A 57671-nucleotide genomic window follows, 5' to 3' on the forward strand; every position below is an offset into this window, starting at 1 on the left:
GGCCACTTCCACTAAACAGGTACGACATTTACCACCACTATCTTTCAGCTTTGTGTAGTAACACATTGCCGGAGGCGCTACATCGCCGCCCACCTTTCGTGCAGCCTGCAGTATGGTTGTGCCGGGCTCCACTTCAACAGTGATGTTGTCGATGGTTACTGTAAAAAGTTTCTTTTCGTCTGCCATATAATTCAGTACGTTCTTTCTAATTGTTATGCAGTTGTTGCTGCAATCTCCAACGGTCTTGCATAATTCGCTAAACCATAATTTCTCTGCAATGCATCTGATGGGTTTGTCACATGCCATTCAAACTCATCACGGAAATGGCGGATTGCTGCCGCCACTGGCCATGCTGCTGCATCACCCAATGGACAAATCGTATTTCCCTCGATCTTGCGTTGAATATCCCACAACAGATCAATATCACTCATCGTTCCTTTACCTTGTTCGATCTTCAACAGTATCTTTTCCATCCAACCAGTTCCTTCCCGACAAGGTGAACATTGTCCGCAACTTTCATGACGATAGAAGCGGGCTAATGTGTAAGTATGTTTCACCACGCACTGATCTTCATCCATGGCAATAAAACCACCACTACCCATCATGGTGCCTGTTGCAAAACCACCGTCGCTCAAACTTTCATACGTCATCATTCTTGATTCACCTTTTGCTGTTTTCAACAAAAGATTTGCAGGAAGAATAGGAACAGATGAACCTCCGGGTATGCAAGCCTTGAGACGTTTGCCTTTGGGAATGCCACCGCAGTATTCATCACTATAAATAAATTCTTCAACCGAAATATTCATTTCAATTTCATACACGCCGGGCTTGTTTAAGTTGCCGCATGCAGAAATAAGTTTTGTTCCTGTTGATTTGCCAATACCAATTTTTGCATATTCATCGCCCCCGTCGTTCACAATCGGAACAACAGCTGCAATGGTTTCAACATTGTTCACTACAGTTGGGCAACCCCACAAACCTTTCACAGCAGGAAACGGAGGTTTGATACGTGGATTACCACGCTTACCTTCTAATGATTCAATTAAAGCAGTTTCTTCACCGCAGATATATGCACCGGCACCTGGCTGCACAAAAATGTCGCAGTCGAAACCACTACCTAAAATATTTTTTCCTAACCAACCTGCATTACGTGCTTCCTGTACCGCTACTTCTAAAATTTCTTTTACCCACCAGTATTCACCACGTATGTAGATATAAGAAGTATTACTACCTAATGCATAAGAAGCAGTGATCATTCCTTCGATCAGCAAATGCGGAATGAATTCCATGAGATAACGATCCTTGAATGTACCGGGTTCGCTTTCATCTGCATTCACAACAAGATAACGGGGAACACCTTCAGGCTTTGCTAAAAAACTCCATTTCATACCGGTTGGGAAACCGGCACCACCACGACCACGTAAGCCACTTTTCTTTACTTCTTCTGTTACAGCTTCGGGAGCCATTGTCTTTAATGCTTTCTCCACGCTGCGGTAACCACCTTCACGGCGATACACATCATAATGCCTGATGCCTTCGATATGTGCCTTGTCTAATAAAAGTTTTCTTCCCATTGCTATATTTTCAGCTATTAGCTTTTATTTTCTTCTTTCGGATAATCGTAGTTGAACATCCAATTAAAATCATATTTATCTTTCAACATACCAAAACGTGCACCCCAGAATGTATCCTGTAGTTCCATTACCACTGTACCACCTTCACTTAATGCACTAAATGTTTTGTTGATGCTGTCGAGATCAGTAAAGTGCAAAGACAAACTCAGGTTTGTTCCACCCGCCACCGGCTGGCCTGGCATACCATCTGATACCATGAACGTAAGATCACCTGCACGAAAAGTAGCGTGCATGATATGATTCTTTGCTTCCGCGGGCACTTCCATTGGTGATTCACCAAATGTTTGCTGAAATTCAACAGCACCGTTTAGCGCTTTGCTGTAAAAAGCAAGTGCTTCGCTGGCGTTGCCGTTAAAATTCAGATATGGAACAATTGCATTCATGTTGTTAGTTATAGATGAAAAAGTTTATTTCTTTTCCGGTGCATCTTTAAACCAATCAGGTTTAAAGCGCAATAAATTTCTTAATACCAATGAGCCAAGTGCCAAACCAATTCCGATAAACATCATTGGGCGCATTGTAGTTTTATCCTTACTCATCAGGAAGACGATAATGACGATCATCGCTGATGTTGAAAGTAAAAACCCAATAAACATGGCTGTTTTCTTCGTCATCTTAATTGGCTTTTGCTTTTCCTTCGGCAATCAATGCATCAATTTTTTCTTTGGTTAGGTGTTCACGGTAATCAGGACCTAACTGCATCATTGGCGCATAACCACAAGCACCCAAACATTCAACTGTCTTCAATGTAAATAAACCATCAGCAGTTGTTTGTCCGGGTTTAATGTTGAGCTTTTCATAAATGTATGCGACAATATCATCGCTGCCATTTAACATGCAAGGGCCTGTTTGACAAACTTCAAATATTGTTTTACCTACCGGTTGCAAATTGTACATGCTGTAAAAAGTAGCTACTTCATACACTTCAATGGGAGCGATCTTCAATAGCTCTGCTGTATAATCCATTGCTTCTGCACTTAACCATCCGCCATTTTCTTTCTGCACATAATGCAACAATGGAAGCAAAGCACTTTTCTGCTTTCCCTCGGGATAATGAGAGATCATCTCATCTACTTTTTTCAACTGTTCTTCTGAAAACTTCATTCTGCTATTTTCAAATGTTCAAATCAATTAATCTTCAAGCAAACCCTAAGCGTCTAACTCCCCTGCTATCAAATTCAAACTACTCATCACCACAATGGCATCGCTTAACATTCCACCTTTCACTAATTCTTCAAATGCCTGGTAATAAATAAAACATGGACGACGGAAATGCAAACGATAAGGTGTGCGGCCACCATCACTAATAAAATAATAACCTAATTCACCATTTGCTCCTTCCACACTGCAGTAAACTTCACCTATTGGCATTTCAATTTCACCCATAATAATTTTGAAGTGCCAGATGAGTGCTTCCATACTGGTGTACACATCTTTCTTTTCGGGCAAATAATATTCAGGCACGTTTGCATGATATACTTCCGAATCTGCACCTTTAAAATCCTGTATCTTTTGATAAGCCTGCTCAATAATGCTTAAGCTTTCCCACATTTCTACGTTACGAACGAGATAGCGGTCGTATGTATCACCGGTTGTTCCAACAGGGACAATGAAATTAAAATCTTCGTAAGATGAATAAGGTGTGTGCACACGCACATCATAATCAACGCCCGCAGCACGCAGGTTAGGACCTGTAAAGCCATAGTTCAACGCACGTTCAGCGGAGATAGGCCCACAACCAACTGTACGATCGATAAAAATCCTGTTTCGTGTAAACAGGTTTTCAAATTCTTTTAATGCTTTTGGATATTCCTTGAGGAATTTTTCCAGTTTCTGCCAGGCAACAGGTGTAAAATTTCTTTCAAAACCACCAATGCGGCCAATATTTGTTGTCAAGCGGCTGCCGCAGATCTCTTCATAAATTTCATAGATCAATTCACGGAACTCCATGAGATAAACGAAACCGGAGAATGCGCCTGTATCAACACCTAAAATTGAATTACAAATGAGGTGATCGCTGATACGTGCAAGCTCCATCAAGATCACACGCAGGTAATCAACTCGCTTTGGTGTTTGAATACCCAATAATTTTTCGCAGGTAAGATGCCAGCCAATATTATTGATAGGGCTGCTGCAATAATTCAAACGATCAGTAAGTGGTGTAATTTGATATAGCGGACGACGTTCAGCTAATTTTTCAAATGCACGGTGAATGTATCCTACTGTTGATTCAGAAGACATCACACGCTCACCATCCATTTCCATGATATTCTGAAACACACCATGTGTTGCAGGATGCGTTGGCCCAACATTAAGAGTGATGGTCTTCTTCTCAATGGAACCTTCCGGTAACAATATATTTTGAACGTCGCTCATGTTAAATTGAATTTGAAAATTTGAAAATTTGAAAATTTGAAGATTGAAAACCGAACAACTCGACATTTTCAAATTTCCAAATCATCTAATCTTCAAATTACCTAATTAATACTCCCTCCTCTTCCAAACATTTCGTCATCTTTATCAATACGTGTCTGGTCTTCCAATGGAAATTCTTTACGCATCGGGAAATAATCCATCTCATCAACATTCAAAATGCGTTTGAGATTAGGATGCCCAACGAAATTCACTCCAAAGAAATCGAATGTTTCTCGCTCCATCCAGTTTGCTGTTGCATATAACTGTGTTGCAGTAAACACATCGGGTGTATTGATATCGGTAAATACTTTAAAACGGATACGCACATTATCAACTAGGTTGTGCAAATGATACACAACTGCTAATTCACGGCCTTTATCGTTTGGATAATGTACAGCTTGCAGATCGGTGAGAAAACGAAACTTCAACGTTTCGTCATCAAATAAAAACTGGAGCACCTTTAAATTAAAATCCTTTGGCGCTTCAAATGTGAGCATACCATAAGGCTCAGAAAAGTTAGTTATCGCTTCTCCAAATTTTTCTACCAGCTTGTTTTGAATCTGTTCGTTGATCAAAGCCATCTCAATTCGAAAATTTGAGCATTTGAAAATTTGAAAAATTATTGTGATGGATCACCACATTTTCAAATCATCAAACTGATTAATTGTTTTATTGTATTCCGTAACTGTCCAGTAATTTTTGATAATGTTCGCTGTTGCGGCGGCGAAGACTTTCCTGCCCAACCAGGTCCTGTATCCGCATCAGTCCATCAAGAATTGCTTCTGGTCTTGGAGGGCAACCCGGTACATACACATCCACGGGCACCACCTGGTCAATTCCCTGCAACACACTATATGTATCGAAAATACCCCCGCTGCTTGCACAAGCACCTACAGCCATTACCCAACGGGGCTCAGCCATTTGCAGGTATACTTGTTTAACAACCGGCCCCATTTTTTTTGAAATTGTTCCCATTACCATCATCAGATCGCACTGGCGTGGAGTAAAGGCCATACGCTCAGAACCAAAACGACCAAGATCGTAATGGGCTGCAGCTGTTGCCATAAACTCAATACCACAACAAGAAGTTGCAAAAGGTAAAGGCCAGATAGAATTCTTACGGGCCAGTCCCACTACTTCGCTGAGCTTAGTAGCAAAAAAACCTTCACCCATATGACCTTCAGGCATATCAACTACGCTGATATGGCCTTTTTGATCGACAGGTTTAGGATTGATATTAAATTGTACCGGACGTGACATAGTTTAATAATTTGAGAATTTGAATAATTGAAAATCAAAGCCTGCCATTAGCACAAGTATCCATAATTAGGCCCGTTTTCAAATCTTCAAATTGGTTGGTTTTCAAATCTTAATCCTCCCAATTAAGCGCACCTTTCTTAATAATATAATAGAATCCACACAGGAAAAATCCGACAAACATTAATACAGCCATAAATCCTCCCCATCCCAGTTCCCTGAAATTAACAGCGTAAGGATAGAAAAAGATCACTTCCACATCAAATAACACAAACAGGATAGCTACCAGGAAGTATTTTACCGCCATTGGCTGACGTGCATTACCATGAATTTCGATACCGCTTTCAAAGTTTTCCAGCTTTTGGGCAGTTGGGCGCTTAGGGCCCAGTAAATGCGTAGCCAGCATCATAACGGCCACGAAACCTACTGCGAACAATATCTGGATACCGATGGGAAAATAATTACCTGAATCATTCACCGATTGAACAACGGGGGCTGCAGGACTGGACTGTAAAAAGAAAAACCATTTCATGTGAATGCAGGTTTTGAATGCCGCAAAAATAAGGCAGGGTGTTGGAAATTCCCTGTAATAAAAAAAAATCCCTCCGCTGTTGCGAAGGGATATAGAAATAAAAATGAAATCTAAGTATTTAACTGTACAAAACAGTCTTTCGTTCACTTTGCCGGGTAACAGAATTACTGTTTACACCACTTGTTGCTTTACTATTGCTACCTGTTGACTGTGATTTTCCACCAGTAAGCTGACGCTTGTATTCCGCAGCTTCTTTATCTGTAGGGTCAATTGCCAGTATCTTATCGCAAAACTCAATGGCTGTTTTATAATCCTTCTTTACAAAGATGTTATAGCCAATAAAATATTTGTAAGCCAATTTGATCTGCGGACGGAAAGAAGCCGAATCCTTACTTGCAGAAGCTACCTGTACAAATTTTTCAAAATGCGGGTTAGCCATGCTGTTGACCATACTCGTATCGATGCTCCAGTTTGAGCGGGCACGCCAGTAGTAGCCGTAAGCTTGATCAGGATACTGGGTGGTGTATATAGAAAATACACTATCCGCTTTACGATAATAATTAAAATCACCAGAAGCCGCACCAGCGTCAAAGAAAGTACGACCAAGGTTGTACATATCCACATTGCTAGGCGTTTTCTTGGCTTTGTACTGCTTTTCTAACCAGTATGCTGTAGCTACTTTGTCGTTCTGTTTTTTAGCAAGTATAACTGCCTGATCTAAATAAGATGCCTTGTTCTCTTGAGAAGTATCGGCGTTCATCGCCTTTTCATAATAAGTATAAGCCTGCGATTGACTACCTGGCGTGCCGGCAAAAATGTCGCCGAGCAACTGGTAATCTTTCGGAACAATGTCTTCTGGCTTCGATTTCGCTAAAAATATATCAATGTTCTTTTTTGCATTGGCATATTCAGCTACTGCTGTAATTGAATCGTTTCCTTTTGCAGCTTTTTCAGCCAATGATTTATAACTATATGCTTTTAAGCGATAGATACGTGGACGGATCACGTCAGCCCCTACTTTATTGATAAGTTCATCACTCTGAGTGATTGCTTCTTTGAACTGGCCTGATGCATATTTCAAATCGATACGGTAGTAATCGTTCTGTGCATCGTTATCAATCACTGCGATATATTTATTCAGGTAATCTTCCGCTTTAGCTACGTCTCTGAAATACCAATATGCATACAATGAATAGAAAGCAGGACCGTATGCAGGATCCATATTTGCTGCCTCTTCATAGGCAGGCAAAAAGAACTCTCTATTCTTCTGACTTTCGTAGATCTGTCCTTCCTTATATTTTGCAGCTGCATATTTAGGGTTGAGTGTAAGCGCATTTTTGAACGCCAGCACTGCATTACCACCGTCAACCAATTTCCTGTAAGAATCGCCGATTGTGACATAAACAGAAGGATCGTTGAATTTCTTTGTTGTTAAGATCTTCTGTAACTGTGCAATACCATAATTGGCATCACCTGCTTTGGCGTAAGCGTTTGCACGGCCTACTGCATGTAACACTTCATTATCTTTTGATTTACTGCTGTTAATAGCCATATCAAAATGGCTACGTGCATCGGTTGCTTTATTTTCCAGCAATTCTACATGTCCCATACCAGTTAACAGGATAGGTGAAGTAGCATTTGCCTGCAACCCTGCCTGGTAAGTTTGCTTTGCCTTAGCAACGTCTTCCAAACCAATATATGCCTGGCCTAACCAATAAGCTGCTTCCTCGTTCTTGGGATTTGCAGTCACGAGTTTCTCAAACACGTCTTTTGCACTTTTGAAGCGTTCATAATACATGAACTTTTTACCATCATCGATGGATTGTGCCAGTAACTGCTGCACTAAAAGAACTGCCACAAATACTAAACTGAGTGATCGTTTCATTTTTTCTTTCTTTGGTTTTAAGTAATCGGTTGCTCAGGGTCGGTAAAAATATTAAAATTATTGTTTTACAGGCTTCACTAATTTCAGTTGTGTTTCTCTCATCATAAAGATCCTTCTTGCAGGAACGAGATAACCCCTTCTAAAGATCAGTTGCCCCCTGTCGCTGTTCATAAAATTTACAAATGCATTTCCCAACCCCGAATGATTTTCTTTTAAGACGTAATAGATATCTCTGGTGTAGGGATAACGTTTTGTTAAAATGTCCTCCTGCCAAGGTTTGGTATACGTATCTGCTTCCTCGCAACTATCACAGGGAAGCCATGCGATGCGCACCTTTTTCAAGAGCTCCAGTTGCTTGCTGTCTTCCGGATTGCCAATCCAGCTAACACCCACAAATCCCACATAACCGGGGTTTGCCGCAATATATTCCACCACTTCGCTACTGCTTTTTGCTGCTGTGATAATGGATGTATTAAACAATTTTCCTTTTAACACACTATCGATGGCATAACGTACCGTACTGGTTGCTTTTAAGCCATCAAAAACAGGTTTATAAGGCAGCTTACTTGTCCCTAACAACATTCCTGCCACTTCTTCTTTTGTAAAAACAGAGTCGGGAGCATTTCTGTTCACGACTAAAGCCACAGCATCGTTGGCTAATAATTCACTTTGGGGATAAAGACCAAGGGAGTCAGCATAATATCTTGCTTCATCGGGAGTGATGTTTTTTGTAACGATCACCATGCGCACACTGTCATTCAGCAGATCCTTCCAACACTCAGCTTCAGGTTTGTAATGAGCAATTATTTTTGCCTTGGAATTCGATGATTGAAACACCTGTATCTGTTCTTCAATAATTGGTTTGAACGATTCATCCACACTAATATGGATAGTGCCGCTTGTACCTGTATCGGTAGGTTTAGGTTTTGAGCTTTTGCAGGAAAAAAATAACAGGCTTAAACAGCCACACAGCACCATGCTCCACTTCTTCATGATTTATGATGGGTTGTTATAAGTTTTAACTCCTCTGAATATGCGAAAGGCGCCATAAAAAAATGCAGCAACACCAAAAACGGTGATCACATCGGGCGGAGGAAATGAAAATTCCAGGCCTAAGTATTTCGACAGGGCAAGCACCGCTCCCAATACCAGGTACACAATACCCAATACAACGTCGAAGACTGCCTTCACGTTCACGGGTTTATTCTTCTTTCTGAAATCTTCCTGGATTGACATGTAAGTTTTTTTCGGGAGCGGGCAAGTTAACTAATTTTTACTCTTCAGGAGCGGTAAAGGTTACAGGTTGCGTAAAATAAGATGCCACGGGTTTTCCTCTTTGTTTACCTGGTTTCCATTTGGGCATACGACCGATTACACGCAACACTTCCTTATCAAATTCCTTTCCTCCGCTTAGTGTAATTATTGCATCTGTTACCTCTCCATCAGCATTTACCACAAATTTTACCCGTACTGTTTTACGATCGCCAGCTTCCAGGTCTTCAGGTACTCTTAACATACGTTGCAGGTAACGGGTCCATGCTTCCATACCACCCGGAAATTCAGGATTTTCATCGGGGTGCTCAAGGATGGCAGGTTCTTCAGGAGCCGGGGTTTGGGGCGGAGTTGGAGTGATGCTCGTTTCACCGGGTTTCCCTTGCACAAATGTTTCTCCGCCCTCACCAACAGCAGGCTTGTCATTATCACCCGGAACATAATAATCCGGATCAGTTCTGTCAATTGGTGGACGCTTAGTTATTTGGTCATCCGGTACAATCTCGATTGATCTGTCTACCTTGGTTGGCGGTTGTGCCGCTACCGTTCTTTCCTTGGGTGCCTGCTCTTTTGGTGGATCATTTTTCTTGACCTCAGTTAACTGATGATCAGGTGGCAGCACAACATTTATTGATCTATGTAATACTTTCTTTGGCTTACTCATTACATAAACTGAAGCGCTAACAACCATCAACAACATAATACCCATTGCTTTTTTAAGATGCGAAGGATAAGCTTTGCGGATGGAATAAGCTCCATAAGTTTTGTTGCGGTTTTCGAAAATGATATCAAGCAGATCGGCTGTAAGAATTTGTTCGCTTTTCATGTGACGACGTTTTGGTGATGTGAAATAATTTGCAGGAATATTTGCAACAATCAAATGATTGAACACAAACAAACCTTCATTACACATGCGCCGGCCGGCTGCTCATGAATGAGAACGGTATTTATTTTTTATTAACCCGTTTGGTATTGAGATGCGTTGTGGAAATAAATCCACAAATCAAGTTCGAACTAAGAAGTACGGGTTACGAAACATGAACTTAAACTTTAAACTTGCAACAGTCAACTTATCTTTGCGGCCATGCGCATTTTAATGGTTTGTTTGGGAAACATTTGCAGAAGTCCTTTGGCAGAAGGTGTGCTGCAACACAAAGCATGGAAAGCCGGTTTGCAATGGAGTGTTGAAAGTGCAGGCACCGGTGCATGGCATGCTGGTGAACCACCGCACCATTTAAGTATTAAAGTAGCCAAGCATAACGGTGTTGACATCAGCAAACAACGTGCACGCCAGTTTGTAAAGGAAGATTTCCTCAACTACGATTTTATTTACGTGATGGACAGCAGCAATTATATTGATGTAAAACAAATGAGCGGCAAGTTGTGGAAAGAAGATAAAGTTGATCTGCTATTGAATGAATTATATCCCGGCGAAAACAGGGCTGTTCCTGATCCCTGGTATGGAAAAGAAGATGGTTATTATACGGTTTATGAAATGATCGACAGAGCATGTGATAAGATTATCGAGAAGCATCATGTGAGAAATACAGATATGTCTGATGTATGATCCTGGATTTATGATTTTGAACTGCTGCATTAAACTATAAACTATAAACTGAGCAATGGCGAAGGTTAACGTATCATTACCGCAAGGCACAAGAGATTTTGGAGCAGATGTTGTTCGCAAGCGTACTTATATTTTCAATACAATAAAATCAGTTTTTGAATTATACGGTTTCGAACCATTGGAAACACCTGCCATGGAAAACCTTGATACGTTGATGGGCAAATATGGTGAAGAAGGCGACAAGCTGATCTTTAAAATTCTCAATAACGGTCTGGATAATCCTGCCAAACTTCAAACAACAAAAGACGAGTTTGAAAAAGTACTCAATGGAAAAAACACGAGTGCTATAACTGAGCGTGCATTAAAGTATGATCTTACAATTCCCTTTGCACGATATGTAGCCATGAACCATAATCAACTCACTATGCCGTTCAAACGCTACCAGGTGCAGCCTGTTTGGAGAGCTGATCGTCCGCAAAAAGGACGCTATCGTGAGTTTTATCAATGCGATGCGGATGTGGTGGGCAGCAAATCATTGTTGAATGAAGTTGAACTGACAAATATCTACGCAACTGTTTTCCAAAAGCTTGGTGTTGATGTGGAGATCAAGATCAACAACCGGAAAATACTTGCTGCCTTAGCCGAACTGTGCGGCGGCAGCGACAAAATGGTTGACATTACCGTTGCTATTGACAAACTGGATAAGATCGGTTTAGAAAAAGTAAAAGAAGAATTAACACAACGTGGATTAAATGCGGACCAAATCTCTATCATCGAAAAGTATTTGCTCATCAATGGTAGCAATGCGGAAAAATTACAACAGATCAAATCTTTACTTGCAACAGTTGATATAGGTAAACAAGGAATTGAAGAACTGGAAACAGTCAGTCAGCAATCTCAAATCTCCAATTTGCAATTTGATTTTACACTGGCCCGTGGTCTTAATTATTACACCGGCATCATCTTCGAAGTAAAAGCGAAGAATGTGCAGATGGGAAGCATTGGTGGTGGCGGTCGTTACGACGATTTAACCGGTTTATTCGGTGTGCCTAATATTCCCGGTGTTGGTATTTCATTTGGCGTTGACCGTATTTATGATGTGATGGAAGAATTGAAACTCTTCCCGGCAGGTGTTCATACAGGAACAAAAGTTTTATTCTTCAATCTTGGCGATGCAGAAAGTAAAAAAGCCTTTGATCTGATGCAGCAGTTGCGCAGCAAGGGAGTTGCATGCGAACTATTTCATGAAAACAGCAAATTCGATAAGCAATTTAAATACGCCGAGAAAAAGCATATTCCTTTTATTGTTATTCTCGGCAGCAAAGAACTGGAGAATGGAAGCTGCAATGTAAAAGAATTGGCAACCGGTGTGCAGGAATCGCTCAGCTTCGATGCTTTACTGCAAAAATTTTCGGCTTAATAATGGCTGAATCAGCTAAAGAGAAATCATCTTTTCTTTTTTTGGGTTGTATGGGTGCGAATCTTTATTTTTGCCACCCTTAAAATTTCAGTCGGTGAGGTGGATGAGTGGCTGAAATCAGTAGTTTGCTAAACTGCCGTACGGGTAACTCTGTACCGCGGGTTCGAATCCCGCCCTCACCGCATACTAATCTTAAGTGTAAATGAATAAGCCGTAAACAAAATGTTTACGGCTTATTTTATTTCATGATCTGAACCTTCCTTTTCAACCTATTTAGCCTCCACTACTTTTAACGCACATTCCGCCTTTATAAAGTTTGTGGTATCCTTTTTATCGTAAAACCGCACTTTTAGCAAATAAGTTTCGTTCGTCTGCATCGGATCACCCGTGTTGAGGGTTGCAGTAAGATAACTGGCTTCATTTGCCGGTTTACCCTCAGAAAGATCCTGGTAAGCGTCCGGTAAATAAAAAATACTGTCGTTTGCCGGGCCAACTAACAGAATTGAACAACCCGGATAAACCTTGCCGTTTACTTCTTTAAAATTCGTTACCCCATCGGCTACAATCTTTACTTTATTTCCCAATGCCACTTCATTGTTTTTTAAAGGCGAATCATCGGCCCCTGCTAGAAAAATATTTTCTGCATTCAGGCCATTGTAACCGGAACTAAGTCCGGTGTTGAGATCCTTTTTTACCCCGGCGCTAAATTCGCATGCCGCAAAGAAAAATGCCGTTATGAAAAATGAAAGAGCGAAAATGCTTTTGTTCATGCTATGATTTTTTGATTGATGATTATTTGCAATCCCGGCAAGGACCATTCCCGGTGAAATGCGCAAAGATGCCCGACTCAGAAAAGCGATTGTCGAGATTGGCTGATTTTCCGAAGATGATATAGCTCCCGGTGTAAGAAATAGAAGGACGACCTACATAACTGCCGGCGACATTGCTCACTGCTGATTTTTTGCCCGTAACGGTGTTATGCAGAATAATATTGGAACCCGGCGCCCCAAGATTGGTTGCTTTTGTGGGAAAAGCAACCCATGTGCCGTCATAACTAATGCTTACTCTCTCGCCTTGTTCAATAGGACTATCACCGTTTGATGGAGCTCCATCATTGGTAAAACTGGCAACATTTACCTTCCCGGTTTCAACATCCACTACAAAAACATCCTGGAAAGAATTATTATCGTTTGGAATCATGTTTGTGGCTGTAGTTGCAAAAGAAACAAAGCGGCCGTTGCCTGAAATAACTGAAGCAACTTGTCTTGATGCAGATTCGGAACCTGCGTTTCTTTCTTTACCATCATGTGTTAAACTGATCCGTTTCAAACCAGGCTGAGATCGCTGCCATAAAAAAATATCCCAAAGATTATTATTGTCATTCGCTACCAACGTACCTGATGCTGAGCAAAAACTAATGCGGCTGCCATCGAACGATATACTTCCTTTATATCCATTGCCTCCTGTTTTCATAACAGGATCAACACTGATCATTTCTGTTTTACCATTTGCTATATCACGCAAGAAAATATTCGATACAGAACGACCTTTTGGAACAGATGATAAATTTGTTGCAGGTGAAGTGAACACAACAAATTTTCCGTTACCTGATACTGCTGCATCAAAACAATCTACATCGGCAGCAACACCATTCGATGCTCTACTGATCAGTTCAATACTGTTACTACTCTTTCTCCAAAGAAAAATATCTTTTGCATTATTGTTATCTGCCTGAACAAGATTAGTAGCTCTCGATTCAAACACTACCGTTTCTCCATCAGCAGAAATAGAAGGCTCTGCACAATCACCATTCCCCTGTTCGCCATTCGCTGCAACAGAAATCATTTTTGTAATGCCTGTGTTTCTATCACGCCAAAACAGCTGCCTGAATTTTCCACTTGATCCTTCAAAGTCTTTTGTGTTTGATATGAAAACAACGTAACGGCCTTCTTCTCCATTGTAACCACCAACGGCTGGCGCAAATGATTCATAAAAAGTGCTCATTGTTTTATCGCCCGAACTTCGTGTGAGTAATTCATAAGTAAAGTCAACGGCAATATTTATTTTGTTTACATCTTCAGGGGCTTTGCCATTTCCATAATACAACGCCGATTTCATATTTGATGCGATCTTTTTTACTGTTACATCAAATGACTCCCCTTCTTTTACTGATTTTGTAAACTTAACTGCTGAGCTGTTGTATAAATTTCCGGGGCTCTTTACAGGAGTGATGGTAAGGTCGTTTGCGTTGTTCATGGCAAGCGTAACAGGCACACCAGCAGGCGCACTTAATTTTCCTGACACAAATAAGGTTTTGCCTGAAGTTGAAGTGGATGTCGTTCGTGTTTGTGCTTTTGTATTGTTGTTCGACGTAGTTGGATCTGAATTGTTTTTTGCAACAGGGTTTGATGAAGCAACAGAAGATGAATTGGTATTTGTTTTAACTGTCGGACTATTTGCTAGGCTGGTATTACCATTCCTTGGGCCCGGTGCTGTTTTTCCAATGAAGGATTTGTAATAATCGAAATTCAACAGCTTTTCAATTTCCGTAGCAAACGTGGCCGATCGTGGATCCTTTGGTTCCGAGTTAAGAATAACATTTATCATTTGCGGCACAGCGGCCGAACTCAATTTTTTGAAATAAGTTGGGTTGGGTTTAATCAGCAATTCTGCAAACGGTTCTACCTTGTCTGTAAAACTGTAATCGAAATTGTTTTGCGTGCTTTTGATCACGATCGCCCATTTAGCCAACTCTTCAGGAGGTGCTGAAAGTTGTTCGTCTATTCTTGCCAAAGCAGCTTCGTAGCCTTGCATTAGTTTTTTAAAAAATGCCTGATCCCGTTCAACTGCCGGATTATGTGTGCCTGACATATAGTTTGCAAGTTTTGCAGGTTCCGATTTCCATTCCTGCTCTTTTGCTTTTTTCATTTGCTCCCATCCAAGTAGCTTTTCTTTTAAACGAGGAGCTTCTGCGGCCATTTCCTTTTGAAGAAAACGCTTTCGCTTCAATAAAAATTCACGACGGGTAACGTAACTCCAGGGCAGTTGTGCATCGTAAGTGATCAACCACATTTTCGTGTGAAATACCTCAGTACTACTCTTTTTAAAGACTGTTTCATTAAACTGCCAGATTCCCGGACGAATTTCAACCGGGAAACCTTCACGCAGCACATGATAACCAACAGGATTATCGGCAACAGTGGTATCATAAATTTCAACAAAGGGAACATAGTTGAAAAGTACTTTTAAAGTAGAGTTGATATCGAACTTGTTTAATGTTAACCCATCGCCTTCACAGAAATAACGCTCTCCAAACAAAGTGTACCAGCAATACGAAAGTTTCTGGCTGTATTGAACGGGTTGAAACGATCCTGAATACGCAGCATCTAAACCTTTGGGCTGGTATGCGGCTTGCAAAGGAGTATGCACTTCGTTATAAAAACGTCTTTGAATGGCCTGGTCGGCTGTGCTGCTCTTTACTGTCTCAGGTAGTTTTTTCCAAACACCTGATTTGGCCATAATGCGGTTCATACATGCATCATTGTCTTGTGCATGAGTTTGTACAGATGTAAATAATAATATGCAGGAAAATAGTTTTTGTAACATGACATGTTTTTGTGTTTACTAATTTATTTTACCATATGCTGTGTAGCTGCCATAGCTAACATCCTGCAACCAGAGAATGCGTGCACCTTTTATACAAGAAAAATATGCATTGTAAGTAACGGGTCTTCTTTCAATTTCGGAGCACCATATTTGCCAGTTGCTTAGCAACTTCCAAGTGCCGCTTGCTTTGGCAACATCAGTTCTGCTGCCCGTACTTACACTGTTGGTAGCCATTCCCAAATCCCATTGGTAGGTTTTGTTGCCTTTAAAAATATAAGTGACGCCTGATGCCACGCTTGATGATCCTGCATATACGCCTGTATTAACGTTGTAATAAGCAGTTGATCCATAAAATTGACTCGACCATTTACCAACGAGATCATTTTCGCCAACAGCAAACTTGTTCAGTCCAGCCAGGTTTACTAATGGACCCCACTCGTAGAAATAGGTACCAGGATTATCAATGCCAAACATTTGAACAAAGGTTGCTTTATCTGGCGCAATCACTTCTATCCATCCACTTTTGCCTTTACTAAAAAGCGCAACCCACACATCTTTTTTTGTAGCGTTGTCGTTCAGTAATCCTGCTGCATACAATCCCGGCTCTGAAGAATGGTTATATCCCGGCGTTTGGTATTCACGCAAATTCGTATAGCGAGGTGCCACCAGTAAATTCCAGAATACGTTTACATGTTCGTTGTATTGCGTATAATATTTTTTATCCTCTTCCCTTGGATAATGCAAGAGCACTTTAATATTTCCCTTAGTTGCTTCCACCCAATCTTCTTTTACAACACTTGTCCAGCCATCATCGAAATTTGATGTGTTGAATTGAAATCCATCGTTTGTTGCTGTTGTTGTCTGCACATGTTCTACAGGAGCACTTTGTTGCTGAGCTGTGGCTGGAGCAGAAAGTTGTAGTGATGCAACAAATTCATCTAACACAGCTCCATAAGAAGTGGTATTACTCAGCATCAGGAAACTTGCACAATTAATACCATCACTGAATGTATTTAATAACACGGAAGCAGTATCCTTATTGAACACAAACTTTCCTAGGCCGGTGTACAGTTTCCATCCCTGGTATGTTTGTGTATCTATTGCCAACGGTTCACCGCTTACCGCATAACGCTTCATTACCAGATCCTGCCATTCACTTTGAAAGTCGGCCTCAGGTGTTCCCTTGCTTGCCGTACGTTTCAGCATATCAATTTGCGCCCATGTACGTTGCGTATTATTTGTAATGGAAAAAAGTAAGCTGTTCTCCTTTGCCGACTTCGTCCATTTTGCTGGTGCAGTAAAAGTGAAAATGTCGAAACTTTGTTGTTGTGCTTTTGCACTGCATTGCATAAACAGGAAAACGATAAAAAAAGAATAGATTGGTTTCATTTTGATTATTGATTAGAATTTAATTCCTTTTAAAATACCACTGCCGGTTGCCGTAAATCCGCTGTTGATGGAGATAGTGGCATTAACACCGCCAAGAGACACGGATGGTTCTTTGGGTCCCACATTCACTTCGCCGATATCTGTTTCTACTTTTGTATTAAGTGTATTCGTTTTTACACCTGCATTAGCTGTAAGTTTTACACCAGCGTCTTTGAATCCTGAGCGGTCTATTTCTAAAAAGCCTGTTACTTCGGCTGATGTTTGTAATTGCAGCGGACCTTCTCCAAACTTCTTTCCCGTGCCTGCCGATACTTCAATTGTGCAGGTTTGAAATTCGTCAAAGAAATTGCGGTTCTCTTCACGATCAGCTGATTTTGTTTCCCAGCCGAGTTTTACAAAATCGATTTCTATTTCGGCAATCATACGGCCACATTCTGTTTTAATGGACGCATAGCCAAAATTCATTTCGCTTTTGTAGCGGCAATTCACTTCATCATAATCGGGAAGCGTACCAAACTTAGCCGTAGGTTTTTCGCTGCTATTTCCACACATGGTTGTTGGGTTTTCAAAAACGATCAGCTCAATGGGAACACGCAGCATTGCTATCCATTCCTGTTTGGCCAGGTTGATGTTAAAAGCAAGCTCTTCAGGAAATGCACGGTATAAATTATAATGTGCTATTTCATTTATTCTGGTATAAGCCCGATCAAGATGTTTCTTGCAAAAAGATTCGATGATGCTGTTAGCAGCCATTAGTAAACGGTCGTGTATGGCATCAAAGGCGCTGCAATAGGCTTCGGGAATACCCAATCCTTCACCCATTTTTCCACGAAATTGTTCATTGAGAGCCGTCAGTTCTTTTCCAGCAATTTCTTTTACACTGTCAACTGATTTCCGCATGGGAATTACAGCGATACCAAATGGATCGTGCAGTTCAATAGCAAGCAATTGATCAACCCGCGGACGCAATTTTTTTTCTGCCTTTGGTGAAAGATTGACAAATAAAGCTGAAGTTCTCGCTCCAGTGTATGGTGCATTCTTATCATGCTCCAACCTTTCCTGAAAACCTTTTTTGAAAGCCTCACCAAGCATCACTCCTTCCTCAGAAAGTTCACTGGCGATGCGGTTGATTTCTTTTCGGAACTGATCCCATTCTACCTGCATTACCTTGCTCTCTCCAACACTCTTGGGAAAAGAAGGCCATTTAAATTTCGATAAGCCTAACTCATCTTGTTTGCGGGGAGGATTGAAAAAAATATCATCGGGAGTTAATTCATAACCAAGGTCATTCAATCTTCTTTCTTTATCGCTTGTGTGCATGTGGCTGATCGCCTGCTTCATTGATTTGATAGCGGCAGTATGATTGCCTTTGCTTTCTTCAATAGCAGCTTTAATTTGATTTGCCTGCGGATGCCATGCACATAAGCGAATAGTGCTGTCAATATATTTTGAAGCAGTCGCCACATCGCCCAGGCCAAACCAGGCATGCGCAATATTGTTAAGAATGGTGCTGTTTTGCGGGTATTGCTTGTTTAAATAGTTGAGTAGTGGTAGTGCCATTTGTTCACCACCACTCATAGTCAACATTGCAGCAAAATTATTCAGGTGATTATCATTTGCAGGATCATCGGCACAGGCACGACTTAATAAGAGCAATGCTGGGGCGGCTTTTCCAAATGCCCAAAAGCCCACAGCAGCGTTAGCAACGGCCATAGTTGAACCATATTTCGACTTTATGGAATTGTAGAGTTCATCTGCTTTTGAAATTATAGATGCTGGAAACCTGCTTTGCAACTTTTGCTGAACAGATTGCATGTACACTGGCAAAGCTGTTTTTGTTAATGGCAGTTTTGAAATGGAAGCAATTCGTACTGCATCACGTTTTGGCACCAGCACTTCAGCTCCGCCATGGCTATTTGCCATTGCAAAATCGGCCATGTTTTTCATTTGCTTTACTGATGGCATTTTAATACCCATGCTATCCATAAAGCGTTTTTCTTCAGGACTCATGTTATTAAATGCCTCTTCCATTTCCTTCATTTCTTTTTGCGTTGGAAGCGGATCTTTTTTAACGGGTTTCTTTTGTGCTGAAACGGAGAGTGAAAACAATAAGAAAAACAATAGAATGTATTTCATGTTGATGATTTCAAGTAAGGAACGTATTGGTTTATCGTCTGTAGTTAGTGAGAAAAATGCTTGTTGCCGGCCGGGAGGCGGCATACTGTGAATCAGGTGGAAGGTCATGACTCACAACGACTACGCAATTACCTTCGAATTTTCCTATAGCCACTTGTGGTTTTAGATTAGTAAAAGTATTGGCGATATATTCCCGTTTAAAACTATAGTCGAAGAACTGGCCATTGCTTAATACTGCCTGGAAACTTTTTTCGTTGTAATCATATTCCACTAAATCGAATTTCCCATCATTGTTTACATCGAGTGCGGCAATTTTATGATGTTTGCCAACCGCCCAGGGTTTTAACCACACGCCGGCTTGGTAACCTGTTGAGGATTGAAATGCCGAACCAGTACTAAGTGCTACTCTCCATTCTCCTGTTGGTTGATGTACAACAGCGATGTCATCTTTTTTATCGCCGTTAAAGTCTCCTGTTACAATATTCATATCAGCTGTTTGTGCCCAACCTGAAAGCCAAATACCTGCCGGGGTAAAGAACGGCAATGCACCCGGTGTTGGATTTTTAGTATACAGTGCTACTGCAAATTCATTTCTACTAAAATTCCAACCTAACAGGTCAGCTTTACCATCGCCGTTGAAATCACCGGATAAGTATCGGTCTGCAACGGTCCAATTAGATAGTACGTTATATGGATTAATGAAATTGATACCACTTGTTGGGTCATGCATATAGCGCCAGAATTGATTTGCCCGTCTGTCAACTACGATAACTGATGCACCGAATTCCTCAGAGAAATTTCCCGTGAGTAATTCATCAGTGTATTTTAAGCCTGAATTAATTGCATAGCTGCCTGTTTGTCCCACAGTACCGGTATTATCTCTTTCAATTTTCACCTGGGTATTTCTATTTGCTGGAGTAAACACCAGCAGTCTGTCCCTACCCTGTTTTAAAATGTCCAGAGAAATATATTTAGTTGCAGGATCTTCACAATAAGCACTGGAAAATGTTTGTGTAAAAAGACGGGTTGAGTTTTTCGTAATGTCAGCCGGCGCATTTGTTAGCGGCGTTGAACTTCCATAAGAACCAACCTGCACGATTTGATCCTTTAATAGTTTTACCGTTACTGGTTGGGTTTGGTTAATGGAAACCGGCTGAGTAGTCGGTTGCATTATTTTGAGTTGGCCTTGAGAGTTAGCAATGACCGATAGTGCGAAGAATAAAAGAAGCGTACTCTTTTTCATATTGTTTATTATTAAAAGAACATTTTAAAATGCATTCCAGGTTTGTCCTGTTTTAAAATCGTAACCTGTTTTACCCGTTACTGATCTGATGCCGGTCTTAAGATTATTTTGATAATAAGTAGTACCGATCCGTTCAGCCTGTAAGGTTACGCTTGTGCTGCCGTTTGCATCTTGAACCGAGATTACACGAATTGCTTCCAGCCGAACAGTCGACAAAACGTTCCATGTTGGTTCGGCTGGCACTGTATTAGTAAACACAGCATAGGGAATGGTTTCCTTACTGCCTTGCAGTGTTGCTAAAGTTGCCGATGCACCTCCCGATGGCATTGTAAACTGCACTTGTGCTTTACCGGCAGTAACTCCCGAAAAACCGATAGCGATAATTTGTCTTTCGTAAAATCGTTGAACGCTGGTGCCACGAACCGGCTGGCCGTTAGCATCAACTATCTGCAGAAATGTTTCCTGCTTGGTTTGTGATGTTGCAGCGCCACTAATAGCCAACAACGCAGTTAACAGTAAGTATTGAAATAAATGCTTCATGTTTTGGATGATTTATGATGTAAACGTAGTACGGCGGATGAATACGCTGCCTCATGGAAAAACAGGATTTTTAAGCATTTAAATCATGGAAAGTTGGGAGAACAGTTTTGGAGAGAGTCTTTTTTATTTGTGATAAGATAATTTTTAGTTTACTTTAATTCGAATGAAAAAACTACTTCTCTATACGGCATTTTGTATTACAACCGCCCACGCACAGGAGTTTATGAATAAAGACAGCCTGTTGCAATTAGTACCCGCTGCGAAAGAGAATAAAGAGGCAGTTGACCTATATATTAATATTGGCCAGCAATATGAAAACAGCACACCTGAGCTGGCGAAGTTTTATTATAAAAAAGCTGGCGACCTAAGTAAAAAAATTAATTATCCTGAAGGTGAAGCACGCTACATTTTCAATTACACCTACGTATTAAACCTGCAGAGCCGTTTCGATTCAGGTTTGCAATTGAATCTTCAATCTGTTGACATTGCAAAGAAGTTGAATGACCCTGTTCTACTCGGCAAAGCCCTGTTTAACACGGGCACATCTTATCGTGTGCTGTCTCAATATGAAAAGGCCGCTACTTATTACGAAGAAGGGAAAAAAGTATTTGCCGGAAACAATGACAGTTTAATGGAAGCTAAAGGGTACGATATTTTACAGCTCTTGTATTATGATCTGCGCAACTACGATCGTTCAATTGCTTATGGTGAAGCTGCTGTAAAATACCTTCGAACAACAGATGATTCCATATGGCTCGGCAATGCGCTTAATAATTTGGCGATGAGTTATTCGAAACGGAAAGAGTATGCCAAGGCAGAAAGCGCCTGGAAAGAAGTATATGCAATTGCAAAAAACATTGGCCATGTAGAAATGCAGGTAGCACAAATGCTCAACCTTGGGGATTTAAGTTATAACCGGGGCGAATATGATCAACTGAAATACTATTATGACAAAGCGCTTGAACTGTCGAAGGACATGGATAGCAAAGAAACTATTGCTGTGAGCTATCGGGGCTTAGCCATTTATTATTTTTTTCAAAAAGATTTTCAGCAGGCAAAAACCATGGCGTTAAAAGCGCTGGATGTTGCAAGTCAGGAGAAATTATTACAGGAAAAAGCAAAGATCCTGGACATGCTTGCCCAAATCCATTTTGCATTGCATGATTTAACTACTGGTCAGCAATATGCGTTACAGTCGGAGATGATTCTCGACAGCATCAGCAACACAAACATTCAAAAGAATATAATCGACATTGAAAAAAAATATGAGTCTCAAAGAAAAGATAACCAGATCAAACTCCAACGTTCAGAACTCAAGCAAAAGAATACCATTAACTACCTGTTGGTGGGAAGCGCAGTAACACTGTTGCTGATATCCTTATTGTCTTATCGCAACTACAGGCAAAAACAAAACATCCAGCAGCAACGTATCACTGAACTCGAAACGGAGAAACAATTAGCAGCGACCGAAGCCGTGTTAAAAGGTGAAGAGCAGGAACGAACACGTTTGGCAAAGGATCTTCACGACGGATTGGGCGGCATGCTATCGGGTATAAAATATACACTCAATAATATGAAAGGCAACCTCATTATGACAGAAGAAAACGCCCAGGCGTTTGGTCGGAGTATTGATATGCTCGACAGCAGTATTCGTGAAATGCGCAGGGTAGCACATAACATGATGCCCGAAGCACTCGTAAAATTTGGACTTGATACTGCCTTGAGGGATTTTTGCAACGACATTAATAAAAGTGGTGCTTTACAAGTGCAATACCAATCGATAGTATTGGAAGGAATAGAAATTGATCAGACAAAAAGCGTAACGATCTACCGCATTGTGCAGGAATTATTAAATAACACTATGAAACATGCATCGGCAAAAAATGCCTTGGTGCAGTTGAGTTATAATGATGGGAACTTAACAATAACGGTAGAAGATGATGGAAAAGGTTTTGATGCTGCCCTATTAAAACAATCGAAGGGTATTGGATGGAGTAATATTCAAAACCGTGTTGAATTTTTGAAAGGTAAATGGGATGTGGATTCGCAACCAGGCAAAGGAACATCGGTTAACATTGAAATGACGGCATAAAAAAATTTTATGAGCCTTGGAACAAACGTTTTTATTGTGGATGATCACTACATGGTGGTAGAAGGTATCCGTTCACTTTTGCAATATGAAAAGGGCATTGAGTGGATGGGTCATGCCATGACTGCCGAAAGTTGTATTTCGTTTTTGAACGGCAGGCAACCCGATGTTATTTTCATGGATATTAATCTCCCCGATAAAAGCGGCATTGATCTTTGCAAAGAAGTCAGTCAAAAATATCCATCAATTGCAATCATCGGTTTAAGCACATTTAACCAGCAAAGCTTCATCAGCAAAATGATGGAAAATGGTGCATCCGGCTATGTATTAAAAAATGCCAGTAAAGAAGAACTGCTGTTTGCCATACAAACAGTGATGCGTGGCCGAACATTCTTAAGTCATGAAGCAGCGATGATCGCTGAAAAAAAAGAAGGCGATGATTTGCCTGTTCTTACCCGTCGTGAAAAGGAAGTACTGGAATTAATTGCTGATGGACTAACAACCCAGGAAATAGCCGATAAATTGTTTGTAAGTGCTGCTACTGTTGAAACACACCGCAAGAACCTGCTGCTAAAACTGGAAGCAAAAAATGTTGCCGCCATGGTAAAAATAGCAGCGAAATTGAATTTGATCTGACACACCTCCTCTTTATCCATTTCGCTGCCATTTTACTTCAACGCATTCTCTCGCTATGCAGCATAAATCCCGGTGAAAGTTCTTAACTTCCTAGTCTTAATTTTTAATTTAAATACTGTATGCGTAAAACAGCCTATCTGAGCTTGGCATTAGCTGTGGTTATTATTGGCAGCCTGGTAATATACCGTTCTACAAAAACGAATGTGAATAATACAAAAACAGCCAACCTTTCGCTTGAAATGGAAGAAGATGAAGAAGAAGGCGGTTATAAACGTCGTCTCTATGAATGGAAATTGTTACATGATCCTGCCACGGGTGAAATTCCAAGAGATATTAAAAACAGGGAATCAGAATTGCTTAGATCAATTCAACGAAAACAAACAAGCGCCGGCTTTCGCCAAACAATCAACAATGCATACACCATTGCTGGACCTTCACAAAACGGAGGAAGAACAAGAGCCGTTGCTTACGATCAGCGGAATAACGGAGTTATGATAGCTGCTGGTATTTCAGGTGGAATTTTTCGTTCAACAGATGGCGGCGCAACATGGGCATTTGTTCATCCAACAAACGGAGTTAGAATTGTAAGTTGCCTGGCACAAGATCCGCAAACACCTAATACATGGTATGCAGGAACCGGTGAACTATTAGGAACATCACAAACTTATCCCAATGCATTTATACCTGGGTTTGGTCTATTAAAATCAACAGACAATGGAATAACATGGAATGCTATTGTTTTTAATGCTACCAATAATTTGCGGGAAAGGTTCGATGATATTTTTGATATGATCTTCAATGTGCAGGTTAATGCAAACGGCCATCTGTTTGTTGCGGCTTTATCATCTATCTGGCGTTCTACCGATGGGGGAAGCACCTTTGAGCCGATTTTATTTGAGGAAGGTGAATTAGATAATGCCAGCCAGAACATTGAAAATATGATGACCGATATCGCCGTGTCAAAACCGGGAGTTGTGCCTGTTCGTTACTACGCCTGTTTTACCGGAAGAAACCGGGATAGTGATACTGCGGGTGTCTGGACTTCAACTTCTGGCACTTATGGAACTTGGACAAAAATTGGTAGTCCTTCTTTGGTAACTGGGTGGAGAGCTCATAACAACGCCACAAGCGGAGGCGAGTACACCGCAGGTTGGGGCAGAACTGTTTTAAGTGTTGCACCCAGCAATTCAAATATTTTATATGTGATGTATGATAATGCCCTCAGTGCGTCATCGGGCGAACCGGAAGCTGATCTTTTTCGGGCCGATCTTACCAGTTTCCCAACTGTATCGTGGGCGAACAGAACCGCAAACCTGAAAGCCACACAAAATGCAAACACGACAAAATACATGGAAACGCAGGATGGCTATAACATGCTTCTTGCTGTGCATCCGACCAATACAAACCTTGTACTTGCCGGCGGAGTGAACCTCTTTAAATCAACGGATGGTTTTGCAACACAAGGAACATTTATTGGTGGATTAGAATCGACTACATACACCGATCCCAATAAGTTTAGTCATGTCGATTTTCATTCATTTGCTTTCAGTCCCGCAGCTCCTAACCGATTTGTTGTTGGTAATGATGGCGGCATGCAGGTGACGCCGGATATTACTGCCGGAACTATAACATGGAATAACCTCAACAACTTATACCAAACTTTTCAATTTTATCATGTTGCCATCGACCCAACTGCAGGTTCACTTACATTTTCAGGTGGCGCACAGGACAACTCAACCAGCTACCGTGATTCCAAATCTTTGTTTGGCCCTGGTTTGCCCGACCCAAATGATCATTACGTAGGTATACTTGGTGGTGATGGTGGCATGACAGCTCTTTCTCCAAGTACTGCAACCCAACAATATTTATATGCATCGGCCCAAAACGGTATTGTAGCAAGGTTTGATGTGGGAGGCCCTACGGCAGATATTCAGATTGATCCCAGTGCGGCTCCGGAAGGCGAGTTTGTAACTTATTACCATCTCGATCAGGATAATACAGAGATCATGTATTATGTAGCTGATGATAGGATGTGGAGAACAACCAGTGCTTCAACTGTTACACCAACTACGGGCTGGACGGAAATGACAGGCGTTGCAACAACACTAACCGGAAATATTTTTGCACTTGCTACATCAAGAGGGAACTATAATAATGCAAATAGCTACCTATTTATCGGAACCGAGAATGCCAAAATTTACCGGATGCAGGATCCTAAAAATGCCGCTGCCGGTGCAACACCCATCGACATTACTCCTTCAGCCATAACAGCCGGTTCATTGGTTCGTGAAATTGCAGTTAACCCACGTAACCCTGATACCGTTTTAGCTGTCATTTCAAATTATAATAGTGTGAGTGCTTTCTGGACAGGAAATGCTTTATCTGCTACTCCAACCTGGCAAGCAGTGGAAGGAAATATTGCATCATCATCTTTCCGTTCGTGCGCTATTGTTGCTACCACAACAGGTGTTGAATATTATGTAGGCACATCCATTGGTTTGTTCAGCACGTCCACAATCAGCAGTGGTACCACAAGCTGGCAATTGGAAGGCCCTGCCATGATGCAAGGTGCAATTGTAAACGACCTGGTTTTACGTATAGCTGATAATACGTTGCTTGTGGGCACACATGGTAACGGTATGTTTTATACTGTCATTGGCAATGTTGCCACTTCTGTTCCTGACGTTGTAGTAAACGATAAACGATTTATCAATACTGTTTTCCCAACAGTTATTCCCGCCGGCGACATTAATTTCAGAACAGGCGGAATCACTGGTGTGAAAATGATCAACATTCGTGTTACAGGTTTAAATGGACAAGTATTGCTGCAACGAACACAGGCTTACCAGAATGGATCGGTACCGCTTGGTCCTTTAGCAACAGGTAGTTATGTTCTTGAAATTATAAGCGATAACCGCAAGTACAAACATGTACAACAATTTGTGAAAACCAATTAAAGCTTGTGTAATGTAGTTTGGGAAAGCATCCACAGCTAAATATGTAATATGAAAACATTTTTAACAGGCTTGGTTTTTATTTGCTGCACATCCTTTACACAAACAGGAACATATCCTGTTGCCAAATTGTATGCTTACCAGCAAAAAGTGAGCGGCGGTGCAAATTTTTCTTCGGAAGAAAAAAGAAAAGCGAAACTGCAACTATTCGTTTACCTGCTGGTAAAAAATGGCAGAAGTATAACGGTTGATGAGGTATGGATGGATGGACGTAGAACAACGTTTAAAACCGAAGAAGTTAAGTCGCCGGTTACCATTGAAAAATCGCTCAAGCTTGGAAACAATGCTGATGTGGAAACACTGGTGCCGGAAACAACACATACCGTTATGCAAATTGTGTTTACAGCCGATGCTGCAACAGAAAAAATCAGTTCACCATCACGTTATCGCAATTATCCTTTACTGATAAAATACAGTGAGAACGGTAAGCCATATTTTCTCGGAACAAAAAGCTGGACGATGCTATCGCCCCAGGTAAATCAATAAAAATTTCTTTCAACAAAAAAGCTGTTACGATTCATCTTCGTAACAGCTTTTTACTTTATAGAGGTCATCAACGTTTTCAGATCATTTCATATATAACAGCTGCACCTTGCCCCACTCCTACACACATTGTTGCTAATCCATATTTATTTTTTCTTCTTTTCATTTCGTGTAGTAAAGTTGTGGAAATGCGTACACCACTGCAACCCAAAGGATGACCAATGGCAATTGCACCACCATTTACATTCACCTTTTGTATATCCAAACCAAGATCATGAATGCAGGCAATGCTTTGCGAAGCAAATGCTTCATTCAATTCAACAAGATCAACATCAGCAACAGTTAAGCCTGCACGTTGCAATGCTTTCTGCGTTGCAGGTACCGGGCCAATGCCCATAATGGAAGGATCAACGCCTGCAACCGCCATCGATTTTATTTTTGCAATAGGCTTCAGGCTATATTTAGTTACCGCATCTTCGCTTGCTAATAACATTGCCGCTGCACCATCATTGATACCACTTGAATTACCGGCAGTAACAGTACCATCGCTTGCAAATGCAGGTTTTAATTTAGCCAGCTGCTCAACGCTTGTTTCTCTTGGATGCTCATCATTCTGAACTACGATTACTTGCTTTCCCTGTAAAGCTTCAACTGGAATAATTTCATCAGCCCATTTCCCTTCAGCTTTTGCAGCGGCATATTTTGCCTGGCTTTCAAATGCAAATTCATCCTGCGCATGGCGTGAAATATTCCATTGCCTTGCAACATTCTCTGCAGTTTCACCCATGCTGTATGGATGATATAACTCCGACAGACGTGAATTCAAAAAACGCCAGCCAAGTGTGGTGTCGTACAATTCAGTTTTACGGCCAAATGCGTCACTTTGCTTCGGCATTACAAATGGTGCACGACTCATACTTTCAACTCCACATGCGATCATCAACTCAGCATCGCCATTCGCAATTGCTCTTGCGCTATCCATGATCGCCTGCAAACCACTTGCACATAACCTGTTCACCGTATTACCTGCAACTGTTACGGGCAAACCTGCAAGCAATGCTGCCATACGTGCCACATTGCGATTATCTTCACCACTTTGATTGGCGGCACCTGCAATCACTTCTTCAATTGCATTTATATCGATAGATGCATTGCGGTGAATTAATGCTTTAATAACATGAGCAAGCAGATCATCGGGCCGAACGCTTGCCAATGCGCCCCCGTATTTGCCAATGGGCGTGCGGATGCAATCGATAATGTAAACTGGGTTCATAGCTAATTATAAAAGCCAAATGTAAAGAACTCAATTCAATCCGCTTTTGCTTTGTACCTTTGCCGCTATGCAAGTAGCGAACGAGCGAAATATCCGCCACTTAAGTCTTGAAGAAATCACTGATTACTTCGAAAGCATTGGCGAAAAGAAATTCAGGGCAAGACAGGTGTATGAATGGCTTTGGCAAAAACACGCCCACAGTTTTGCCGACATGACCAACCTGAGCAAAGAACTCCGTCAAAAATTAGGTGAAAAATTTACACTTCCGGCACTGGCTGTGGATGCCACGCAGTATTCTGCTGATGGAACGGTAAAGTCTAGATTCCGCACACATGAAGGACATTTGGTAGAAGGTGTGCTGATCCCAACTGATGAACGCAAGACAGCCTGTGTGTCATCGCAGATCGGCTGTTCGCTCAGTTGTAAATTTTGCGCCACCGGTTATATTGATCGTAAACGTAACCTCAACTATGATGAGATCTACGATGAAGTGGTGTTAATCAATCAACAAAGTGAACGTGTTTACGAAAAGAAACTTACCAATATTGTTTTCATGGGTATGGGTGAACCCTTGCTCAATTACAAAAATGTGTTGAAAGCAATTGAACGCATCACTTCGCCTGATGGATTAGGAATGAGCCCCAGGCGTATTACTGTTTCAACTGCGGGAGTTGCAAAACAGATCAGGCAGTTAGGTGATGATGAAGTGCGATTTAAATTAGCCCTCTCCCTTCATGCAGCAACAGATGAGAAGCGTCATGAGATCATGCCGATCAACGATACGAACAATATTAAATCGTTGACCGATGCATTGAATCATTTTTATAAGAAAACGGGGAATGAAATAACGTTTGAATACATCCTGTTCAAAGATTTCAATGACAGTTTGCAGGATGCTGATGAGCTGATTAAATTATATCGTCAGGTGCCTGCTGATCTTATTAATATCATTGAATACAATCCTATCGACTTAGCGAAATTTCAAAAGCCCGATGAAGATGTAACAAACAAATTCATGGCCTACCTTGAAAAACATAAAGTAAATGCCCGGCTAAGAAGAAGCCGTGGTAAAGATATTGATGCAGCTTGCGGTCAATTAGCAAATAAAGAAGGAATTAACTAAATGGATTTGACGTAATAAAAAAGCGGCCATGCAATAATTGCATAGCCGCTTTTTATTTATGCATGTAACAAGTCTTTATTGTTGCCTGCCGCCCATCCTGGTACCCGGACCATTACCTCCACCGGGGCCCCGACGACCACCACCACCTTGCCCTACACCAAACTTGCGTGGGAAATATGAAATGGTTAACATATAAAATTGTTCAAGCCCGTTTGTAACAGTTGTATTAATACCATTGCTTCCGGAACTGATGAAGATGTTCCTGTTTTGGCGCAGGATATCCATGGCAGAAAACTTCGCTTCAATTTGTTTAGTCTTCATAAAACGGTGACTGACGTAAGCATTCCAAAGCAGAGATGTTTGTTTGCTTGCCACGTTCTTTACATAGTTAAGCGTGCTGCTGAGTGTGAAATCTTTCGGATATTGAAGATTCATACTTGCAGATGTTACATAGTTCTTATTATTAAACGACTGAAGTTTGCCACCTGTCTGTTTGCTGTTGCTCATATTTACACCTTGTGACAAAGAGAAGTTAATGATATCTGCTATAGCAAAATAAACACGCAGTGAATTGTTGAAGTTTTGCGTACGTGAAATTGAAAATATCTGATCGATGTAGTTAGGCGACTGGCTGTTGAATACTGATCCGCTGTAAGTGAACTGCAGCACATTTTTTTTCAGCTTGATAGATGTATTAACGTTACCAAATAAGCTCCATGTTTTTCTTCCGTCAATATTAATAAGATAAACGTCACGACTACCATCATTGTAAATATTGCTGCTGTCGGCAATTGCATTTTTCACACGTCCGATATTACCATTCAGATTGAAATTAATATCGGCTTTTTTATTTCGATTATTACCCCTGTTGTAATTGAAATTGAAACCAAAGCTGTTAGTTGCTGAAGGTTTCAAAAATGCTCCTCCGTAGTTGAAATAGTATCGGTTTGTGCTATCAATAATAGGATACAATTGATCAAGCCCCGGAATAGAATAATTTTTAGAGTGGTTCACATTAAAGTTAATGTTGTAGCCATTTGTTTTTTGATAGTAATAAGCAATGTTTGAGTTTGGTGTAAAGAATGCAAAATCTCTTGTCAGATTTCTGTTGCTGAAGTTAGAACGATCCTTTTCCCATAAAAACTGACCACCAAGATTTGTTGTGAATGTAACAGAACGATAAAAACGGTTAGAAAGATTCTTAGTAAACGCTTTCGACAAGTTCAAAGCCGGTTCTTCACTTGTACGGGTGTTTTCATGCAGGTTCGTGATCTTATTATTGATCACATACACTTTGCCTGTAGAATCAAAATCGCTTACATTATAAGTAACGTTTGATTTACTCACCTGGAAATTGTTCGTAAGCCTGATGTTAACGTTCCAGAGATTATTACTGCCAAACAACAAACGCTTCAATGCATTGTAGGTAAAGTTGACGCCGCCATTCAAATTGGTCGAGTTGGAATTGTAAAGGCGATTCAGCGACGTGTTGCGTGCCGGATTTTCATACGAGTCAAAATCTGTAAGCGTGTTTCGCAAATTGTGATTTTCGCTATAACCTGAATTAACCCTCAATGAAAAACTTTTCAGGTTACGTTCATCACTATCCTTATTCTGAAAATTTCCACTTAAGTTGATGTTTCGGTTGGTGGTTTGCGATTGCGAGGACTCAACATTTTCACTTACAACACCCACGCTATCCCTTTCAGTTTTTGACGTTGATGAGGAATTGCCTAAGCCTTTTGTTTCACTTGCTGAAATACGAAAGCCGAGATCTTTATCCCTGTCACGTTTATTATAATTTACCCCAATTGACTTTGTATCGTTATCCTGTGTTGAATTGCGTGTTGAAGACGTATATAATGCACCGGCACCGGTAGTAGATGTACCGTTTGAAATCGAGCTTACATTGTTTACGTTGCCACGAGCTGTCAAATCAATTGACAACTCATTTGTTCGTTGGTTGTTCGTTGTTTCAATAAAGCTGTGCTGAAGATTTGCGCCAACAAAATATATTTTATTAATACCCTGTCCTCCGAAGTTAGCTACATACCTGTTGCGTGGATTAAAACTGCGGAATGTTGTTTCGCCTAATAATGATTGTAGATCTTCAACACCTTTATTAATGTTGTTGATAGCGGCACCTAAACCAAATCTTGTTTTTTTATTGTAAGCCTGCAAACCAAGGTCGCCTTCAAAACGCTGATCGGTTCCAATACCAGCGCCTCCTTTACCAAAATAGCCATTTTTCTTATCAGCCTTCAGTTTAATATTCATCGTGAGCAAAGAATCAGATGCTGTTCTTTCAGCCGGAGTTTTGCTGCGGTCTTCTTCAGTGTACACTTGTATTTTATCGATCGCATTCTTCGGCAGGTTTTGTGTTGCAATAGCAGGATCATTGCCAAAGAATGGTTTACCATCAACATATACATTAGTTACTTTCTTTCCATTTACTGTTACAGTACCATCGCCCCAAAGTGTAACGCCGGGAACTTTACGCAACATATCTTCCACCACTGCATTTGAATCTAATTTAAACGCAGCAGGGTTTATTTCCAATGTGTCGCCATTCATACGAATAGGCAATACAGCTTCAATTACCACTTCACCAAGGCTTTTAAAATTGGTGCCGAGCTGAATGTTTCCAAAGCTGTAAGATGAATTAGTACTGTCGAGCTTAACGATTTTTGAAAACGATTTGTAGCCGGATGATGTAAGACTGATCAGCAATGGCACATTGAGCGGCATCTGCTGAAAATTAAATTCACCGGAAACATTTGTAAGTTGATAGTTCAGTAACGTAGAGTCACTTTTTTTATAAACAAGTACAGTTACAGATTCAAGGCCATAATCGTTTGCAGAATCTTTTACAGTACCTGTGATGCTGCCTATCGGTCCTTCCTTTTTTTCTTGTGAGAACACAATACAGGGAAGCAGAAACAGTAAGATGGTAATTAATTTCATTTGGTTTTTGTAAGTGGTTTCAGGATGATGATAACAGGGTTTGATGATGATTTGCTTTTGTCGAAATATGATTTCAATTCAGGGGAATACACGGGGTTCCTGTGTTGTTCTGTTTCTTTTGAACGGAACATCGCATCGGAAGAGATGCTGCTATACAAAGCTGCGTTGTCGTAGTATTGAACATTCCATCCCATGATGGGCAACCAGGCATTGCTACTGTCGGGTGTAATTCTGTTAACGTTGTAAAAACGGTTTGTGCTTTTATCAAAAATGAAACGACGGTCACGTTTTTGATAATCAAGTGAAAAAAACAGCAGGTTGTTAAAAGGTACCAGGCCATTTATTTTCCATACATAACCTGCATTTGTTTGCCGGTATTCTCTTAACTCATTACGTGAGCTGAATTGCTTCGAGAAAAAAGTTTTCGGTACTGTATTTTCAAATGGCAGTACAAAATTATAGAGCGTCGTAATGCTATCGGATGTGTACTGGTAGATCGAGTAATTATAAGGACGTGTAAAGTATACCGACTTTGCGTTGTTTGCCGGAAAGAATTCGATATTACCCGGATCTGCTAAATAAGATGAATTTCTTTTTGGGTAGGGAAAATAAGAACGCAGTGTTTTATTGCCGTCGGATATTTTCAGTTCATAGTCAACAGAATCCTTTGCGTCTTTATCTTCCAACACAATGCTATACAGCCATTCCTTTGAAAAGTAATAAGGGTTGGCCATATAAATAGTAAAATCGGGTACTTCCTTGATCTGTTCCTTCTGAATATCGGTCAAATCGTAAAGCACAGCCCTTGCATATTTTCTACTGTTCTTAGAAAAAGGATTGCGTACCAATTCATCGATAAACTCCTGTGTTGGTTTAAAGTTTTTATTGGCTTGCAGCAAATAAAGCGCATTGTCTTTTTCCATGAACTGCATACTGCCTAACTGATACTTTTCATCCTTGTATTTCTTAATAAACTTTCCTGACTTATCGAAAAAATACAACCCTTGTGTATCATAATCGAAAATGATAAAATATTGAGGAGTTACAACTAAACGACTTATTTGTCCAAACGTACTTTGCCTGGTTGTCTCGAGTGGTACATAAGTAATGCTTTCAAAAATTCTTGATGCTGGTGCTCCAATGGTTGAGGCCGGATCAAAATAGAGTGTTTGAGGAGCCTGGGCTCCGACAGCATAGGTTAACAATAAGAGAAGGGGAACGAAAAAATTTCTCATAGATCAGTTTGACGTTTTGTTTAAAAAATCCTTGCAAAATAAATTTCGAAATGTTAAGTATGAGCCAATGATTGGATGAACGGTTGTGTAATCTGTTAGTCTGAATAAATGGAAGTAGATGAAAAATTTGACTAACGATCGATATTAATATTGCGTAGAACATTTCTCTTCAAAGCATTTCAGTTAACTTTGCCCCTCATCCTGTTGCAAAACAGCAAATACAAACCGCATGACAAAAAAGAGTTTCGGCAATTTTCAAAGCCAGAAAACAAACGCTCAGAAGAAAGAAGAATTCCGCCAGGAAAAAAAACAGGCAAGAGCCGAAAAGAACGAATACTTCGCCAAAAAGAAAGCAGAAGAAAGAAGTTTAAGACCACAGTCAACAAAACCCGGCAAAAAAACCGAGGCTTATGTTGCAAAGGCACAAACTCCTGCTCAGCCAATTACATTTAAACGTGAATCGAACGATGGTGAAATGCCATTGAATAAATACCTGGCTCATTGTGGCGTTTGCAGCCGCAGGGAAGCGGCGGAAGTAATTAAGACTGGCACTGTGTTGGTGAACGGCAAAGTGATTACCGAGCCCGGACATAAAGTAACGGATAAGGACGAAGTGAAAGTAAACGGCAAAAAGATCAGCATTCAAAAAGAACTAGTGTATATTCTGCTCAACAAACCGAAAGATTATATCACTACGTCAGAAGATCCGCAGGGAAGAAGAACGATAATGGATTTGATGAGAGGAGTTTCAACAAATCGTATTTACCCCGTTGGACGTTTAGATAGAAATACAACCGGTGTTCTTTTGTTAACCAATGATGGTGAACTCACACAAAAATTATCGCATCCAAGTTTCCAGGTGAAGAAAGTTTACGAGGTTACACTCGATAAACCTTTAGAGAAAAAAGATTTTGAAAAACTATTGAATGGTGTAACGCTTGAAGATGGTTTTATTGCACCCGATGCCTTGGGTTATGCTGATCCTAAAAATAAAAAGATAGTTGGTATAGAAATTCACAGTGGTCGCAATCGCATTGTACGTCGTATGTTTGAATCGCTGGGTTATGATGTGAAAGGATTGGATCGTGTATTGTTTGCAAACCTAACTAAGAAAAATGTTGACCGTGGCAAATGGCGTTATCTCAACGAAAAAGAAGTACGTCTCCTGAAGTTCCTCAATAAATCGTTTGTAAAAAAGAAAGAAGAAACAAAAGGCAAGAACAGAGATGAAGAATAAACTGGAAATTATTGCCGAAACGGATCACTGGATCGCACTTAACAAACCATCCGGATTATTATCCATTCCAGATCGTAAACAGAGTGAACCGTCGTTGAAAGATTGGCTGAATGAAAAGTATGGCAAAGTGTGGATCGTACATCGTTTGGATAAATTCACAAGTGGTTTAATTGTGTTTGCAAAAGATGAAGAAACACATAAGCTGCTATCAAAACAATTTGAAGACCGCACAGTAGAAAAATTTTATCTCGGTCTTGTACACGGCACACTAGCCAATAAGGAAGGAAGTGTTGATGCCGCAATTATGGAACATCCCGCCAAAAATGCCACCTATATTACGCATGCAAAAGGCAGAGCTTCGTTAACTGATTATAAAGTGCTGGAAGAGCATGGACTTTATTCCTGGATGCAATTCCAGATACATACAGGACGTACGCACCAGATTCGTGTGCACATGAAACATATTGGTCATCCTATTGTATGCGATGATGTTTATGGTACCGCCACACCTGTTCTTCTCTCATCAATGAAAAGAAAAAAGTTTAAGCTTGCAAAGTCGGAAGAGGAAGAGCGACCATTACTTAACCGTCTTGCATTACATGCATGGAAATTGAAGTTTGCAGATGTAGATGATAAAGAAGTAGAATTGGAAGCACCGCTTTCAAAAGACCTGCGTGCTTTATTGCAACAGTTTGAAAAATGGATTAAGTAAGCTGCTGCTATTAGCTATCGCTTCAGGAAAATTCAAAACAACCTCAATCGTTACCGCACTTGAGTTTATACCAAAATAAAAAAGCCCCCGCTTATCGGGGGCTTTGCATAACCAGATAGTATAACTTATTTATTTGGTTGAGGAGTATAACGTAAATAAGGCTTAATCACTTTTACACCTTTAGGAAATTTCTCAATAGCTGCTTCAGTACTTACAGCAGGAACCACAATTACATCTTCTCCTTCTTTCCAATCTGCCGGTGTAGCCACACTATAATTAGCAGTTAACTGCAATGAATCGATCACACGCAATACTTCATGAAAATTACGACCCGTTGAAGCCGGGTAAGTAATAAAAAGTTTTACTTTTTTATCAGGACCAATGATAAACAATGAACGCACGGTAAATGTTTCTGATGCATTGGGATGAATCATGTCAAACAGGTTAGCCACTTTCCTGTCTTCATCAGCAATAATGGGGAACTCAACACTTGTATTTTGTGTTTCATTAATGTCATTAATCCAGCCTTTGTGACGATCTAAACCATCAACACTTAATGCCAGCACTTTTACATTACGTTTTTCAAACTCATTTTTTAACAGGGCTGTTTTACCAAGCTCAGTTGTGCATACAGGCGTGTAATCTGCAGGATGCGAAAACAACACTCCCCAACCATCACCTAAGTATTCATAAAAATCAATATCACCAATGCTTGTTTTTGCCTGGAAATTTGGTGCCACATCACCTAAACGTAAACTCATAAAACAAAATTAAAAAAGTGAACAATAGAATTTGAGAAGGCAAATATAGCATATCCCTACTTAATAGATAGACTTTAGTCAAAATATTTGCCCCACGAACATCAGTTAGGAAATATCGGGCAACTCATTGTCTTCTTCTTTTCGTTTGGCATTGCGACCTTTTGTGAGAAGGGCTTTGCCAAAACGTTCCTTTACATTATCAATGGCTTTGTACAGTTCATTTTTTTTCTGTACATCCTGGAAGAGGTTGGTTTGTGAGGCCTCATCTGTTAACTCACTTAATTTCACACCAAGCAAACGTACTGGTTGCCCTTTTTTATACAACTGGTGAAACAACTGCTTTGCATTATAGATCAACTCATCGTCATAAAATGTATAAGGGATAGAAGCTTGCCGTTGCTGCGTATCAAAATTTGGGTAACGGATCTTTATTGAAACACATCCAGCCATTTTATTATCCTGTCGTAACTCATGAGCAATTTTTTCTGTTAAGCGAACGATCTCTGCTTCAAGAAATTCGATATCATTCCTGTTTTCATGAAAAGTGTTTTCGCTTGAAATAGATTTTGATTCATGATAAGCATTTACTTCACTATTGCTGATGCCTTGCGAACGAAGCCATAGGTCTCTTCCATGTTTGCCCAGTTGTTGCTCAAGCATCACCGGGTTTACATTTTGCAGATCACCGATAGTTTCAATGCCAAGGTCGAGCAATGTGTGATAAGCTTTCTCGCCAATACCCGGAATTCTGTTTACTCTTAAAGGAGCAAGAAATTCTTTTTCCTTACCATATTCAACTACAATATAATTGTTGGGCTTTGCTAAATCAGTTCCAATTTTTGCAACCAGTTTGTTTGATGCCATGGCAAATGAAATGGGCAACTGCGTCGCTTCAATAATTTCCTGCCGCAGATCAACCGTCCATTGTACCGGATCAAAAAACCGATCCATGCCTGTGAGATCAATATAAAACTCATCAATTGATGCTTTTTGAAACAACGGTGCTTTTGCTGCGATGATATCCGTCACCCATCTTGAGTAACGGCTGTAATCGCCACGTGTTCCCTGCATAACAATCGCATGCGGACAAAGCTTCATTGCCTGCGCCATGGGCATACCGCTATGTACTCCAAATGCACGTGTTTCGTAACTGCATGTGCTTACTACTCCTCTTTCTCTTGTGCCTCCCACAATTACAGGTTTGCCAACGAGTGAAGGATCATTCAAACGTTCCACCGATACAAAGAATGTATCAAGGTCGAAATGAGCTATAATGCGTTTATGCGCCAAATTCACACGGTTATAAACCGGCAAGGTACAACATTGAAAAAATTGAGTAGTATTGCACAAATTATAATGTATGAAAATCCTGAAATCCGTTGCAGTGCTCACCCTCACCTTGTTTTTTTTCACATCGTGTACAAAAGAAAAATCCATTGATACCGGGGGAACTGGCACGCCTGGTACCGGAGGTTCGGGAGGTTCGGGTATTCAAGGCACGTGGAAATTTGTTTCGTTAACGGGAAAAGATTCCACAGTTCAGATTTATAGAGATGCCAGCATGGAACTGCGTATTGAAACAGTTGCCAACCTGTCATCATCTAATCCCAAAGGTTCTTATATTTTTTCTGCAAACACAATTACGGCCCAAGGTGTGGGTTATGATTATCAATCCCCCATTACTTCTAAAGAATATGAAAACGATATACTTCAATCAGAAACAATAGCACCTCTCAGTGGAATTATTGCACCCACCAGTGGCTCAAGTGTGTACAAACTTGTGGGGGCAGATTCGATGTACCTAAACCAAAATATGTTGGGAGGCATGAGTTCGGCTCCGGGTGGCCTTAAGTATAAGCTGGAAGGAACAAAACTTTCATTATTTGTAATAGAAACCTATGCCGATTCAACTATCGACAACGGTGTAAAAATCATCGAAAAAATAAACACCTCAGTTACAGTTATTTTGCAAAAGCAATAATAGATTTTTCCTGTCTATAATTAAGAGCCGTTCACTGAACGGCTTTTTCATTTTCATATGGTTTGCAATTCGGATATGAACTACTAATTTTATTTCATGAACCTCGATTGGCTTAAAAGCGGCATTGCACCTTTAGATAACCTTATTTCCTTTTTGCACAAACAAAGCAAAACCAGTGACGTACTCAAGAAACAGGTGCTCATGGAACTTCGCAATAACCTCAATGTATTTAAAAATGGATTTTTGAACGAGGTATCATCCGATAAAATTATTGATCTCCTCAGCAACGACGCCATACAGGAAGCCATCAAACAAAACTTCGCATTCAAAAAATTAAAAGCTGGTGCTATTGAACCCTATCACGTGTACGATGATCGTAACAAACGATATATTGGCTGGAATGCAGAACGTATTGTTGACAAGATTGATGAAAAAATTGTGGAGCTGAAAACATTAAAGAAAATGAGCAATGGCTCCGTTGCTGAAGTAAAGAACAATGTGCAGCTAATGATCAGCAATCTTTATTTCCGCATGAAACTCCTGGCTGATTTTATTCAAAGCGATTTTAAATAAAACAATCCCGGCACATTGGCCGGGATTTGTTTCATAGTACAGATGTTTTCGACGGATGAACAACGGTCCTTACTTGGTATTCAATTGTTGAATCAGGGAAAGCAATTGGGCCTCGGTTACTTCGGTGAGGTTAAAGGTTACACCATAATATGTTTTACCACTTGCAGGCGCTCCTACCGTTACATCCTGCATCTCTGCATAAATTTTATTGTCTTTAAAAGTGATGGCAAGGAATGTACCTTCAATACCAATCGGGAAGCTGTTCTGGTAACTTAATAATCCTTCTTTACCAACGGGTGCGTTTATAATTTTGTTATACAATTTCACCAATGTGTTCTGTTGTTTCACTTTAAAGAAAAGCATGCTTGGTTCGCCACCCATATAGTTGGTGCTTGTTGCTGAATTCCATTGGTTACTGAAATAACCAAGCACTGTTGTTTTCGGACGAGGATCACCCATTAATGCGTCACAGTTGCGCCATACACCAAGACTATCAAGATTAAAACTGGATGTACCGTTGTTATTGTTCAATGCGAAGTTTCCATTCTGTACCCAGTTTACACCACGTGGCACATAACCTGTTTGCGAAAGTGTTACCGGAATATTTTCATGATCGTTACCATTGATGGTATACGTTACCGCACTATCACCACGCCACATTGGTATTTCACGAATTTGTTGACCGTTAGCACCTGCTTTTGGTGCAGCGGGCACTACCACCTGTGCAGGAGCATTCAATTGCAATTCGTCTGCACCTTGGTTTGCTTTTACGGTCATCTCACCATAAGAGATCAGCATTTGTCCACCAGCTTCTGTTGGTCGGTTTGCCAATAACATATCAGCTGCCTGGTACATATCCTTTACCTGAACAGTAACACTACCTGTTACAATTTGTCCGTTTGATTTTTTAAATGCATTGACAGGGAAATTGATCTTTGTGCCTTTGCTAGTGATTAGGTTGCCACCTGTTGTTGCATCGATTGTGAACGCCTCATACTTTGGTGCATTCGCATCGAAGAAAGTTTGTACTTTTCCTTCAAGAACATGCGGGTACACAACGGTTCCCTTGTCTTTTTTACAAGCAGTAAAAGTGATGGCTGCTGCAATTGCTACGGTTGAAATGATTGACTGTTTCATAATAAGAAGTTTAATTGTTTTTGTTTGTTGTTTGGAAGTATATCCGCAGCAGTAAAAGATTGTTACCCTGTTTGGGAAAGAAATTTTTAAAAAATTGCTAAGTGGTTGATTTTAAGAATGCTTGGTGAGGATATTTTTTTTGGAGAGGGAGCACAAAGGGCACGAAGAATGCACAGAGAACACTAAACCTTGTGCGCTTTGTGCAACTCTCCGTGTGCTTTGTGATAAAAAATTAATGCCTGAACTTTCGGAAGAAATAAAACCCAATTGGCAGAAGTGCTAAAAGCAACAACCAATACCAATTAAACGAAGAAGTTTGCAATTGCAATTGCTGATCGGTACCAATATAACTGAACCCACCCCACAACAGTGGATTCTTTTGCGCAAGGCTGGTTGTTTGCTGCAGGTATTGTTTTCTTGCATCGTACAATGCTATAACAGGAGAATGTTGCTCTTGCAATGATTGATAAAAAGATTGAACAAGTAACGGAGCTACAGCATCATCCACTACCCAACGACTTGCAACAACAGCCTTTACTGCTTTGCTGATGAACGAACGACCGATGCTTGCAACACCTTCGTTTTGCTGCAATTTACCTGCTGCAGTTTCGCAGGCAGTTAAGATGATCAAAGGAGATGCAGTTGTGATGTATTGCAACTGTCCGAGATAAAATTTTTGTTGCAGTACAAGATAAGGTTGACCGCTGCCATCGGCCACTGCATGCGATGCAATATGAAGAATGGAATTGGATTGCAGTGATTGAACAAATTCCTGTTCGGTTGTTTCAGTTGCTTCTTTGGAAGTTGTTTTATAATGCTTGTGCAACAACTTTTCTTCTTCCTTTGAATTGGGTAATGCAGGAAACTTTAAATGTTCTTTGCTGAATTTATAAACTGTAAGCGGCAGCTTGTTTACCTGCGGCTTTATTTCCTGCACATACTGCAGAAATGAATACACATAACTCAACGATGTTGATTCGGCCAGGAAATGTTCTTTACCGTCAATACTCAATGCTTCAAAAGGAAGTTGATGAAGTGTGACATCTGCAGAAATAATCAAAGGCTTGTTACCTGTGACCTGCATCAACTGTTTGTATAGTTGATGAGATGATTTAAAATATGCAGCCGGGTTATTGTTATAAGCTGAAGAACCGGATGTGAAATAATTTTTCAGCAGCGAATCAGTTTGCAGCTGTATTGAAACAGCATCAACTGTATTAAGTTGCAAGGATTCATTACAACTGATCATCAGCAAACTGTCTTTCAAAAACACATAACTGACGAAGTGATTTTTTGATGTTACTTCTTTCAGCTTTTTTTGGAATGCTGTAAAAGAAGGTTGATGTAACAGTTGGGCAAAACGGTTTTCTTGCAAACCAAGATTCAACTCCTGCAAACGGATCCGTTCGCTGATCTGTGCTTTTCTTTCCGCATCATTTGTTTCTGCGAGCAACAGGTAATCGTTGCGCAACTCTGCAAAGCGTTGTTGCTGTTGCTGCATACTGCTGTCAGCTTGCCATTGTTTGCTGCGACTTTGTTCGTTCAACAGTTTTCTTCCTTTCGATAATTCAACAAGCCACAACAGTTCTTCCAGCAGAAATGCTTTTTTAGTTTGCTGATACTGATGTTTGTAAAAAAACAACGCCTGCTCCGTTACCTGTACATCATTTGTACTGTTTTGCAAACTGTTTACCGATGAACTGATCAACTGGTTGCAATAATAATCGTTGGCAACAGCCATGCGGTGATAATACAAACTGCTGTCGGGTTGCTTTGATTCAAGTGTTTTTGCAAGACCTGCATATAAACCTGTAACCGTGTTATCTGGAAAAAAGCCGGATGCATCGATAGCGAAGTATTGTAAGCCTTGCAAAAAGTTTTGTTTGCTGCTATCTATTAGTTGTAACTCCAAAAACAAATTTCCTTTTTCCACTTTCAGTTTGGCTTTATCCCGCTGGCGACTGTCGGGGTATGTTTGCTCCAGTATCTTTTCTGCATTCTGCAATTTTTGTAAAGCCTGTTGCCATCGCTGTTTGCCGCTGAGCAGTTTGGATGAAAGCAGCAAAGCGCTCACCATCCACGATGCATCTGCATCAACTGCATCGGCCGAACGAAAAAACTGCAATGCTTTTTGATTATAGAATACAGCACTATCATTTTGCTTTGCTCCATAAAATGCATCAGCTTTTACATTGTACAACAGACAGGTTGATGAAATCCGTTCATTGATAAACTGCAAGCCTTTGTTGCAGCTTGTTTGCGTTGCAGTATAATCGCCCAGCCAGTAATAAGTTATGGCAAGATTGCTGTATAGCGATGGTAGTAAGTTGTTTTTATTACTTGCTGTCGCCTGCTCAATAGCCGTTTGCTGCAAGGCAATTGCTTTATCGTAATCGCCTAAACGAACATAGTTGTTGCCGAGTGGTTTAATGATAAACTCTTCTGCTTCGTACACAAGCTTTTGTTGCTGCTGATACTTCAATCCTTTTTCATACCAACGTGTGCTGGCCTGTATTTGTCCCTGCTGTAATAAATGATAAGCGATGTTGAGTACAAAATCGAGATAAGCAATTTGTTCTTCTTCTGTTTTCGGTTGTCGCCACAACGTTTTTGTTAACGAATCAGCTTTGTTTGAAAGATAGAACGGTTGCTCATCGGTTAGATCGTACAGCATTTCGAGGTACGCCTGCAACTGATCTTTCGGTCGATATACTTCATTCCATTTTGCTCTTTGCTGTGGCTCATCATCACCCGAAAAAAACAAAAACAGGAATGCAATGCTGCTGAACGGCAGCAAACGACGAAGCAATGATTGATATGAGTGATTTACAGTCGCCAGGATGCATAAAAATAGAGATAAGATCTGTTTGTTCCGCCATAATAAAAACGAGTTCCTATTTGCGGACCAAGACGAACCTTTCCAAACTGAGCATCAATAAAAGGAAGAAACTGTGCATCGGAAAATGATTTGATCGAATTTGTTTTTTTGAGTCCGTAAGGAAAGTTAACCTGCCCGTTAAAATTGTTCAACTGATATGTGCGGCTTGTATCAATAGAACCTCCAAAATCTGCATCTACACGAACACCGGCTCCCGCCGACAACAGATCGTTGAAATTATAACGCAGATGCAATGGCACCAAACCAATACGTGTAATGCTCGATTTTAATTGCTGCCTGTAACCACGATAATCATAATTCTTTCCATCGATAACCACTACACCCTGTGTTTGAAATGTTTGTTGTGCTGTGGTTGTTTGATAATACTTACCAAACAGTTCGAATTGAAAATAAGGTTTGTATGGAGCAAGCCTTGCTATACCTACACCCACATTTACGCCATCGCTTAAACCATTCGTACCAAGATTCATTTCATAACCGGCCATAACAATGGGCGATAACGCCGGTTTGAATTTTCCAGTTGCAAAATTGGTGATCACCGGTACGTTCTTATCAAAGTAAATAGCTGTTTGTCCTTTGAAAGGAAGATTATCCAATTTCTTTTTTGTTTTTACATCAAACTCAACAAAACCTTTGGTGCTGTCTTTATCATTTACGCCCTTTTGATTGGTGCCTGGCAAATAAATGCCGTTGAAGATGAAAGCAGCACTGTCTTTGGTGTTGATAAGTTCCCAACAACCTGTGCGGTTCGGCACACTGTCGCAAGGCAAACAATAAGGCGACATATCTTTTATAGTGATTGTTTGCGGATCCATGGCCGAAGGAAGCGTGATGGCCAGTTTTATTTTTCGTGCAGGCCCTTCACCATCGTTCTGGAAACGGATCTTATAACTGAGCGATTTACTTTTCTTGAGCGTACGGTAATTCATCCGTCCCTGTTTTAAATTCATCTTGTTGGGATCATGCGATGTAACAATAGGAATATTCAACTGATGCATGTACACGCCGCCGGTATCAGGCACAAACAAACCGGTAATAACAATGGTTGCATTTGTATCCTTGATCATACCTGGTGTAACGTACAGGTTGGTGAACATAAACTGTGCATCGGTGGTTGCCTGTTTAATATCTACTGCAAATACATTGCTGTAACTTTTCAGGGTATTCATCAAAAAAGTTTTGCTTTCTACACCTGTAAACTTTTTCTCTTCTTTAAAATGCGATGCAGGACTGCCGCTCCTCGTCAACAACATATTATCGAAAGAACGAACAGATGCAATGGCATTTTTATCGTTGATCAATGCTGCTTCGTTGTACAAACGAAAACCGGCGGTATCAAAACTGTTTTGTCCGAATTGTTTTTCGTTGATGAAAAGATAGACTTTGCCATTCACTGCCACATCATTTTTCCAACCCGCCATCAACAGCATGGTATCGCCGGGCTTGGCCATGCAGTTATATTTTAATTCAAAAGCGCCATTTGCTTTAAAGAAGTTTTGTTCTGATGGTGATACTGCTGCGAGATAAGATTTATTCACCTGCTTCACTGCTACCTTTTTTGGTTTGCGCCCGGGTTTTTTCCCATCATCATAATTGTTGACTGCATACAACACTGCTTCATAATCGCCTTCTTTTGCATACACATGCTCGGGATTTTCTTCGGTGCTGAAATGACCATCACCAAAATCCCATAAATAAGTATAAAACGGTTTGGGTGCGCCGGGTATTTGTGTAAGTAGAGGTAAGTTTGCTATAAACGAAATTTTATTTTCTTTTTGCTTCACAACTATAGCGGTATCTGTTTGTGCAAACAAGTTGCCGCAAAAAGGAAACAGGATGATATAAACAATTGAAAATTTCATGCAGTTGTTAAGGGTAGATAAAGACAAGCAGTTATTTGTTACCCTAAAGTAATTTTTTTTTATGAATCCGCTTAAGCAATGAAAATTCGCCAGCATAAACGAAAAAAGCAGGGCTTTTGCCCTGCTCTAACTAAAAACTACTCACCATCAGCTCTAAAATCCTAAACCGATTGTAAATGCAGTGATCGCACCGCCAGTAAATTCGAAGTTAGCCGGTGAAGGAGAAGCTGATCCGTTGCTCAAATTGATCTTATGTAAACGTGTTTTCCCGTCGACGGTTAAAACAGCCCATGCATTACCACTTGTGCCGGCAATATCAAAACCACCAACAGCTGTTGCGTTCAAACCCAGATCTCCAATAGCCACAAGCGTACCATTATTAGGCGGATCCTGTTTATATAATTTATCAACTGAAGGATCTATATCAAACAACACAGTTGTTGTTGCCCCAGCGAAATTATTTGTATAGGCTGCACCTGTTACCGCTGCACCTTCTGTTAAGTCAAGATCAACAGCAGCCACTAAGCCAGTTACTGGATGCAGGCGAAGATTTAAACCAAGATTACTTACCACACGAATGCGATCAACCGTTGGATTAAAATCAAATCCAAATTCAGTCCCGGTAAGTAATGTTGCAAATACCGTTGTGCCAACCTGCACTGCTGCACCACTCGATGCATTGATTGTGTAAAGCCGGCTACTGCTGCCAAGCGCATAAAGCTGACCGTTAGCAGGGCGAAAATCAAGGCCAACAATTGTTTCACCACTTATAGCTCCCGTGATGGTTTTACTTACAGCAACAGGGACGTCAGGATTGAGGATGAGTAGTGTTGATCCGTTGAGCACTGCGTAAGCAACAGGATGTGTTGGAATGGCAATCCCTCTTACGGTTGTTGCGCCTCCAAGCATACCTACATTTTCTGCTTTACCTGATGAAAGATCAACGGTAAATACAGAAGCTGTGCTTCCGCTGTTGTAAACAGCAAGTGCAATATTGTCTGAAGCGGCAATATCAAACTCGCCTGTGCCCGACAGATCGATTCCAAGGTTACCAACGGCTTCTATGCCACCGGTATTGGGTGAGCTTTGTTTGTATAGAATATCATTTGTTACATCAATATCAAACAACACAGTTGTTGATGCACCAGCTTTATTTTCTGTATAAGCAGCAGAAGAAACCGATGTATTTATTGTTCCGCCAATATTGATGGCTCCGTCATTTGCTACAACAGTTCCAGTTTCGGGATTCAAACGAAGGTTTTGCCCGCCGGTAGAAATTAAACGGATACGATCAACCGTTGGATTAAAATCAAATGCAGCTATGTCACCAGCAAGTGCAGGTGTAAATGAACCTGAGCCAATTACTCTTGCCTCACCACTTGTTGTATTAATTACATAGATACGGCTGCTGCTGCCTACACCGTATAATTGACCCGTTGCAGGACGAAAGTCAATGGCCAGCATTGTTTCTGCTGATTGCATTCCAGTAATCGACACTCTTGAAATTATTTTGTCTGGCTTTGAAGCGTCGTACTTCGCTAATGTATTGCTGTTGATGAGTGCAAAAAATTCCAGTTTGGGACCTTTGCCGTTTTGGTTGCCATCATTCACCTTACTGCAACTAACAGAAAAGATAGAGCATAGCATTGCAACAAGGGCAACGATGTGAGTTGTCTTCTTCATACGTGTAAGTTTAGAACTTAGTTACGTACACAATCAAACGATTGGATTTCTTACAAGCATAAAAAAAAGGCCGGGTCATTACTGAACCGGCCTGTATGATACATCAGGAAAGAGACTATCTGTTAATGATCAGTTTTTCTGTTCGTAACACATTTCCGCTTGCACCTGTAACACGCAGCACATACATACCAGCAGGAAGTTCAGCTGTTTCCATACGTGTTGCCAATCCGTTACCAGCTGCTTGTTTTACTCTGCGGCCTTTAACATCAAAGAGTTCGATGATGCGTCCTGCTTCAGTGCTGTAATTATATACAATAATGAAGTTGGTAGCAGGGTTTGGATAAATATCAATTGTTTTATCCTTCTTCTCTTCTTTCACCCTGTTATCAACAGGAGCAGTTTGCACAAATTGACGAAGCGCTCCACCATTAAATGTAAACTCGAGAATGCTTCCGGGGTTTGCAGGCGTTGTTGTTACATTACCTGTTGGACCCGATGTTGAACCGCTTGAATCGCAAGCCACATAAATTTTTGTTCCATCAGGACTAACCACCACATCACGGAAGCGACCCATGCCACGGAAATAGTTGATGGTATCAGAAATAATACGCAAGCCATCATTACTTAGTTGATAACGGGTAATGGTACCCGCTTTTAACATAGCCACCAACACCGAATTCTGCCAACCCGGAATTCCCGTACTGCCATAAAATTCTGTTCCTGATGGCGCCATTGAAGGCCACAGCATATTGTCGCCACCAGTTGGTGGGTTCACTGCAGGGTAAATTGAACGTAGTGGTTCTTTTGCATTTAATGTTGCACAGTTCACTTGTTCACTCACAACATCAAAGCCACCAATGTTGCGACCGTTATAGTTACCATCACAATAACCAGCTACTTGGGGCCAACCGAAATTTCTTCCGCTTTCAATAATGTTCACTTCATCATCGCTATAAGGACCATGTTCGGTACTGTATAAAATATTTGAACCATTCACATTTCCCCAAACCAATCCTTGCGGATTACGATGGCCAAGTGAATAAACAGCAGTTGGTTGTCCCCCGCTTGTAAATGGATTATCAGCTGGTATCCATGAACCACTTTCCAATTCAGTATTCAGGCGAAGGATCTTGCCTTCAAGAATGGAGAGATTTTGTGCGTTGTTTACACGACTGATATTATCAAACTGTCCAGCACCCATATCGCCAATACTGAAATACAATTTCGTATCAGGCCCAATGGCAAGGCGTGCAGAGTTATGATCGTTACTACCAGGAATACTTTCTAAAACTGTAACAGGGTTAACGAGAGTTTGCGTAAATGCGTCGTAGGTATAGCGTTCAATGCGAATTCTTCTAACGGTAGCACTTAAAGATTGATAAGTGTAAGAAATATAAACATAAGGTTTACCAGTGTTAAATTCAGGATGAAGTGCGAGACCCATTAAACCATCTTGTCCACCAACACGCACCATTTTCGATCCCAATGTTAATACAACACGCTTTACACCTGTTGAAGGATTAACGAAACTAACGGTACCGCCAAAGCGCTCAGTATACCAAAGATTATCATCAGGGCCATACACCAGATCGTGTGGCATACGCTGACGTGGAATAACCGTCCGAACGCTGAACGATTCCGAAGCGGCTATGGAAGCGATAGTTGTAACAGGAAATACAGCACTGGTTGATTCATTGCCGGCTGCGTCTCTGGCACGAACCGTCATGTTATAAGTTGTGTTGGCAGCAAGACCAGTTACACTGTAAGAAGTGTAGGTGAGCGCAGTGCTATTCATTTTTACACCATTCCTGTAAACATCATAACCTGTAACGGCAGTATTATCGGTTGAAGCATCCCACTTCAATACAAAAGAATTGGTGGTGATAAAATCAGCAGCAAGACCAGCAGGGGCTGATGGAGCTTGTGTATCGAAAATAAGATCAGTTGAAAGATTAGCACCGGGAATAACTTCACTTGGTGCCGATGAGCTTTGGCCGGGTTTCGACCAGCCAACAGAAAGGTTATCGTTACCCGTTGTTTCTTTCATTAAGGCTTCTACATAATATTTGACACCTGCTACTAAAACAATACCAACGGATTTTTGAGAAGCTGAAGCATTCCATTGACGATACTTTGTTGCTTTGGAGGTGTATGCTATTCTCACCTTACCAGTTGAAAGACCGGTGCTGCTAAGCCATAATTCTCCTGCATTGTCAGCAGCCACCCAGAAATAATAAGTGCCCGTTGTTGGTACACAGAGATAGCCATACATTCTTACACCAATATTGTTACCGGTGTTGGCCGTGCTTTCAAATATTGTTCGAATACCAGTTACCGATGCGTTGTTTGGATAGCCAATGAGGGAGGTCAGGTTACTGATGTTGCCGCCCGTTACGTTATTCCATTGTTGGTAATTGATGCCGCCCATTCCGAGACATTGAGCATTTAACTGATGGAAAAGCACGAGGGATAGAAATGAAAGTAGAATTCGTTTCATGTAAGTGGTTTTGGGGATTTCTGATTTGACTTTCCAAAGGAATGATTTTTTTATGAAAAAAAATTCAACGGATTATTACCAAGTAGTTTCCACATGTGAATAACATGGCTAAGACGTTCATGCAACAAAATGTTGTTGTTGCATAAACATATGCTGTCGTTTCTATCTTTCATAACTTGTAGTACATCATATCAGGGGTGTTGTCGTTGATTTTAACACGTATACTTTTCTTATATGTGTACTAAGTATCCCCACTTAGTGCGAGTGGGTGCAGCTGTTTGTTTTTGAAAATGCAACAGCAAAATTGTTGCGCCGCAGATGTTACGGATGTAGTTTTACATCATCGAAGCAGAAAACAATATCCAATAGAAAAACTGAAAAAATCCAATCCCAAAGAACCTGCCGGGAAGCAGCAAAACATCCGAACCAAATCCAATCCTTGAAAAAGACCGAACCAAATCCAAATCCGAAGCCTGCTGAAAAGCAGAGCGGAAAACCAAGTATCCAAAAGCCCGTTTGAAATTACGGCCCCATGAAAACCAAGTGACTTCTGTACCCTGCGAAAGAGGATAATACGGACAAGAAAACCCAAAGCATTGAAGTCATTTAGAAAGCCCCCGAGAGATCGGGGGCTTTCTACATTAATGATCATCGGTTCGGTTCAACTGTGTTCATTAAAATCCCTTTCCTGTAATTCCAGTTTTAAAATCCAGTTACGCCATATTTTATAAGAGATATGTGTAAGCTGCACAAGTACAAGGATCATTCCCAGTAAAATAAAACTCTTTTCCCTGGTGAAGGTTACAATTGACAGAAAAAACACAAGCAGGCAAACACTATAAAAAAAAGATATAACCAAGGAGAGGATCGATAATCGCTTCACCTTCTTTAGTAAATGTTGAACTGACAATGTGAGATTTTCTTTAAGCACTGGTTTTGCCAAGGAAAAATAACCGATTACATCGTTGAAGATATATAACAGTGCCGCTGCAAATAAAAGCAGGTTAGCATATAAAGGCTTTGTGTCGCCATCAAACCAATCGTAATACACTACCAGGAAAAATGAAAGTGTTATTGTTTCGATGATCAACTTAGTGCGAATGCGTTTCAACGTAGGATGACTGTTGAGTTTTGTCATTCGTGCCAGGTCTGCATTTGTTTTATAATTACCGCCAGCATTTTGCCAGCCTGATTTTAATTCATCGAGTTCCATAAAAATTAATTTAAACGTTGTTTTAATTTGTTTTTAATTCGACTTAACCTCGCCCCAACATTAGTTTCCGTTATTCCGGTAATAGCAGCAATTTCCTGGTAGTTAAAATCCTCGAGATATAAAGAGATAACTGCTTTTTCAGCATCAGTTAAAATGCGAAGCGCTTCGAATAACCGTTCCTGATTTTCTGAACTATTGTTGCCGGCAGCATAATGAACAGTCTCTGGAAGTTCGTCGGAATAAACCATCTTCAACTTTGGTTTGCGATATACTGCAATAGCGGTGTTCAACGCAATCCTGTACATCCAGGAGCTGAACTTTGATTCGCCTTTAAAGCCTGGATATGACTTCCAGAGTTGATACACAATTTCCTGGAAGAGATCTTCCTGGTCCTCACGGCTATCACGATACAAGTTGCAAACCTTGTAAATGATGTTTTGATTATCCTGTATACTTTTTATGAACGACTGCTCCATAATTCAACCAAAGGTCAAGCCCCGATTCCGGGGTATTTTACATTAAACCTTATACAGCATAAGTTGCATTAGTGAAGCTAAAACTTACACCTGCAAAAAAAATATGGAATTTGGCCAGATGTGGAATTTAGGGACGCCTGGCTCCCCAGTTATAGCCTAGTTGGCAACCACCCTCATAACCGCCGGTAATATATACCAGCAAAACAGTGTAATGATTAAGATGCTCACCATATTCATCACGAAACCGGCTTTGATCATGTCTTTTAATTTGATATGACCACTGCTGAATACAATGGCATTCGGTGGTGTTCCCATGGGCATCATGGCGGCAGCGCTGGCAGCCAGTGTCATTGGTAAACCAAGCAACAATGGATCGAGATGCAATGCATCGGCAAGTGAACCAAGAACTGGAGCTAATACAATAACCTGCGCCACATTACTCATTACTTCACTTAAAAAGATGCAGATCACTACAATCACTAACACCAGAATTAACCCGTGCATATTACTAAAGCCCGCAAGCCACTGGCCTACCTGAGCCATTACACCCACCTGTTCTAATGAATTAGCCAATGCAATGCCACCACCGAACAATAACAAAATGCCCCAGGCCATTTTTGACGTATCGCTCCAGGTTAACAACATCGATAATTTTTTGTGGACTTGTTTGTCTGCTGGCGTTGCAAATAAAAATAAGGCCCCAATGATTGCGATCATACTATCGTTTAACTTGAACCAACCGATTTGATTCAGCAAATCTTTGGTGATCCATAGTATTGCAGTGGCGATGAAAATGATGAGAACTCTTTTTTCTGACACAGACATTTTACCTAATGCCCTTAATTCATCTTTGATGTAAAGATTTGCATCTTCACTATTTCGTATGCGACTTGGAAACATCCATTTCACTAATACAAAATATAACGCTACCAGCAACACAATTGCAAGCGGTGTGCACACCATCATCCAATCGATAAACTGCACATCATAATTATATTTTTTCTCAATAAACGCAACAAAGGCAACATTGGGCGGTGTGCCGATGATGGTGGCAATGCCACCAATATTACTGGCGTAAGCAATCACCAACATTAACACAAGGGAAAAATTTGCAAGACTGGTTCCCTCCTGCTCATGCTCTTTCATTACCGCAATTACGCTGAGAGCAATGGGAAACATCATCATTGTAGTAGCGGTGTTGCTAAGCCACATACTTAAAAAAGATGTTGCAATGATGAATCCGAGAATAATACGATTGCCACTGGTGCCGGTTTTTTGTACAATGCTTAATGCAATTCGCTTATGCAGATTCCATTTTTCAATCGCTAGGCCAATCATAAAACCTCCCATGAATAAAAAGATCACAGGATTGCTGTAAGCTTTTGCCGTTTCTTCCATAGAGCTGATGTTGAACAACGGAAGCAACACTAAAGGTATAAGCGCTACAGCGGGCATGGGTAATGCTTCGCTGATCCACCATGTGATCATAAGAACAGCAACAGCAACGGCGTTGTTGGCCACAGCATCTAATCCAAAGGGATTAAAAAGATAAGCAGCAAGCGACAATACAATTCCGGATAACAACGATATCCAGTATTGATTTCTTTTGACGAACTCCATGAGATAAATATAGTTTTTTAGTCCGGAGTTCTGATCTTCTACAGGTTAGTTAATGTAATGGCAGTTTTATTTAGTGCGTGTTTGCTTACCTGTGGGTGACCTTCCATAAAAAAACGATAAAGCCATAAGGCATGTTCGGCAGCATAATCAACACCTATGCGGGGCGAGGCCATTATATTAAAAGAAGATGGCGTATTCTCTTCTGCCAACCAGATTTGTTTGCTTTGTAATTGTAAACCGCTATGCAATGTTGAAATACCTAATGCTTTACTCACATTCCCCGGACCACGACCAATACTATTGTCCTTTTTTTCTTTATTGAAACGTTGCAGCATAGTGTCAACACCTTCAACGGGCTCAATGCCACGAATCAAAACAGCATCAGGCTTATCTTTTACATTGCACACAACATTAAATAAATGATGAATGCCATAGCAGAGATATACATAAGAAACACCGGGCGCTCCAAACATCACTTCTGTTCTTGCAGTTCGCCTGTTATTATATGCATGTGATGCTTTATCAATGATACCTGCATATGCTTCTGTTTCAACAATACGACCAACGGTGTATTCCTTATCAAATTTTGTGATGATATATTTTCCTAACAGCTCCTGCGCTATCTGTGCCACATCATCACGCTCATAAAAATCTATGCCGAGCTTTTGCATTTTGTTGTATTTTGCCGCACACGCCTGCTAAGCACCTTATTCATTATTTAAAACATAGAACGCTTGTTAAAGGAATTAGTCATTGCTGTTCAGGCTTACTTCAGAGCGCATAATTTTATTGTGCGTCACAAGTTATGGAAATGGATTCTCATTCCGGGCTTCATCTATATGCTCTTATTTATGGGAGGGATGTGGTTGTTCTGGAACTCCAGCAGCAGTTTTCTTGATTGGCTGTTTAATGTGGTGGGTATTAAAAGCTGGCTCGATTCAATGAACAACAGTTTCCTCAACTTCCTGTTCATCACAGCGAGCATTATGGTGCGGCTGATATTACTGTTCTTTTATTTTTCATTGTTCAAATTCCTATTTCTTGTTGTGGGCTCGCCTGTGTTTGCCTACCTCAGCGAAAAAACAGAAAATATTATTGAAGGAAATGATTACCCCTTCAGCGTGCAACAATTGTTGAGTGATATCTGGCGTGCCATTCGCCTGGCATTGCGAAATACATTGTGGCAAACAGTGTATATCATCAGCATTCTTTTACTTTCATTGATACCAGTGGTTGGTTGGATCAGTCCCTTAATTGCATTCCTGGTTGAATGTTATTACTACGGATTCTCCATGCTCGATTATAGTACAGAACGTCATAAACTTTCACCATCGCAAAGCATTGCCTTCATAAGTAACCGGAGAGGCTTGGCAATTGGAAACGGCATGGTATTTTTTCTTATGCACCTTGTGCCATTTGTAGGATGGGTTCTGGCTCCTGCCTATGCCGTAATTGCTGCCACATTAAGTTTGTATCATCCGGATGATAATCCGTAAGGCTTACATTTGCTGATTGTTCATTAAACTCTAGTCACTTGCCTGTTGTTTTCTTAATTCCTGCGCCGTTAGAAGATGAAAGTCTGGAAGCTATTCCTGCTTATGTGCTCGATGCAGTGAAGCAATGCAATGTATTTTTTGTGGAGAATGAACGAACTGCAAGACGATACCTGAAAAAACTGGACAAGGCCATTGTGATCGATGATCACGAATGGTTCATCATTCACAAAGCAGAAGCACAGGTGAAGAACCAGTTCATGCAAAAACTGAAAGCTGGCAAAACAATTGGGATCATCAGTGAAGCTGGTTGCCCGGGCATTGCAGATCCGGGACAAATTTTAATTGAAGCTGCTCACCAGGTTGGCGCTACCGTTAAACCATTGGTGGGACCAAGTTCTATTTTATTAGCGTTGATGGGAAGTGGAATGAATGGTCAGCAATTTTCATTTGTTGGTTATCTGCCCATTGAAGAACCACAACGCAAACGAAAGTTGACCCAGCTGGAAGATTTTTCTGCCAAGTTTCAAAGTACGCAGGTATTTATTGAAACACCATATCGCAATAATCAATTACTTGAAACAATTTTGAAAAGCTGCAAACCACAAACACGTATTTGTATTGCAGCCAATCTTACAGCGCCAAATGAATTCATCCAAACAAAAACAGTGGCAGAATGGAAAAAACAAATTCCTGATCTACACAAACAACCTGTGATCTTTTGTTTGATGGGATAAATTAACAAGGCAAAGCTGGAAGGTCAAACGCAAAAAGTGAACAGAATTACTTTCGCTTGTAAAACACAAACCCGTTTTTGCGACCGATCACTTCAACTTTATTGGCATGCTTCTCCATCACTTCTTTTTCAAATGTGTTTTTGCTGATGAAGTAAGTGGGCTTATCTACATTACCCATCATTAACCAATTTTCATCTTTTGCTTCTTTACGTTGGCCAGGTTTAATGCGTGTATAGAAATACTGGGCGTAGCTTTTATATCCTAATGTTTTAATGTAAACATCTTTGCCTTGTAGTGATTCGTAAAACTCTATAGCTGCATGTTGCGAATATTGTTCAATTCGTGGTGTAAACAACGTAAGCAATACCTGCATGGCACCAATACATGCAATGAGTAACAAAACAATTGCCTTTTGAAATTTCTTTTGCTGTAACCAAATGCTGCTCGTTATCACTGCAGCCAGAAATAATACACCGGGAATCATTAAAAAATAATTCCATTGCACATCAGCTTCTACATTACCCATTGCAAAAACATCTTTGGTGAGCATTGGCTTTATCCAGTCGATATTATTGCCGATCAATGGCAATGCGATAAAAAGGACACTCCAGATGATACCGAGAAATAATAATCCAAACTTCTGCCATCTCTTTAATTGAGCGGTTCGATTGACAACACCATATACAGTAGCAGCAGCTAAATAGCCTATGGGCAAATAAGTGAACGATGAGTAATGAACGATCTTGGTTTTCACAATCGTAAACAATACCAGTATTACAATCAACGAAGCAATCATGAACATTCTGAAATACTGCTGATGCCTGTTTTCATGAATTTGATTTTTGTAACGGAAGATCAACAGTGAGGCAGGGAAGCAGCCGATAAGCACCACCACAAAATGATAAAGTAAGAAACCGCCGTGGCCTGCATCCTTTGTATTGAACAATCGTATTTGATAGGTGACGAATTCATTTACGAACCACCATCCGTGTTGTGCGATCTCTAAACCAAACCAGATCATGGTCACCAGTAAAACGATCAGTCCCCAGGTGAGATAATATTTAACCGATACCCACCCTTTCCATCTATTGAATAAAATAAACAGCCCGTAACTCAACAACACTACTAATGCTGCAACAGGTCCTTTAGTTAATATGCCGATACCGGTAAACAATCCTGACAGCAAAAGATGTTTCATGAACGATTGCCGCTCCTCTTTTGCAGAAAGAAACCTGCTGAGAAAATAAATACCAAGAAAAATAAAAAGATTAAACCATGGATCGATGATGCCGCTCTTAAAATACAAATGCGGAAGAAACGTACCAGCATAGATGAGCACCCACCAAAAAGCGAATTGCTCGTTATGCAATCGTCGGCCAATGCCAAATAAAACTAGTAACGTAGCAACACCACAAAGCGCATTGGGCAGTCGTGCTGCAAATTCATTTACGCCAAACACTTTCATCGCTGCCACCTGCATCCAGAAAAAAAGAGGTGGCTTTTCCCAGAATGGTTCGTAATTGATTTGCACCTGCATGTAATTGTTGGTCTCAATCATTTCTCTAGCACTCTCCGCAAAGTTGATCTCATCCCAATCAAACAACGGAACACGGCCAAGCGAATGGAAAAATAATAAAGCCGCAATTACTGCAATACCCAAATAAGATACGATCCTGTTCATGATGGTTACGAAGATAAATGAAACTGAACGTTCAATGCTGTAAGCATAAAAAAACGGGAGCCTCGGCTCCCGTTCAAATTGCGTAAATTTTATTTCATTAGCCTAAATATCCTTTTAATAATTTACAACGACTGTTGGTTTTTAATTTACTGATGGCTTTGTCTTTGATCTGGCGAACACGTTCACGTGTAAGATTAAAACGCTCACCAATATCTTCAAGACTTAATGGATGATCTACTCCAATGCCGAAGAAATATTTGATCACATCCTGCTGGCGCTCGGTTAACGTTTTAAGCGAACGTGTGATCTCAGTGCGTAGCGATTCGTTATGATCAAGTTCTCCATCCGTTGCAACAGCATTCGGGTTTTCCATCACATCCATCAACGTATTTTCTTCACCATCACTTAACGGTGAATCCATACTTACGTGGCGGGATGAAATACTGAGTGTGGATGAAACTTCTTCAATCTCCAATTCAAGCATTTCTGCTAACTCTTCAGCAGAAGGTTCACGTTCGTACTCCTGCTCAAGTTGTGAAAATGCTTTGTTGATACGATTGGTTAATCCCACTTTGTTCAAAGGCAAACGAACAATTCTGGATTGCTCGGCCAATGCCTGCAGAATACTTTGCCTGATCCACCAAACGGCATAGGAAATAAATTTGAAACCACGGGTTTCATCAAAACGCTGTGCGGCTTTGATCAATCCTAAATTTCCTTCATTGATAAGATCGGGAAGAGAGAGGCCCTGATTTTGGTACTGTTTTGCTACAGATACCACAAATCGAAGATTGGCTTTTGTTAAGCGATCAAGTGCCCTTTGGTCACCTTGTTTGATCCGCTCAGCCAGTTTTACTTCTTCTTCAGGGCTGATTAATTCTACCTTACCGATCTCCTGCAGATACTTTTCAAGACTCTGCGATTCACGGTTGGTGATAGATTTTGTGATTTTGAGTTGGCGCATGCTCATAAGCTTTGGTTTTTAGGTTAATCTGATGTTGTTTCATAGTTCCGGACCAAAAACTCAGGTGTAGTAATTAAATCACAAATAAAAACCTTTACATTAACTGAGTATTAGGTCTTAAAACTTCATCCTAATTTAACCTTATTTGCCAATTCAGCCAAAAAAAAGCCCCGTCTGGCTTGCATTTCGTCGAAATTTTCCTGTTTTGTTTAAGGTTGTAGAAAAAAGAATTAAACAATAATAACGAAGTAAAAATTTTGTTTACTGCATTATTTTTTTATTATTGCATCAAATCGCTTTGCGAAAGAACAATGAGTAAGAAAGTTTTATACACACTGGAGTTTCCAGTACGGTGCTCGCCAGGTATTTTATATGAATTTTTAGCAACACCGTCGGGTCTCCAGGAATGGTTTGCCGATAAAGTTGATGAAC

Annotated in this window: 49 protein-coding genes and 1 tRNA gene (2 of these 50 running past the window's edge); 15 read left to right on the forward strand and 35 right to left on the reverse strand. The window is 40.6% G+C overall.

Features of this window, described 5'->3' with window-relative positions; all coding sequences use genetic code 11:
• From ACO1QW_RS17875 to ACO1QW_RS17935, 13 genes are all read right to left on the reverse strand, one after another.
• Nucleotides 1-186, reverse strand: partial view of an NADH-quinone oxidoreductase subunit G gene (locus ACO1QW_RS17875; RefSeq protein WP_486260750.1) — the beginning only. It extends 927 nt beyond the left edge of the window; the window shows 186 of its 1113 coding nt (coding positions 1-186); it begins with the start codon at nt 184-186; the stop codon falls past the left edge of the window.
• A 26-nt stretch (nt 187-212) separates the two neighbouring features.
• Nucleotides 213-1574: an NADH-quinone oxidoreductase subunit NuoF gene (gene nuoF / locus ACO1QW_RS17880; RefSeq protein WP_486260751.1), complete on the reverse strand. Its 1362-nt coding sequence runs from the start codon at nt 1572-1574 to the stop codon at nt 213-215.
• A gap of 17 nt (nt 1575-1591) precedes the next feature.
• On the reverse strand, nt 1592-2017 hold the full coding sequence (locus tag ACO1QW_RS17885; protein ID WP_486260752.1) for a VOC family protein: 426 nt from the start codon (nt 2015-2017) through the stop codon (nt 1592-1594).
• 24 nt (nt 2018-2041) lie between these two features.
• Complete coding sequence (locus ACO1QW_RS17890) at nt 2042-2248, reverse strand: hypothetical protein (RefSeq protein WP_486260753.1); 207 nt, start codon at nt 2246-2248, stop codon at nt 2042-2044.
• Nucleotide 2249: 1 nt separating this feature from the next.
• Nucleotides 2250-2738 (reverse strand): NADH-quinone oxidoreductase subunit NuoE, encoded by a 489-nt coding sequence (gene nuoE, locus ACO1QW_RS17895; RefSeq protein ID WP_486260754.1) that lies wholly within the window; start codon nt 2736-2738, stop codon nt 2250-2252.
• 45 nt (nt 2739-2783) lie between these two features.
• Nucleotides 2784-4010, reverse strand: coding sequence for an NADH-quinone oxidoreductase subunit D (locus ACO1QW_RS17900; protein WP_486260755.1), 1227 nt, complete (start codon nt 4008-4010; stop codon nt 2784-2786).
• A 101-nt stretch (nt 4011-4111) separates the two neighbouring features.
• Nucleotides 4112-4630 carry an NADH-quinone oxidoreductase subunit C gene (locus ACO1QW_RS17905; protein WP_486260756.1) on the reverse strand — a complete coding sequence of 173 codons (519 nt, stop codon included), beginning with the start codon at nt 4628-4630 and terminating at the stop codon, nt 4112-4114.
• Nucleotides 4631-4718: 88 nt separating this feature from the next.
• Entirely contained in the window at nt 4719-5309 is a 591-nt protein-coding gene (locus ACO1QW_RS17910) for an NADH-quinone oxidoreductase subunit B (protein ID WP_486260757.1), read from the reverse strand.
• Between the two features lie 109 nt (nt 5310-5418).
• Nucleotides 5419-5838 carry an NADH-quinone oxidoreductase subunit A gene (locus tag ACO1QW_RS17915; protein ID WP_486260758.1) on the reverse strand — a complete coding sequence of 140 codons (420 nt, stop codon included), beginning with the start codon at nt 5836-5838 and terminating at the stop codon, nt 5419-5421.
• A 118-nt stretch (nt 5839-5956) separates the two neighbouring features.
• Nucleotides 5957-7723, reverse strand: coding sequence for a tetratricopeptide repeat protein (locus tag ACO1QW_RS17920; RefSeq protein WP_486260759.1), 1767 nt, complete (start codon nt 7721-7723; stop codon nt 5957-5959).
• 57 nt (nt 7724-7780) lie between these two features.
• Nucleotides 7781-8716 (reverse strand): PstS family phosphate ABC transporter substrate-binding protein, encoded by a 936-nt coding sequence (locus ACO1QW_RS17925; protein WP_486260760.1) that lies wholly within the window; start codon nt 8714-8716, stop codon nt 7781-7783.
• 3 nt (nt 8717-8719) lie between these two features.
• A complete protein-coding gene (locus tag ACO1QW_RS17930; protein ID WP_486260761.1) occupies nt 8720-8959 on the reverse strand; it encodes a hypothetical protein in 240 nt (79 codons plus the stop codon).
• Nucleotides 8960-8996: 37 nt separating this feature from the next.
• The gene (locus ACO1QW_RS17935) at nt 8997-9821 is read right to left on the reverse strand and encodes an energy transducer TonB (RefSeq protein ID WP_486260762.1); all 825 of its coding nucleotides are present in this window, start codon (nt 9819-9821) and stop codon (nt 8997-8999) included.
• Nucleotides 9822-10079: 258 nt separating this feature from the next.
• Here ACO1QW_RS17935 and ACO1QW_RS17940 point away from each other — a divergent pair, with 258 nt between their 5' ends.
• The 3 genes from ACO1QW_RS17940 to ACO1QW_RS17950 all read left to right on the forward strand — a co-directional run bounded on the left by ACO1QW_RS17940 (nt 10080) and on the right by ACO1QW_RS17950 (nt 12164).
• On the forward strand, nt 10080-10562 hold the full coding sequence (locus ACO1QW_RS17940; protein WP_486260763.1) for a low molecular weight protein-tyrosine-phosphatase: 483 nt from the start codon (nt 10080-10082) through the stop codon (nt 10560-10562).
• Nucleotides 10563-10617: 55 nt separating this feature from the next.
• Nucleotides 10618-11982, forward strand: a complete 1365-nt coding sequence (gene hisS, locus ACO1QW_RS17945) for a histidine--tRNA ligase (RefSeq protein ID WP_486260764.1) — start codon at nt 10618-10620, stop codon at nt 11980-11982.
• Nucleotides 11983-12075: 93 nt separating this feature from the next.
• A tRNA-Ser gene (locus tag ACO1QW_RS17950) sits at nt 12076-12164 on the forward strand.
• 87 nt (nt 12165-12251) lie between these two features.
• Here ACO1QW_RS17950 and ACO1QW_RS17955 read toward each other — a convergent pair.
• The 6 genes from ACO1QW_RS17955 to ACO1QW_RS17980 all read right to left on the reverse strand — a co-directional run bounded on the left by ACO1QW_RS17955 (nt 12252) and on the right by ACO1QW_RS17980 (nt 20896).
• Nucleotides 12252-12752 (reverse strand): hypothetical protein, encoded by a 501-nt coding sequence (locus ACO1QW_RS17955; protein WP_486260765.1) that lies wholly within the window; start codon nt 12750-12752, stop codon nt 12252-12254.
• Between the two features lie 22 nt (nt 12753-12774).
• Entirely contained in the window at nt 12775-15588 is a 2814-nt protein-coding gene (locus tag ACO1QW_RS17960) for a TolB family protein (protein ID WP_486260766.1), read from the reverse strand.
• An 18-nt stretch (nt 15589-15606) separates the two neighbouring features.
• On the reverse strand, nt 15607-16977 hold the full coding sequence (locus ACO1QW_RS17965) for a hypothetical protein (protein WP_486260767.1): 1371 nt from the start codon (nt 16975-16977) through the stop codon (nt 15607-15609).
• 12 nt (nt 16978-16989) lie between these two features.
• Complete coding sequence (locus ACO1QW_RS17970; RefSeq protein WP_486260768.1) at nt 16990-19113, reverse strand: tetratricopeptide repeat protein; 2124 nt, start codon at nt 19111-19113, stop codon at nt 16990-16992.
• 31 nt (nt 19114-19144) lie between these two features.
• A complete protein-coding gene (locus ACO1QW_RS17975; RefSeq protein ID WP_486260769.1) occupies nt 19145-20284 on the reverse strand; it encodes an FG-GAP repeat domain-containing protein in 1140 nt (379 codons plus the stop codon).
• A 96-nt stretch (nt 20285-20380) separates the two neighbouring features.
• Nucleotides 20381-20896 (reverse strand): hypothetical protein, encoded by a 516-nt coding sequence (locus ACO1QW_RS17980; RefSeq protein ID WP_486260770.1) that lies wholly within the window; start codon nt 20894-20896, stop codon nt 20381-20383.
• 163 nt (nt 20897-21059) lie between these two features.
• Here ACO1QW_RS17980 and ACO1QW_RS17985 point away from each other — a divergent pair, with 163 nt between their 5' ends.
• From ACO1QW_RS17985 to ACO1QW_RS18000, 4 genes are all read left to right on the forward strand, one after another.
• A complete protein-coding gene (locus ACO1QW_RS17985; RefSeq protein ID WP_486260771.1) occupies nt 21060-22988 on the forward strand; it encodes a tetratricopeptide repeat-containing sensor histidine kinase in 1929 nt (642 codons plus the stop codon).
• A 9-nt stretch (nt 22989-22997) separates the two neighbouring features.
• Nucleotides 22998-23621 (forward strand): response regulator, encoded by a 624-nt coding sequence (locus ACO1QW_RS17990; RefSeq protein WP_486260772.1) that lies wholly within the window; start codon nt 22998-23000, stop codon nt 23619-23621.
• A 119-nt stretch (nt 23622-23740) separates the two neighbouring features.
• A complete protein-coding gene (locus tag ACO1QW_RS17995; protein ID WP_486260773.1) occupies nt 23741-26578 on the forward strand; it encodes a WD40/YVTN/BNR-like repeat-containing protein in 2838 nt (945 codons plus the stop codon).
• Between the two features lie 48 nt (nt 26579-26626).
• Nucleotides 26627-27121, forward strand: a complete 495-nt coding sequence (locus tag ACO1QW_RS18000) for a hypothetical protein (protein ID WP_486260774.1) — start codon at nt 26627-26629, stop codon at nt 27119-27121.
• A gap of 76 nt (nt 27122-27197) precedes the next feature.
• Here ACO1QW_RS18000 and ACO1QW_RS18005 read toward each other — a convergent pair whose 3' ends face one another.
• Nucleotides 27198-28391, reverse strand: coding sequence for a thiolase family protein (locus tag ACO1QW_RS18005; RefSeq protein WP_486260775.1), 1194 nt, complete (start codon nt 28389-28391; stop codon nt 27198-27200).
• A 67-nt stretch (nt 28392-28458) separates the two neighbouring features.
• Between ACO1QW_RS18005 and rlmN the strand changes: the two genes are divergently transcribed.
• On the forward strand, nt 28459-29514 hold the full coding sequence (gene rlmN, locus ACO1QW_RS18010) for a dual-specificity RNA methyltransferase RlmN (RefSeq protein ID WP_486260776.1): 1056 nt from the start codon (nt 28459-28461) through the stop codon (nt 29512-29514).
• Between the two features lie 75 nt (nt 29515-29589).
• Here the strand turns inward: rlmN and ACO1QW_RS18015 are convergent, their stop codons facing one another.
• Nucleotides 29590-32478 carry an outer membrane beta-barrel protein gene (locus ACO1QW_RS18015; protein ID WP_486260777.1) on the reverse strand — a complete coding sequence of 963 codons (2889 nt, stop codon included), beginning with the start codon at nt 32476-32478 and terminating at the stop codon, nt 29590-29592.
• Nucleotides 32475-33713 carry a 6-bladed beta-propeller gene (locus ACO1QW_RS18020; RefSeq protein ID WP_486260778.1) on the reverse strand — a complete coding sequence of 413 codons (1239 nt, stop codon included), beginning with the start codon at nt 33711-33713 and terminating at the stop codon, nt 32475-32477. The genes ACO1QW_RS18015 and ACO1QW_RS18020 overlap by 4 nt, the downstream gene beginning before the upstream one ends.
• 229 nt (nt 33714-33942) lie before the next feature.
• Here ACO1QW_RS18020 and ACO1QW_RS18025 point away from each other — a divergent pair, with 229 nt between their 5' ends.
• Both ACO1QW_RS18025 and ACO1QW_RS18030 read left to right on the forward strand, forming a co-directional pair.
• Complete coding sequence (locus ACO1QW_RS18025) at nt 33943-34950, forward strand: pseudouridine synthase (protein WP_486260779.1); 1008 nt, start codon at nt 33943-33945, stop codon at nt 34948-34950.
• Complete coding sequence (locus ACO1QW_RS18030) at nt 34940-35662, forward strand: RluA family pseudouridine synthase (protein WP_486260780.1); 723 nt, start codon at nt 34940-34942, stop codon at nt 35660-35662. Before ACO1QW_RS18025 ends, ACO1QW_RS18030 begins: the two co-directional genes overlap by 11 nt.
• Nucleotides 35663-35787: 125 nt before the next feature.
• Here ACO1QW_RS18030 and ACO1QW_RS18035 read toward each other — a convergent pair whose 3' ends face one another.
• Both ACO1QW_RS18035 and dinB read right to left on the reverse strand, forming a co-directional pair.
• Nucleotides 35788-36423, reverse strand: coding sequence for a peroxiredoxin (locus ACO1QW_RS18035; protein WP_486260781.1), 636 nt, complete (start codon nt 36421-36423; stop codon nt 35788-35790).
• 105 nt (nt 36424-36528) lie between these two features.
• Nucleotides 36529-37719, reverse strand: a complete 1191-nt coding sequence (gene dinB, locus ACO1QW_RS18040) for a DNA polymerase IV (RefSeq protein WP_486260805.1) — start codon at nt 37717-37719, stop codon at nt 36529-36531.
• Nucleotides 37720-37783: 64 nt separating this feature from the next.
• Between dinB and ACO1QW_RS18045 the strand changes: the two genes are divergently transcribed.
• Nucleotides 37784-38404, forward strand: coding sequence for a hypothetical protein (locus ACO1QW_RS18045; RefSeq protein ID WP_486260782.1), 621 nt, complete (start codon nt 37784-37786; stop codon nt 38402-38404).
• Nucleotides 38405-38500: 96 nt separating this feature from the next.
• Complete coding sequence (locus ACO1QW_RS18050; protein WP_486260783.1) at nt 38501-38977, forward strand: hypothetical protein; 477 nt, start codon at nt 38501-38503, stop codon at nt 38975-38977.
• A gap of 69 nt (nt 38978-39046) precedes the next feature.
• On the opposite strand, the gene ACO1QW_RS18055 is transcribed toward ACO1QW_RS18050, so the two are convergent.
• From ACO1QW_RS18055 to ACO1QW_RS18095, 9 genes are all read right to left on the reverse strand, one after another.
• Nucleotides 39047-40114 (reverse strand): hypothetical protein, encoded by a 1068-nt coding sequence (locus ACO1QW_RS18055; RefSeq protein WP_486260784.1) that lies wholly within the window; start codon nt 40112-40114, stop codon nt 39047-39049.
• A 232-nt stretch (nt 40115-40346) separates the two neighbouring features.
• Entirely contained in the window at nt 40347-42923 is a 2577-nt protein-coding gene (locus tag ACO1QW_RS18060) for a CHAT domain-containing protein (RefSeq protein WP_486260785.1), read from the reverse strand.
• A 17-nt stretch (nt 42924-42940) separates the two neighbouring features.
• Nucleotides 42941-44875, reverse strand: coding sequence for a PKD domain-containing protein (locus ACO1QW_RS18065; protein ID WP_486260786.1), 1935 nt, complete (start codon nt 44873-44875; stop codon nt 42941-42943).
• 153 nt (nt 44876-45028) lie between these two features.
• Complete coding sequence (locus tag ACO1QW_RS18070) at nt 45029-46558, reverse strand: DUF4394 domain-containing protein (protein WP_486260787.1); 1530 nt, start codon at nt 46556-46558, stop codon at nt 45029-45031.
• A gap of 115 nt (nt 46559-46673) precedes the next feature.
• Nucleotides 46674-49055 (reverse strand): PQQ-dependent sugar dehydrogenase, encoded by a 2382-nt coding sequence (locus ACO1QW_RS18075; RefSeq protein WP_486260788.1) that lies wholly within the window; start codon nt 49053-49055, stop codon nt 46674-46676.
• A gap of 661 nt (nt 49056-49716) precedes the next feature.
• On the reverse strand, nt 49717-50268 hold the full coding sequence (locus tag ACO1QW_RS18080) for a hypothetical protein (protein ID WP_486260789.1): 552 nt from the start codon (nt 50266-50268) through the stop codon (nt 49717-49719).
• A 5-nt stretch (nt 50269-50273) separates the two neighbouring features.
• Nucleotides 50274-50744 carry an RNA polymerase sigma factor gene (locus ACO1QW_RS18085; protein ID WP_486260790.1) on the reverse strand — a complete coding sequence of 157 codons (471 nt, stop codon included), beginning with the start codon at nt 50742-50744 and terminating at the stop codon, nt 50274-50276.
• A gap of 156 nt (nt 50745-50900) precedes the next feature.
• Nucleotides 50901-52364 (reverse strand): SLC13 family permease, encoded by a 1464-nt coding sequence (locus ACO1QW_RS18090; RefSeq protein ID WP_486260791.1) that lies wholly within the window; start codon nt 52362-52364, stop codon nt 50901-50903.
• A 38-nt stretch (nt 52365-52402) separates the two neighbouring features.
• Complete coding sequence (locus tag ACO1QW_RS18095) at nt 52403-53035, reverse strand: DNA-3-methyladenine glycosylase (protein WP_486260792.1); 633 nt, start codon at nt 53033-53035, stop codon at nt 52403-52405.
• A 63-nt stretch (nt 53036-53098) separates the two neighbouring features.
• Here ACO1QW_RS18095 and ACO1QW_RS18100 point away from each other — a divergent pair, with 63 nt between their 5' ends.
• Together ACO1QW_RS18100 and ACO1QW_RS18105 are read left to right on the forward strand one after the other, a co-directional pair.
• Nucleotides 53099-53860 (forward strand): EI24 domain-containing protein, encoded by a 762-nt coding sequence (locus ACO1QW_RS18100; RefSeq protein WP_486260793.1) that lies wholly within the window; start codon nt 53099-53101, stop codon nt 53858-53860.
• Between the two features lie 38 nt (nt 53861-53898).
• Nucleotides 53899-54594 (forward strand): SAM-dependent methyltransferase, encoded by a 696-nt coding sequence (locus ACO1QW_RS18105; RefSeq protein WP_486260794.1) that lies wholly within the window; start codon nt 53899-53901, stop codon nt 54592-54594.
• Nucleotides 54595-54640: 46 nt separating this feature from the next.
• Here ACO1QW_RS18105 and ACO1QW_RS18110 read toward each other — a convergent pair whose 3' ends face one another.
• Both ACO1QW_RS18110 and ACO1QW_RS18115 read right to left on the reverse strand, forming a co-directional pair.
• Nucleotides 54641-56275 carry an ArnT family glycosyltransferase gene (locus ACO1QW_RS18110; protein ID WP_486260795.1) on the reverse strand — a complete coding sequence of 545 codons (1635 nt, stop codon included), beginning with the start codon at nt 56273-56275 and terminating at the stop codon, nt 54641-54643.
• A 97-nt stretch (nt 56276-56372) separates the two neighbouring features.
• Nucleotides 56373-57239, reverse strand: coding sequence for a sigma-70 family RNA polymerase sigma factor (locus ACO1QW_RS18115; RefSeq protein WP_486260796.1), 867 nt, complete (start codon nt 57237-57239; stop codon nt 56373-56375).
• A gap of 311 nt (nt 57240-57550) precedes the next feature.
• On the opposite strand from ACO1QW_RS18115, the gene ACO1QW_RS18120 reads away from it, so the two are divergent.
• On the forward strand, nt 57551-57671 hold the beginning of the coding sequence (locus ACO1QW_RS18120; protein WP_486260797.1) for an START-like domain-containing protein. 260 nt of this gene lie beyond the right edge of the window; only the first 121 of its 381 coding nucleotides appear in the window; its start codon is at nt 57551-57553; the stop codon falls past the right edge of the window.

The sequence above is a fragment of the Lacibacter sp. genome (assembly GCF_057361365.1).

What these genes read in the sequence shown, in the direction of transcription:
- ACO1QW_RS18005 (WP_486260775.1), bottom strand. Translation starts at nt 28,391, where the DNA reads ATGAACCCAGTTTACATTATCGATTGCATCCGCACGCCCATTGGCAAA.
- ACO1QW_RS18070 (WP_486260787.1), bottom strand. Translation starts at nt 46,558, where the DNA reads ATGAAGAAGACAACTCACATCGTTGCCCTTGTTGCAATGCTATGCTCT.
- ACO1QW_RS17920 (WP_486260759.1), bottom strand. Translation starts at nt 7,723, where the DNA reads ATGAAACGATCACTCAGTTTAGTATTTGTGGCAGTTCTTTTAGTGCAG.
- ACO1QW_RS18075 (WP_486260788.1), bottom strand. Translation starts at nt 49,055, where the DNA reads ATGAAACGAATTCTACTTTCATTTCTATCCCTCGTGCTTTTCCATCAG.
- nuoF (WP_486260751.1), bottom strand. Translation starts at nt 1,574, where the DNA reads ATGGGAAGAAAACTTTTATTAGACAAGGCACATATCGAAGGCATCAGG.
- ACO1QW_RS18055 (WP_486260784.1), bottom strand. Translation starts at nt 40,114, where the DNA reads ATGAAACAGTCAATCATTTCAACCGTAGCAATTGCAGCAGCCATCACT.
- ACO1QW_RS17955 (WP_486260765.1), bottom strand. Translation starts at nt 12,752, where the DNA reads ATGAACAAAAGCATTTTCGCTCTTTCATTTTTCATAACGGCATTTTTC.
- ACO1QW_RS18050 (WP_486260783.1), top strand. Translation starts at nt 38,501, where the DNA reads ATGAACCTCGATTGGCTTAAAAGCGGCATTGCACCTTTAGATAACCTT.
- ACO1QW_RS18045 (WP_486260782.1), top strand. Translation starts at nt 37,784, where the DNA reads ATGAAAATCCTGAAATCCGTTGCAGTGCTCACCCTCACCTTGTTTTTT.
- ACO1QW_RS18095 (WP_486260792.1), bottom strand. Translation starts at nt 53,035, where the DNA reads ATGCAAAAGCTCGGCATAGATTTTTATGAGCGTGATGATGTGGCACAG.
- ACO1QW_RS17965 (WP_486260767.1), bottom strand. Translation starts at nt 16,977, where the DNA reads ATGAAACCAATCTATTCTTTTTTTATCGTTTTCCTGTTTATGCAATGC.
- ACO1QW_RS17905 (WP_486260756.1), bottom strand. Translation starts at nt 4,630, where the DNA reads ATGGCTTTGATCAACGAACAGATTCAAAACAAGCTGGTAGAAAAATTT.
- ACO1QW_RS18030 (WP_486260780.1), top strand. Translation starts at nt 34,940, where the DNA reads ATGAAGAATAAACTGGAAATTATTGCCGAAACGGATCACTGGATCGCA.
- ACO1QW_RS17910 (WP_486260757.1), bottom strand. Translation starts at nt 5,309, where the DNA reads ATGTCACGTCCGGTACAATTTAATATCAATCCTAAACCTGTCGATCAA.
- ACO1QW_RS18035 (WP_486260781.1), bottom strand. Translation starts at nt 36,423, where the DNA reads ATGAGTTTACGTTTAGGTGATGTGGCACCAAATTTCCAGGCAAAAACA.
- hisS (WP_486260764.1), top strand. Translation starts at nt 10,618, where the DNA reads ATGGCGAAGGTTAACGTATCATTACCGCAAGGCACAAGAGATTTTGGA.
- ACO1QW_RS18015 (WP_486260777.1), bottom strand. Translation starts at nt 32,478, where the DNA reads ATGAAATTAATTACCATCTTACTGTTTCTGCTTCCCTGTATTGTGTTC.
- ACO1QW_RS18110 (WP_486260795.1), bottom strand. Translation starts at nt 56,275, where the DNA reads ATGAACAGGATCGTATCTTATTTGGGTATTGCAGTAATTGCGGCTTTA.
- ACO1QW_RS17985 (WP_486260771.1), top strand. Translation starts at nt 21,060, where the DNA reads ATGAAAAAACTACTTCTCTATACGGCATTTTGTATTACAACCGCCCAC.
- ACO1QW_RS17890 (WP_486260753.1), bottom strand. Translation starts at nt 2,248, where the DNA reads ATGACGAAGAAAACAGCCATGTTTATTGGGTTTTTACTTTCAACATCA.
- ACO1QW_RS17885 (WP_486260752.1), bottom strand. Translation starts at nt 2,017, where the DNA reads ATGAATGCAATTGTTCCATATCTGAATTTTAACGGCAACGCCAGCGAA.
- ACO1QW_RS17990 (WP_486260772.1), top strand. Translation starts at nt 22,998, where the DNA reads ATGAGCCTTGGAACAAACGTTTTTATTGTGGATGATCACTACATGGTG.
- ACO1QW_RS17975 (WP_486260769.1), bottom strand. Translation starts at nt 20,284, where the DNA reads ATGCAACCGACTACTCAGCCGGTTTCCATTAACCAAACCCAACCAGTA.
- ACO1QW_RS18115 (WP_486260796.1), bottom strand. Translation starts at nt 57,239, where the DNA reads ATGCGCCAACTCAAAATCACAAAATCTATCACCAACCGTGAATCGCAG.
- ACO1QW_RS17925 (WP_486260760.1), bottom strand. Translation starts at nt 8,716, where the DNA reads ATGAAGAAGTGGAGCATGGTGCTGTGTGGCTGTTTAAGCCTGTTATTT.
- ACO1QW_RS18065 (WP_486260786.1), bottom strand. Translation starts at nt 44,875, where the DNA reads ATGAAATTTTCAATTGTTTATATCATCCTGTTTCCTTTTTGCGGCAAC.
- ACO1QW_RS17970 (WP_486260768.1), bottom strand. Translation starts at nt 19,113, where the DNA reads ATGAAATACATTCTATTGTTTTTCTTATTGTTTTCACTCTCCGTTTCA.
- ACO1QW_RS17915 (WP_486260758.1), bottom strand. Translation starts at nt 5,838, where the DNA reads ATGAAATGGTTTTTCTTTTTACAGTCCAGTCCTGCAGCCCCCGTTGTT.
- nuoE (WP_486260754.1), bottom strand. Translation starts at nt 2,738, where the DNA reads ATGAAGTTTTCAGAAGAACAGTTGAAAAAAGTAGATGAGATGATCTCT.
- ACO1QW_RS18025 (WP_486260779.1), top strand. Translation starts at nt 33,943, where the DNA reads ATGACAAAAAAGAGTTTCGGCAATTTTCAAAGCCAGAAAACAAACGCT.
- ACO1QW_RS17930 (WP_486260761.1), bottom strand. Translation starts at nt 8,959, where the DNA reads ATGTCAATCCAGGAAGATTTCAGAAAGAAGAATAAACCCGTGAACGTG.
- ACO1QW_RS18000 (WP_486260774.1), top strand. Translation starts at nt 26,627, where the DNA reads ATGAAAACATTTTTAACAGGCTTGGTTTTTATTTGCTGCACATCCTTT.
- rlmN (WP_486260776.1), top strand. Translation starts at nt 28,459, where the DNA reads ATGCAAGTAGCGAACGAGCGAAATATCCGCCACTTAAGTCTTGAAGAA.
- ACO1QW_RS18080 (WP_486260789.1), bottom strand. Translation starts at nt 50,268, where the DNA reads ATGGAACTCGATGAATTAAAATCAGGCTGGCAAAATGCTGGCGGTAAT.
- ACO1QW_RS17960 (WP_486260766.1), bottom strand. Translation starts at nt 15,588, where the DNA reads ATGTTACAAAAACTATTTTCCTGCATATTATTATTTACATCTGTACAA.
- ACO1QW_RS18020 (WP_486260778.1), bottom strand. Translation starts at nt 33,713, where the DNA reads ATGAGAAATTTTTTCGTTCCCCTTCTCTTATTGTTAACCTATGCTGTC.
- ACO1QW_RS18090 (WP_486260791.1), bottom strand. Translation starts at nt 52,364, where the DNA reads ATGGAGTTCGTCAAAAGAAATCAATACTGGATATCGTTGTTATCCGGA.
- ACO1QW_RS17940 (WP_486260763.1), top strand. Translation starts at nt 10,080, where the DNA reads ATGCGCATTTTAATGGTTTGTTTGGGAAACATTTGCAGAAGTCCTTTG.
- ACO1QW_RS18085 (WP_486260790.1), bottom strand. Translation starts at nt 50,744, where the DNA reads ATGGAGCAGTCGTTCATAAAAAGTATACAGGATAATCAAAACATCATT.
- ACO1QW_RS17935 (WP_486260762.1), bottom strand. Translation starts at nt 9,821, where the DNA reads ATGAAAAGCGAACAAATTCTTACAGCCGATCTGCTTGATATCATTTTC.
- ACO1QW_RS17995 (WP_486260773.1), top strand. Translation starts at nt 23,741, where the DNA reads ATGCGTAAAACAGCCTATCTGAGCTTGGCATTAGCTGTGGTTATTATT.
- ACO1QW_RS17900 (WP_486260755.1), bottom strand. Translation starts at nt 4,010, where the DNA reads ATGAGCGACGTTCAAAATATATTGTTACCGGAAGGTTCCATTGAGAAG.
- ACO1QW_RS17980 (WP_486260770.1), bottom strand. Translation starts at nt 20,896, where the DNA reads ATGAAGCATTTATTTCAATACTTACTGTTAACTGCGTTGTTGGCTATT.